Origin of the sequence: Paraburkholderia fungorum, assembly GCF_046026025.1 — a bacterium.
In the GTDB taxonomy this organism is placed as follows: domain Bacteria; phylum Pseudomonadota; class Gammaproteobacteria; order Burkholderiales; family Burkholderiaceae; genus Paraburkholderia; species Paraburkholderia fungorum_E.
Genome location: NZ_JAQQFL010000033.1, coordinates 56,749 through 109,729 on the forward strand (window position 1 = coordinate 56,749; position 52,981 = coordinate 109,729).

At 63.4% G+C, this 52,981-nt stretch carries 52 protein-coding genes (1 of these 52 cut by a window edge); 30 read left to right on the forward strand and 22 right to left on the reverse strand.

What is annotated here, in order from left to right:
- The 10 genes from PQR67_RS29375 to PQR67_RS29420 form a co-directional block, all read left to right on the forward strand.
- On the forward strand, positions 1 to 197 hold the 3' end of the coding sequence (locus PQR67_RS29375) for a DUF3619 family protein (protein WP_408466340.1). Its footprint begins 232 nt before the window's first position; the window shows 197 of its 429 coding nt (coding positions 233-429); its start codon lies beyond the left edge, outside the window; the stop codon is at positions 195 to 197.
- Between the two features lie 16 nt (positions 198 to 213).
- Positions 214 to 972 carry a DUF3106 domain-containing protein gene (locus PQR67_RS29380; protein WP_408466382.1) on the forward strand — a complete coding sequence of 253 codons (759 nt, stop codon included), beginning with the start codon at positions 214 to 216 and terminating at the stop codon, positions 970 to 972.
- Between the two features lie 13 nt (positions 973 to 985).
- Positions 986 to 1,504: an RDD family protein gene (locus tag PQR67_RS29385; protein ID WP_408466341.1), complete on the forward strand. Its 519-nt coding sequence runs from the start codon at positions 986 to 988 to the stop codon at positions 1,502 to 1,504.
- A gap of 267 nt (positions 1,505 to 1,771) precedes the next feature.
- Positions 1,772 to 2,713: a UDP-2,3-diacylglucosamine diphosphatase gene (locus PQR67_RS29390; RefSeq protein WP_408466342.1), complete on the forward strand. Its 942-nt coding sequence runs from the start codon at positions 1,772 to 1,774 to the stop codon at positions 2,711 to 2,713.
- 30 nt (positions 2,714 to 2,743) lie between these two features.
- Positions 2,744 to 3,775, forward strand: a complete 1,032-nt coding sequence (locus tag PQR67_RS29395) for a glycosyltransferase family 4 protein (protein WP_408466343.1) — start codon at positions 2,744 to 2,746, stop codon at positions 3,773 to 3,775.
- A gap of 20 nt (positions 3,776 to 3,795) precedes the next feature.
- Positions 3,796 to 4,455, forward strand: a complete 660-nt coding sequence (locus tag PQR67_RS29400) for a diacylglycerol kinase (RefSeq protein WP_408466344.1) — start codon at positions 3,796 to 3,798, stop codon at positions 4,453 to 4,455.
- A 224-nt stretch (positions 4,456 to 4,679) separates the two neighbouring features.
- Entirely contained in the window at positions 4,680 to 5,405 is a 726-nt protein-coding gene (locus PQR67_RS29405) for a TetR/AcrR family transcriptional regulator (protein ID WP_408466345.1), read from the forward strand.
- Positions 5,406 to 5,407: 2 nt separating this feature from the next.
- Positions 5,408 to 5,992 carry an LOG family protein gene (locus tag PQR67_RS29410; protein ID WP_408466346.1) on the forward strand — a complete coding sequence of 195 codons (585 nt, stop codon included), beginning with the start codon at positions 5,408 to 5,410 and terminating at the stop codon, positions 5,990 to 5,992.
- Positions 5,993 to 6,075: 83 nt separating this feature from the next.
- Positions 6,076 to 6,822: an SDR family oxidoreductase gene (locus PQR67_RS29415; RefSeq protein WP_408466347.1), complete on the forward strand. Its 747-nt coding sequence runs from the start codon at positions 6,076 to 6,078 to the stop codon at positions 6,820 to 6,822.
- A 263-nt stretch (positions 6,823 to 7,085) separates the two neighbouring features.
- Positions 7,086 to 9,086, forward strand: coding sequence for an ArnT family glycosyltransferase (locus PQR67_RS29420; RefSeq protein ID WP_408466348.1), 2,001 nt, complete (start codon positions 7,086 to 7,088; stop codon positions 9,084 to 9,086).
- Between the two features lie 60 nt (positions 9,087 to 9,146).
- Here PQR67_RS29420 and PQR67_RS29425 read toward each other — a convergent pair whose 3' ends face one another.
- The 15 genes from PQR67_RS29425 to PQR67_RS29495 form a co-directional block, all read right to left on the reverse strand.
- Positions 9,147 to 9,752, reverse strand: a complete 606-nt coding sequence (locus PQR67_RS29425; RefSeq protein WP_408466349.1) for a DUF924 family protein — start codon at positions 9,750 to 9,752, stop codon at positions 9,147 to 9,149.
- Entirely contained in the window at positions 9,745 to 10,158 is a 414-nt protein-coding gene (locus PQR67_RS29430) for a group II truncated hemoglobin (protein ID WP_120345700.1), read from the reverse strand. Before PQR67_RS29430 ends, PQR67_RS29425 begins: the two co-directional genes overlap by 8 nt.
- A gap of 29 nt (positions 10,159 to 10,187) precedes the next feature.
- Entirely contained in the window at positions 10,188 to 12,770 is a 2,583-nt protein-coding gene (locus PQR67_RS29435) for an ABC transporter permease (RefSeq protein WP_408466350.1), read from the reverse strand.
- Positions 12,767 to 13,378, reverse strand: coding sequence for a DUF4126 domain-containing protein (locus tag PQR67_RS29440; protein WP_120345701.1), 612 nt, complete (start codon positions 13,376 to 13,378; stop codon positions 12,767 to 12,769). The genes PQR67_RS29435 and PQR67_RS29440 overlap by 4 nt, the downstream gene beginning before the upstream one ends.
- A 257-nt stretch (positions 13,379 to 13,635) precedes the next feature.
- Positions 13,636 to 13,956 carry a quaternary ammonium compound efflux SMR transporter SugE gene (sugE, locus tag PQR67_RS29445; RefSeq protein ID WP_028196924.1) on the reverse strand — a complete coding sequence of 107 codons (321 nt, stop codon included), beginning with the start codon at positions 13,954 to 13,956 and terminating at the stop codon, positions 13,636 to 13,638.
- Between the two features lie 89 nt (positions 13,957 to 14,045).
- Positions 14,046 to 14,744 carry a two-component system response regulator KdpE gene (kdpE, locus tag PQR67_RS29450; RefSeq protein WP_408466351.1) on the reverse strand — a complete coding sequence of 233 codons (699 nt, stop codon included), beginning with the start codon at positions 14,742 to 14,744 and terminating at the stop codon, positions 14,046 to 14,048.
- Complete coding sequence (locus PQR67_RS29455; protein ID WP_408466352.1) at positions 14,737 to 17,571, reverse strand: DUF4118 domain-containing protein; 2,835 nt, start codon at positions 17,569 to 17,571, stop codon at positions 14,737 to 14,739. Before PQR67_RS29455 ends, kdpE begins: the two co-directional genes overlap by 8 nt.
- Positions 17,572 to 17,721: 150 nt before the next feature.
- Positions 17,722 to 18,300: a potassium-transporting ATPase subunit KdpC gene (gene kdpC, locus PQR67_RS29460; RefSeq protein ID WP_408466353.1), complete on the reverse strand. Its 579-nt coding sequence runs from the start codon at positions 18,298 to 18,300 to the stop codon at positions 17,722 to 17,724.
- A gap of 30 nt (positions 18,301 to 18,330) precedes the next feature.
- Complete coding sequence (gene kdpB / locus PQR67_RS29465; protein ID WP_408466354.1) at positions 18,331 to 20,415, reverse strand: potassium-transporting ATPase subunit KdpB; 2,085 nt, start codon at positions 20,413 to 20,415, stop codon at positions 18,331 to 18,333.
- A 68-nt stretch (positions 20,416 to 20,483) separates the two neighbouring features.
- Complete coding sequence (gene kdpA, locus PQR67_RS29470; RefSeq protein WP_408466355.1) at positions 20,484 to 22,289, reverse strand: potassium-transporting ATPase subunit KdpA; 1,806 nt, start codon at positions 22,287 to 22,289, stop codon at positions 20,484 to 20,486.
- Entirely contained in the window at positions 22,286 to 22,378 is a 93-nt protein-coding gene (gene kdpF / locus PQR67_RS29475; protein ID WP_007583461.1) for a K(+)-transporting ATPase subunit F, read from the reverse strand. Before kdpF ends, kdpA begins: the two co-directional genes overlap by 4 nt.
- Positions 22,375 to 22,488, reverse strand: a complete 114-nt coding sequence (locus PQR67_RS29480) for a potassium ABC transporter ATPase (protein ID WP_120345708.1) — start codon at positions 22,486 to 22,488, stop codon at positions 22,375 to 22,377. Before PQR67_RS29480 ends, kdpF begins: the two co-directional genes overlap by 4 nt.
- Before the next feature lie 173 nt (positions 22,489 to 22,661).
- On the reverse strand, positions 22,662 to 23,636 hold the full coding sequence (locus tag PQR67_RS29485; protein ID WP_408466383.1) for a quinone oxidoreductase family protein: 975 nt from the start codon (positions 23,634 to 23,636) through the stop codon (positions 22,662 to 22,664).
- A gap of 53 nt (positions 23,637 to 23,689) precedes the next feature.
- Positions 23,690 to 24,079, reverse strand: coding sequence for a methylglyoxal synthase (locus tag PQR67_RS29490; protein ID WP_408466356.1), 390 nt, complete (start codon positions 24,077 to 24,079; stop codon positions 23,690 to 23,692).
- Positions 24,080 to 24,155: 76 nt separating this feature from the next.
- A complete protein-coding gene (locus tag PQR67_RS29495) occupies positions 24,156 to 24,938 on the reverse strand; it encodes an SDR family oxidoreductase (protein ID WP_408466357.1) in 783 nt (260 codons plus the stop codon).
- A 235-nt stretch (positions 24,939 to 25,173) separates the two neighbouring features.
- Here PQR67_RS29495 and upp point away from each other — a divergent pair, with 235 nt between their 5' ends.
- The 12 genes from upp to PQR67_RS29555 all read left to right on the forward strand — a co-directional run bounded on the left by upp (position 25,174) and on the right by PQR67_RS29555 (position 36,044).
- A complete protein-coding gene (upp, locus tag PQR67_RS29500) occupies positions 25,174 to 25,824 on the forward strand; it encodes a uracil phosphoribosyltransferase (protein ID WP_408466358.1) in 651 nt (216 codons plus the stop codon).
- 486 nt (positions 25,825 to 26,310) lie between these two features.
- Positions 26,311 to 27,039 (forward strand): YebC/PmpR family DNA-binding transcriptional regulator, encoded by a 729-nt coding sequence (locus tag PQR67_RS29505; RefSeq protein ID WP_408466359.1) that lies wholly within the window; start codon positions 26,311 to 26,313, stop codon positions 27,037 to 27,039.
- 272 nt (positions 27,040 to 27,311) lie between these two features.
- Complete coding sequence (gene purD / locus PQR67_RS29510; protein WP_408466360.1) at positions 27,312 to 28,610, forward strand: phosphoribosylamine--glycine ligase; 1,299 nt, start codon at positions 27,312 to 27,314, stop codon at positions 28,608 to 28,610.
- Between the two features lie 239 nt (positions 28,611 to 28,849).
- Entirely contained in the window at positions 28,850 to 29,773 is a 924-nt protein-coding gene (gene hemF, locus PQR67_RS29515) for an oxygen-dependent coproporphyrinogen oxidase (protein WP_408466361.1), read from the forward strand.
- A 24-nt stretch (positions 29,774 to 29,797) separates the two neighbouring features.
- Positions 29,798 to 30,550 carry a nicotinate-nucleotide adenylyltransferase gene (locus PQR67_RS29520; protein ID WP_408466362.1) on the forward strand — a complete coding sequence of 251 codons (753 nt, stop codon included), beginning with the start codon at positions 29,798 to 29,800 and terminating at the stop codon, positions 30,548 to 30,550.
- A 4-nt stretch (positions 30,551 to 30,554) separates the two neighbouring features.
- Entirely contained in the window at positions 30,555 to 31,010 is a 456-nt protein-coding gene (gene rsfS, locus PQR67_RS29525; protein WP_408466363.1) for a ribosome silencing factor, read from the forward strand.
- 69 nt (positions 31,011 to 31,079) lie between these two features.
- Positions 31,080 to 31,550, forward strand: coding sequence for a 23S rRNA (pseudouridine(1915)-N(3))-methyltransferase RlmH (gene rlmH, locus PQR67_RS29530; protein ID WP_408466364.1), 471 nt, complete (start codon positions 31,080 to 31,082; stop codon positions 31,548 to 31,550).
- 141 nt (positions 31,551 to 31,691) lie between these two features.
- A complete protein-coding gene (locus tag PQR67_RS29535) occupies positions 31,692 to 32,321 on the forward strand; it encodes a Maf family protein (RefSeq protein ID WP_408466365.1) in 630 nt (209 codons plus the stop codon).
- 9 nt (positions 32,322 to 32,330) lie between these two features.
- Positions 32,331 to 33,800, forward strand: a complete 1,470-nt coding sequence (rng, locus tag PQR67_RS29540; RefSeq protein ID WP_408466366.1) for a ribonuclease G — start codon at positions 32,331 to 32,333, stop codon at positions 33,798 to 33,800.
- Positions 33,801 to 33,952: 152 nt separating this feature from the next.
- A complete protein-coding gene (locus PQR67_RS29545) occupies positions 33,953 to 34,180 on the forward strand; it encodes a hypothetical protein (protein ID WP_408466367.1) in 228 nt (75 codons plus the stop codon).
- Between the two features lie 206 nt (positions 34,181 to 34,386).
- Positions 34,387 to 34,812, forward strand: a complete 426-nt coding sequence (locus PQR67_RS29550; RefSeq protein ID WP_408466368.1) for a ribbon-helix-helix domain-containing protein — start codon at positions 34,387 to 34,389, stop codon at positions 34,810 to 34,812.
- A gap of 107 nt (positions 34,813 to 34,919) precedes the next feature.
- On the forward strand, positions 34,920 to 36,044 hold the full coding sequence (locus tag PQR67_RS29555; RefSeq protein WP_408466369.1) for an extracellular catalytic domain type 1 short-chain-length polyhydroxyalkanoate depolymerase: 1,125 nt from the start codon (positions 34,920 to 34,922) through the stop codon (positions 36,042 to 36,044).
- 105 nt (positions 36,045 to 36,149) lie between these two features.
- On the opposite strand, the gene PQR67_RS29560 is transcribed toward PQR67_RS29555, so the two are convergent.
- Entirely contained in the window at positions 36,150 to 37,859 is a 1,710-nt protein-coding gene (locus PQR67_RS29560) for a putative bifunctional diguanylate cyclase/phosphodiesterase (protein WP_408466370.1), read from the reverse strand.
- A 420-nt stretch (positions 37,860 to 38,279) separates the two neighbouring features.
- Between PQR67_RS29560 and PQR67_RS29565 the strand changes: the two genes are divergently transcribed.
- Positions 38,280 to 39,200: a LysR family transcriptional regulator gene (locus PQR67_RS29565; RefSeq protein WP_408466371.1), complete on the forward strand. Its 921-nt coding sequence runs from the start codon at positions 38,280 to 38,282 to the stop codon at positions 39,198 to 39,200.
- Between the two features lie 209 nt (positions 39,201 to 39,409).
- Here PQR67_RS29565 and PQR67_RS29570 read toward each other — a convergent pair whose 3' ends face one another.
- The 5 genes from PQR67_RS29570 to PQR67_RS29590 form a co-directional block, all read right to left on the reverse strand.
- Complete coding sequence (locus PQR67_RS29570; protein WP_408466372.1) at positions 39,410 to 40,600, reverse strand: NAD(P)/FAD-dependent oxidoreductase; 1,191 nt, start codon at positions 40,598 to 40,600, stop codon at positions 39,410 to 39,412.
- Positions 40,597 to 40,764, reverse strand: a complete 168-nt coding sequence (locus tag PQR67_RS29575; RefSeq protein WP_093639504.1) for a rubredoxin — start codon at positions 40,762 to 40,764, stop codon at positions 40,597 to 40,599. The genes PQR67_RS29570 and PQR67_RS29575 overlap by 4 nt, the downstream gene beginning before the upstream one ends.
- Positions 40,765 to 40,812: 48 nt before the next feature.
- Positions 40,813 to 41,880, reverse strand: coding sequence for an aromatic ring-hydroxylating dioxygenase subunit alpha (locus PQR67_RS29580; protein ID WP_408466373.1), 1,068 nt, complete (start codon positions 41,878 to 41,880; stop codon positions 40,813 to 40,815).
- A gap of 195 nt (positions 41,881 to 42,075) precedes the next feature.
- The gene (gene msrC, locus PQR67_RS29585) at positions 42,076 to 42,576 is read right to left on the reverse strand and encodes a free L-methionine (R)-S-oxide reductase MsrC (RefSeq protein WP_408466374.1); all 501 of its coding nucleotides are present in this window, start codon (positions 42,574 to 42,576) and stop codon (positions 42,076 to 42,078) included.
- A gap of 177 nt (positions 42,577 to 42,753) precedes the next feature.
- A complete protein-coding gene (locus PQR67_RS29590) occupies positions 42,754 to 43,176 on the reverse strand; it encodes a TOBE domain-containing protein (RefSeq protein ID WP_408466375.1) in 423 nt (140 codons plus the stop codon).
- 256 nt (positions 43,177 to 43,432) lie between these two features.
- Here PQR67_RS29590 and PQR67_RS29595 point away from each other — a divergent pair, with 256 nt between their 5' ends.
- From PQR67_RS29595 to PQR67_RS29625, 7 genes are all read left to right on the forward strand, one after another.
- Complete coding sequence (locus PQR67_RS29595; protein WP_408466376.1) at positions 43,433 to 45,088, forward strand: SH3 domain-containing protein; 1,656 nt, start codon at positions 43,433 to 43,435, stop codon at positions 45,086 to 45,088.
- Between the two features lie 188 nt (positions 45,089 to 45,276).
- Entirely contained in the window at positions 45,277 to 45,747 is a 471-nt protein-coding gene (locus tag PQR67_RS29600) for a VOC family protein (protein WP_408466377.1), read from the forward strand.
- Positions 45,748 to 45,863: 116 nt separating this feature from the next.
- Complete coding sequence (locus PQR67_RS29605) at positions 45,864 to 47,072, forward strand: MFS transporter (protein WP_408466378.1); 1,209 nt, start codon at positions 45,864 to 45,866, stop codon at positions 47,070 to 47,072.
- Between the two features lie 527 nt (positions 47,073 to 47,599).
- A complete protein-coding gene (locus PQR67_RS29610; RefSeq protein WP_408466384.1) occupies positions 47,600 to 48,082 on the forward strand; it encodes a Csu type fimbrial protein in 483 nt (160 codons plus the stop codon).
- A 119-nt stretch (positions 48,083 to 48,201) separates the two neighbouring features.
- Entirely contained in the window at positions 48,202 to 48,906 is a 705-nt protein-coding gene (locus PQR67_RS29615) for a fimbrial biogenesis chaperone (RefSeq protein WP_408466385.1), read from the forward strand.
- 115 nt (positions 48,907 to 49,021) lie between these two features.
- The gene (locus PQR67_RS29620) at positions 49,022 to 51,565 is read left to right on the forward strand and encodes a fimbria/pilus outer membrane usher protein (protein ID WP_408466379.1); all 2,544 of its coding nucleotides are present in this window, start codon (positions 49,022 to 49,024) and stop codon (positions 51,563 to 51,565) included.
- Positions 51,562 to 52,524 carry a Csu type fimbrial protein gene (locus tag PQR67_RS29625; RefSeq protein ID WP_408466380.1) on the forward strand — a complete coding sequence of 321 codons (963 nt, stop codon included), beginning with the start codon at positions 51,562 to 51,564 and terminating at the stop codon, positions 52,522 to 52,524. The genes PQR67_RS29620 and PQR67_RS29625 overlap by 4 nt, the downstream gene beginning before the upstream one ends.
- 57 nt (positions 52,525 to 52,581) lie before the next feature.
- Here PQR67_RS29625 and PQR67_RS29630 read toward each other — a convergent pair whose 3' ends face one another.
- Positions 52,582 to 52,899, reverse strand: coding sequence for a Csu type fimbrial protein (locus PQR67_RS29630; protein ID WP_408466381.1), 318 nt, complete (start codon positions 52,897 to 52,899; stop codon positions 52,582 to 52,584).
- Positions 52,900 to 52,981 lie beyond the last annotated feature (82 nt).

The following is a 52,981-nucleotide window of genomic DNA, read 5'->3' on the forward strand; positions in this document are numbered from 1 at the left end:
GTTCGCCGCTGCGCCGCTTTGCGCTTGCGTGGCCGCTCGTCGCGCTGGTCGTCAGCCTCGTGGCTATCGCCTACTGGGAAGACCAGCAACGTACGGCTGAACTCGCCGATATCGATGCAGCCATGCTAAGCGACGACCTGCCGCTCAATGCCTATCTCGACCACGGTTTCAACGCGTACCTATCACGCGCCCACTGAGCGGGAGATTCTTCGGGTGAGTTACAAGCGCGGCTTGGCCGTTGTTTTCGGATGCGCGATCGCGGCCCTGGTGTCGTTTGCCGCGACGTATCCGCGCTTTTATCCGAGCCCGTCGATCGCCAGCGCGCCTGCCGCAGGCGGCAACGCGCCGTCCAAGGCGCCGGCACCCGCCCTCGCCGTCGAACTGCCGGGCCTGCCCGGCAGCAAGAGTCCAATGGCATGGTCCCGCCTAAGCCCGGCCGACCACGTCGCGCTCGCGCCGTTCGCCAGCCAATGGGACTCCTTCAGCGAAGAGCGCAAGCGCAAATGGATCAAGATCGCATCGCGTTACCCGAAGTTGTCGCCTGATGCGCAAAAACGCTTGCATGACCGAATGACTGAATGGGTGCGCATGACCCCCGATCAGCGGCGTGTCGCGCGCGAAAACTACCAGGTGTCGAAAGAATTGCCGCGCGAAACCCGCCAGAATGCGTGGCAGGCTTATCAGCAATTGCCGGAAGAGCAGAAGGAGCGGCTCGCGGCGAGCGAGCGTAAGCGGCGGCCGAGCGTGGTGAGCGCGCCGCCGTCCGGCAAGACCGAGATCAAGGGTCTGGATCGTCTGGTCAATGCCCGGGAGCACGAGGCGAGCGGTGCCGCAGCGGCGAGTGCCGCGGCTGCCGCTGCGCTGCCGAGCCCCGCCGCCACGCCGGCGATTCCGGCTGCGGGTAGCTTCGTGCCGGCCATCCCGGTGCCGGTTTCGCCGTCCGAGGCGCCGTCGATCTTCAACGGCTCCTGATCGGAGCCCGACCGTGTCCCAGCCGCTCACCACCTCGACACTGCCCGCCGATTCATCCGGCGTTGCCCCCACCGTTCGCCGCCGTCTTGCCACGCTGCTCTACGAAGCCGTGATCCTGTTCGGCATCGTGTTCATTGCAGGCTATCTGTTCAGCACGTTGACGCAGCAGCGCAACGGCCTCACCCATCACAACCTGCTCGCCGCATGGATCGGCCTCGTGGTCGGTCTGTATTTCGTCTGGTTCTGGACCCACGGCGGCCAGACGTTGCCGATGAAAACGTGGCGCCTGCGCGTTGTCGCCACCAACGGCGCGCCGCTGTCCACAGGGCGCGCGATCGTTCGTTACGTGCTGGCGTGGCTGTGGTTTTTGCCGCCGCTCGCGCTGCATCCGCTGCTGGGTCTCACCGTGCCGCAGACGCTCCTGATCGCCGCGATCTGGTTCGTGCTATGGGCCGCCACCGGCCGCCTCGATCCGCAGCGTCGATTCCTGCACGACCGCCTCGCCGGTACGCGGGTCATTAGCGTCGATTGACGTCGCCCAACGTCGCTTAACATCGATTGACGTCGCACGCTGAGCAAGCCGGTCACCGGTCATTCGCGCTCCCGCACCCCCGGTTCGCGTTTGCCTGAGACGGCGTGCACCGCTCGCCACGACGCTTTCACGACGCCGCTCCGCGCACCGCTGCTCCCATTCCGCCGTCTCCTTCTCCCGACACAGTAATAAGAACTTCTCGTGACTGTCACGGCAGGGTCACGCGCGGCTGGCGCAATACGGGCACCGCAACTCGACGCGTGAGCCATGGACCCCAAAACGTCCGCGACTTCCCTGTTCCGCCAGACCGGCCCGAGCGTCGACCCTGTCGCGTTCCGCCCGGAACCCAACCCCAGTCACGGACGGCCGTTGCCTGTGCCGTCACTGCCACTCGACGAGCAAGCCGGCCATCAGGACGACGAGCACGGCGAACCGCACCGCTATCGCACCATCTGGCTGTCCGATATCCACCTCGGCTCGAGCGGTTGTCAGGCGCCGTATCTGCTCGACTTCCTGCGGCATAACGAGTCGGAATATCTGTACCTGGTGGGCGACATCATCGACGGCTGGCAGTTGAAAAAAGGCTGGTACTGGCCGCAGGCGCACAACGACGTCGTGCAGAAGGTGCTGCGCAAAGCGCGCAAAGGCACCCAGGTCATCTACGTGCCGGGCAATCACGACGAAGCCGCGCGCCAGTTCTGCGACCTCGCGTTCGGCGATATCCACGTGCGTGGCGAAGCGTTCCACACGACGCTCGCCGGCAAGCGCCTCTGGATCGTGCACGGCGATCTGTTCGACGGCGTGATCCAGCACGCCAAGTGGCTCGCCTATCTCGGCGACACGCTCTACACGATGATCCTGATCCTGAACCGCTGGTTCAACCGGATCCGCAGCCGCCTCGGCTTTCCGTACTGGTCGCTGTCGCAATACCTGAAGCATCAGGTGAAAAACGCGGTCAATTTCATCTCGTCGTTCGAGCGCGTGATGACCGACGAAGCACGCCGCCGCGGTTGCGACGGGGTGGTCTGCGGACACATTCACAAAGCCGAAATCCGCGACATCGACGGTGTGCTGTATTGCAACGACGGCGATTGGGTCGAAAGCCTGTCGGCACTCGTCGAGACGTATGAAGGCGAACTCAAGGTGATCTACTGGACCGTGATGCGCGCACCGGAAGTCGGCGTGCAAAAGGCCCGGGCGACCGCGTAATCCCTCTCCACTTCTATTGGGCCGAAATCGATGAAGATCATGATCGTCACCGACGCATGGGAACCGCAGGTCAATGGCGTCGTGCGCACGCTGAAAAACACCACGCGCGAGCTCATCGCGCTCGGCCACCGCGTCGATCTGCTGACACCGCTCGAATTCAAGACGATTCCGTGCCCGACCTATCCTGAGATCCGCCTGTCGCTGCTGCCGCGTCGCAAGCTGCATCAGCGGATCGACGAATTCGCACCGGACGCACTTCACATCGCCACCGAAGGCCCGCTCGGCATGGCCGCGCGCGCCTACGCGATCAAGCACAAGCTGCCGTTCACGACCGCCTATCACACGCGCTTTCCCGAATACGTGCAGGCGCGTTTCGGCATTCCGATCGCGATCACCTACAAGTTTCTGCACTGGTTCCACAAGGCGTCGCTGGCGGTGATGGCGCCCACGCCGGTGGTCAAGTCAGACCTCGAAAAATTCGGCTTCACCAACGTGGTGCTGTGGACCCGCGGCGTCGATCTCGACATCTTTCACCAGATGGACTCGAAGGTGCTCAACACCGCGCGGCCGATCTTTCTGTATGTGGGACGCGTGGCGGTCGAAAAGAACGTCGAGGCGTTTCTCAAGCTCGATCTGCCCGGCTCGAAGTGGGTCGCGGGCGAAGGCCCTGCACTCGCCGAGCTGAAGTCACGTTATCCGCAAGCGAATTACCTGGGCGTACTGACGCAAGCCGAACTGGCCAAAGTCTATGCCGCCGCTGACGTATTCGTGTTCCCGAGCCGCACCGATACCTTCGGGCTCGTGCTGCTCGAAGCGCTGGCCTGCGGTACGCCGGTCGCGGCGTATCCGGTAACCGGCCCGATCGACGTGCTCGGCGAAGGCGGCGCCGGCGCCATGAACGAAGACTTGCGCGAGGCCTGCCTCGAAGCGCTGAAGATCGAACGCAGCCACGCACGCGCGTGGGCCGAACGTTTCTCGTGGGCTGCGGCGTCCGAGCAGTTCGCGGCACATCTGAAACCGCTGCCGCGCACGTCGTATAGCGAGGAAAGCGCCGCCGCATGAAGCGACGCGCCGAGCCGCTTATGCCAACCCGACACTCCAACGCAGCACGCACGTCGAACGGCGCATTGCGCGCTGTCAAAACCGGCAGCAACGACGCCGGGGCCGAGCCGTTCGAAGACGTGAGCGAGCCCGGCGCGCCGGATCACGGCCATCACGCGCACGGTCGGCGCGGCATGAACGGCGCGGATTCCAAGGGCACCGAGGGCCCTGAACACCTCGATAACATCGATAACGAGCCCCACCACGAACCGCTCAGTCCCGACGACCCGTTCGCACCGCTCCCCTTCAACCCGTACAAGGGCAATCGTGGCCTGACCCGTGCGTGGCACGCGATGAAAAATTCGCTGGCCGGGTTTCGCGTGGCGATCCGCGAGGAGAGCGCGTTTCGCCAGGAGCTCACGCTCGCCGCGATCCTGATTCCGTGCGGCGTGCTGGTGCCGGTCGACCCCGTGTCACGCGTATTGCTGCTCGGCTCGGTACTGCTGGTACTGATCGTCGAATTACTGAATTCGAGCGTCGAGGCGGCCATCGACCGGATTTCGCTCGAGCGCCACGAGTTGTCGCGCCGCGCCAAGGATCTTGGCAGCGCGGCGGTGATGGTCGCGCTCGGCATGTGTGTGATGACGTGGGGACTGATCGTCGGGCCGCTCGTCGTGCACTGGATCAAAGCGTGGCTATGAGCGTGAGTGCGGCCCGCACTCCGCGGCGCCTCGCGCACCCATCCGCCGCGCCAAAGAATGAAAACCCTGAGTATCCGCTTGGTATTAGAACGGTCGGTTTATAATCGTCCGACAGCCCCACAGAAAATCGCTGGGGCGCTCAATATACCAACCGCGTCCGGGTGGATCACGCTAGAGCGGCAAGCCGCCACGCGCCCAGCCCGGCGTAACCAGGGCCGGACGACATGGAAGCCAAACCTCCCCGCCGCACCCGCGAACGGATCCTCGAACTGTCGTTGAAACTGTTCAACGAAATCGGCGAGCCGAACGTCACGACAACGACGATCGCCGAGGAAATGGAAATCAGTCCAGGCAACCTGTACTACCACTTCCGCAACAAAGACGACATTATCAACAGCATCTTCGGCCAGTTCGAGCAGGAGATCGAAAAGCGTCTGCGCTTTCCCGACGATCACCGCGCAACCATCGACGAGATGTGGTCGTACCTGCAGTACATGGTCGATTTCACCTGGCGCTATCGTTTCCTGTATCGTGATCTGAACGATCTGCTGGCGCGCAACCGCACGCTCGAAACGCACTTCAAGCAAATCATCAGCCACAAGGTGCGTTTTGCGAGCCAGTTCTGCGAGCAGCTCGTGACAGACGGCGAAATGGTCGCGACGCCCGAAGAATTGCAGGTGATCGCCACCAACATCGGCGTGATCGCAACGTACTGGCTGTCGTACCAGTTCGTGATGAACCCGCGTAAATACAACGAGCAGGAAACCATTCGCGCTGAACTGCATCAGGTGAGCGTGCAGATCGTGTCGCTGATGGCGCCTTATCTGCGCGGCCGCTCGCGGCAGATTTTCGACGACCTCGTCTCAGGCAAGCTGCCCAAGCGCGAGTTCTACGACTACCTGCCGCCGAAGGAAGGCGCCGCGCCCCGCAACGAACCGAAGGACGTTTGAGTATGAAGTCGGTGTGTGTGTATTGCGGCTCCTCAGACGGAGCCCGACCGTTGTACGCTGAAGCCGCGCGCGCCTTTGGCCGCGCGCTGGTGCAGGCCGATCTCGCGCTCGTCTATGGCGGCGGCAAGGTCGGGCTGATGGGTGTGATCGCCGATACGGTGATGGCCGAAGGCGGCCGCGCAATCGGCGTGATTCCCGAGTTGCTGGTCAATAAAGAAGTCGGCCATAACGGCTTGACCGAGTTGCATGTGGTACCCGATATGCATCATCGCAAGAAGATGATGGCCGACCTGTCCGATGCGTTCGTTGCCATGCCCGGCGGCGCGGGCACGCTCGAAGAACTGTTCGAGGTCTATACGTGGGCGCAACTCGGCTATCACCAGAAGCCGGTGGCACTGCTGAATATCGACGGTTTCTACGATCCGCTGATCGCGCTGCTCAAACACACGGTCGACGAGGGCTTCATGCGGCAGACCTACTTCGACATCCTGCAACAGGATGCCGACCCGGTCGCACTGATCGACAAGCTGCAACGCTATCAGCCGCCCGCCAACGACAAATGGGCAATGAAACGCGACGCTGTTTGATCGCCGCCTGCCGCACCCCTTCACCCCGCTGAACGAAGCCCCGCCGCACGCTCCCGCGGCCACCACCCAATCATGAGGTTGCGATGACGAAAGCCGTTCTGATCACCGGTGGCAGCCGCGGCATTGGCCGCGCAACTGCGCGTTTGCTGGGCGCGCGCGGCTGGTCGGTGGGCGTGAACTATGCGCAAAACCTCATGGCCGCGCAGGAAACCGTTGCCGAAGTGGAACGCGCCGGTGGCCAGGCGTTGACGATTGCCGGCGACGTCGCCAGCGAATCCGATGTGATCGCGATGTTCGACGCGGTCCAGCAGAAGTTCGGCCGGCTCGATGCACTCGTCAATAACGCCGGAATCGTCGCGCCGTCGAGCCAGCTTGCGAACATGGACCTCGCGCGCCTGAAGCGCATGTTCGACGTCAACGTGCTGGGCGCCTACCTGTGCGCACGCGAAGCCGCGCGCCGCATGTCGACAACCCGGGGCGGCGCGGGGGGCGTGATCGTGAACATCTCGTCGGCGGCTGCGCGTTTGGGCTCGCCGAACGAATACATCGACTATGCCGGCTCGAAAGGCGCCGTCGACACCATGACGCTCGGCCTCGCCAAGGAACTCGGCCCGCAGGGCGTGCGCGTGAACGCGGTGCGCCCCGGCCTGATCGATACCGAAATCCATGCCAGCGGCGGCAAGCCCGAGCGCGCCGCTCAACTCGGCGCGACCACGCCGCTCGGCCGCCCCGGCAGCGCCGACGAAGTCGCCGAGTCGATCGTGTGGTTGCTGAGCGATGCCGCCTCGTACGTGACAGGCGCGCTACTCGACGTCACCGGCGGACGCTAAGCGGGCCCCTGAGCGCCCTTCCCCTGTTTGCGCGGCCAGCGGTTTCCCGCGGCCGCTTTTCCCTCCCCGACCCTCCATTCCCGTCGATTTGGCGAGGAATCGGCGCAATCCGTTCGATTCACCGCGATATTCTTCGCTTATTCTGTAATCGTCCGTAACAAACTGGGTCTACAATCGCAGCAATCGCATGCAGCCGTATGCGGTGCACTGCCAGACCACAAGCCCGCGGCCCACGTCGCCGCATAGGGCAATCAGAGATTCTCATGTACGAAAACCCATCCGCGCCCTGGCGCACGGGGAACGTCGCGGTTGCGACATCGGCACCGGCCGGCCCTGCCGACGGTGTACCGGGCACGCACCCCGGCTCGCCACACCTTGCCGAATCCGGCGCGGCCTTGCCAGACAGCGCTGCCGCTGCCGAAGCCGCGGCGCCGGCAAGGCCCGCCGCGCCTGCCGGCCCTTCGGCGCCCAATGCTGCGGCGCCGGTTCCGGCTTCGCGTGGCGCCCGGCGCTTGCGCGCGCTCACGGCTGCCCGTCCGCTCATGTGGCTGGTCGCGCTCGTCATTCTGTGTGCCTGGCTCCTGCCCGGCACCCTGGGCCACGAGCCCTGGAAGCAGGACGAGACCTATACGTTCGGCATCATCCAGCACATGCTCGATACCGGCGATCTGGTCGTGCCGACCAACGCCGGCCAGCCCTTTGTGGAAAAACCGCCGATCTACGACTGGGTCGCCGCCGGCCTCGCCTGGATGTTCGGCCGCTATCTGCCGCTGCATGACGCTGCACGCCTCGCGAGCGCGCTCTTCGCCGGCCTGACCCTCTACTACACGGCACGCGTTGCCCGCCGCGCGGTCACCGCGTCCAGCTGGTTCGATATCCGCGTGATCGGCACGCTGGCATTGTTCGCGAGCACGCTCGTCGTCATCAAGCATGTGCACGACATGATGACCGACGTCGCGCTGATGGCCGGGGCCGCGCTCGGTTTCTGCGGACTGTTCGAACTGGTGCTGGTGCATCTGCGCGACGAAGCGCGCCTGCTGCCGGTCGACGTGCGCCGCCGGCGTCACGCGATTCTGAGCGGCGCGGCGATGTTCGGCGCGGGTGTCGGCGTGTCGTTGCTGGCCAAGGGCCTGTTCGTGCCGCTCGTATTCGGCGCGACCACTGCCGCCGTGCTGGTGCTGTATCCCGCCTGCCGCACTCGCAGCTTCGCAGGAGCGCTCGGCGTCGCCGCGCTGGTCTGCGCACCCTTCGCGCTCATCTGGCCGATCTGTTTCTATCTGCGCTCCGAGGCGCTCTTCAAGGTCTGGCTGTGGGACAACAACATTGGCCGCTTCCTCGGTTTTTCGGTGGCGGAACTCGGCTCTGAAAACGAAAGCCGTTGGTTCGTGCTGCGCACCGTGCTGAGCGTCGGCTTTCCGGTAGTGCCGCTTGCGTTGGCCGCGCTCGCCGGCGGCGGGTGGCGCCGCTGGCGCGATCCGCGCGTGGCGCTGCCGGTGATTTTCTCCGGTACCGGTTTCGCAGTACTGCAGACCTCGGCAACGGTTCGCGAACTATACATTTTGCCGTTCATCGCCCCGCTCGCCCTGGTGGCGATGGAAGGGGTCGACAGGCTGCCGCAGCGCCTGCACGCAGGCTGGGACATAGTGAGCCGCGTGCTGTTCGGCAGCACCGCCGCGATCGCGTGGATCATCTGGTCGATCATGAGCGGGCCGGCCAACACGCATGCGTCGCTGCACTGGCTCGGCCGCTGGTTGCCGCTCGACTGGGTGTTGCCGGTCAAGCCCACGCTGATCGCGGCCGCGCTGCTGATGACGCTAGGCTGGCTGTGGCTGCTGCCGATGTTCAGGCACACCGGCAAATGGCGCGGCGCGCTGAGCTGGTGCGCCGGCGCGATTCTCGCGTGGGGACTGGTGAGCACGCTGCTGTTGCCTTGGCTCGACTATGCGAAGAGTTACCGCTCCGTGTTCGAAAATCTCGGCGCCAGCATGAACGTCGAATGGAACGATGGCGATTGCATGGCCAGCTCGGGACTCGGCGAATCCGAAGCGCCGATGCTGTACTACTACACCGGTATCGAGCATCAACCGGTTGCGAACACCGCGACGACCGAGTGCACGTGGCTGATCGACCAGAGCCGCCGCGACAATCCACGCGTGCCGAAGGGTGATTGGCGGCTGTTCTGGTCGGGTGCGCGTCCGGGCGACACCGACGAACTGCTGCGTGTGTTCGTGCGCACACCCGCGACACCCACGCAGGACGAATAGCACACCGCAGCACCCGGCGGCACCCGGCGCGGGGCCTGTGCCGGCGTGTTTCGCTCACGCCTAGAACGACGAGCCGGGTTCTTTCAGGAAAGCGGTTTCTTCGTCCGTCGATTGGCGTCCAAGCACCGCATTGCGATGTGGAAAGCGTCCGAAACGCTCGATGATTCTGGCGTGCCTGACTGCCGACGAGTAATAGGACGCACCGCCCGGCTCTGACTTTAGCAGTGTGAACAGACGCAACGACTCGTGCTGGCTGGCGAGCGTTTCGTCGTGTTCGAACGGCAAATACGCGAATGCACGATGATGCGCGGTGGGCAATACGATATCGGCGCCGCTTGCGATCATCTGTTGCGCAATGCGCAGCGCCTGATGGTCGGCCGCGAAAGCACGCGGTGTATCGCGATGGCAATTGCGGGAAAACTGATCCAGCACGATGACGAGCGCTAACGCGCCGAGCGGCATCTCCGTCCAGTTGTCGAGGGTACCTTCGCGTGCCGCGTCGATTAGCGGCCCGAAGCGTTCCAGCAGCATCGCATCGAAGGCTTGATCGCGGGCAAACCAGAGCTTGCGCGTCTGGCCAAACGTGGGCGAATCCGGCGCGCCAAACCAGCAGTCGAGAACCGCGCGCGCCTCAGCCGCTTGCGGCCCGGCTGCCCGCTCAACCATTGCGATTGCGCATCCAGTCCGCGGTCTCGAAGAACGACGCCAGCAACCGCTCCCGCAACGGCTCGGAGAGCCCAACGTCCTGCATCGCCCACGCCATGCAGCGAAGCCACTGATCCCGTTCGCTGGACGCGATCGGAAACGGCATGTGCCTTGCCCTCAACCTGGGATGGCCAAAGCGGCTGATGTAATGATCGGGCCCGCCCATCCAGCCGCACAAGAACCAGAAAAACTTGTCGCGCGAACCATCGAGCGATTCCGGATGCAAGGCCCGGATCCCGGCGAATTCCGTTTCGAGATCCATCAGGTCATAAAACCGGTCGACCAATTCGCGCACGCGCGCTTCACCGCCCACCAGTTCGAAGGCCGTCGGCTGTGCGGCGGACACTTCGTCGTTAAGATCGCTCATACCCAATCACAAAAAACAGAAGAGAAAAATCACGCATCCCGCAGCGACTGCAATGCGGGCCGCGTCAGCACATGCCGCAAGCTGAGCCAACCGCCCACGCCCGCGCAAGCGATCCCGGCCGCGATACCTGCCGGCAACAGCCAGGGATTGAAGCCCAGATAAAATTCGAACACCCGCGTCGCCAGCAACCAGCCGATCACCTGCGCACCGAGCGCCGCCATCAAGCCCGCCAGCGCCCCCACCGACACGAACTCGGCGATCTGCACCGCCCGCACCTGCCGATGCGACGCCCCCAGCGCGCGCAGCAGCGCGGATTCTCGCATACGCTCATCACGCGTGCCGGCGAGCGCCGCGTAGAGCACCAGCACGCCGGCCGCGAGCGTGAACGCGAACAGGAACTGCACCGCGCCGATCACCTGCTGCAACACACGCTGCACCTGCGCCAGAATCGGACCGGTGTCGATTGCCGTGAGGTTCGGATAAGCGGCGATCAAGCCGTCGATGGTCGACTGTTTTTCGGGCGGCAAATGGAAACTGGTGATGAATGTCGCCGGGAAATCCTGCAAGGCGGCCGGCGGCATCAGCACGAAAAAGTTGACCTTGAACGAGCCCCAGTCGAGCTTGCGCACACTCGTCACCGGCGCATCGATCTGCAGACCCGTCACGTCGAAGCGCAGCGTATCGCCAGGCTTCACGTTGATCAGCTTCGCGAGCCCCTGCTCGATCGAAATCTGCGGCGTCTTCGTGTCGCCGTACCAGGTGCCGGCGGAGAGACGGTTGTCGTCAGGCAGCTCGGTTGTGTACGACAGATTGAATTCCCGATCGACGAGGCGTTTGGCGTCATCGCCCTTGAACGAATCCGGATTGACCGGCTTGCCGTTGATCGCGATCAGCCGGCCGCGCACCATCGGCGAGAGCACGGTGCCGGACACGCCGTGCGAACCCAGATAGTGCGTGACGGCGTCGCGCTGGTCGGGCTGGATGTCGATGATGAATTCGTTCGGCGCATCGGGCGGCGTCGATTTGCGCCAGCCGGCCACGAGATCGTTACGTGTCATCGCGATCAGCAGGAGGCACATCAGACCGATGCCGAGCGCGGTGATCTGCAACGCGCTCGCGCCGCTGCGCCGCTCCAGCGACGCCAACGCATAACGCCAGCCGATACCCGCATTCACACGCTCGCTGCGCACCACGCGCGACGCGCCCCACAACGCCAGCCGCGCAATACCCGCGAACACCAGCAGGCCACCGGCAAATCCGCCCGCGACAATCCCGCCGAGCTTCAACTCGCCCGCTGCGACGATCAGGAGCGCGGCAAACAACGCGATGCCAAGCGCATAGGCAGCCCACGCGGTGCGCCCCGCTTCGCCCCATTCGCGCCGCAGCACGCGCACCGGCGGCACGCGCGTCAGCGGCAACAGCGGCGGCAACGCGAAACCGAGCAACAGCACAAGACCGGCTGCGATACCTTCGAGCGCTGGCCAGACTGTGGGGTACGGCAACGTGACGTCGATCAGACTGCCGAGCCACGTCAGCAAAGCCATATGTCCCAGGTAACCGAGCGCCACGCCAAGCGCGCCGCCGATCAAACCCAGCCCGATGAACTCAAGCGTGAACAGCGTGCGCAGCGTGGACTGACTGACGCCGAGACAGCGCATCGCCGCGCAGCCGTCCAGATGGCGGCGCATATACCGATGCGCGGCCATCGCGATCGCCACCGCCGCGAGCAAGGCGGTGAGCAGTGAGACGAGCGTGAGGAAATGACTCGCGCGATCGAGCGTTTGACGCACCTGCGGCTGACCGTCCTGCAACGACTCGAGCGCGACGCCGCGCATCTTGCCGCCGTCCACCCTGTCATGCGCGAATTGCGCGAAGCGCGCCACCGATGCATCCGCGCCCGCCACCAGCAGCCGGTACGTGACACGGCTGCCGAAGGTGATGAGGCCGGTCGATTGGACCTCGTCGGCACGCATCATTAAACGCGGCGAGAAATTGACGAATGAGAAACCGCGGTCGAGTTCGCGGGTAATCATCGCGCCGATCGTGAAGCTGCGAGACCCCACCTTCACGGCATCGCCGACATGCAGCTTCAATGCATCGAGCAATGCCTGATCGACCCATACCGTACCCGGCGCAGGAATCGAGTGGATAGGGTGGTCCGCGGCTCCTGGCGCCGACGCGATCCGCAATTCGCCGCGCAACGGATAACCCGGCGAGACTGCCTTGACGGCGGCCAGCCGCGAGACCGGCTGCGCGCCGGTGGAGTTGATCATGCTGGGGAAGATCGCCGTGCTGGCGGTATTCAAACCGAGCGCGCTCGCCTGCTGCGTGAACTGCGGGTCGACCGGATGATCGGCACGCACGATGAAATCGGCGGCGATCATGCGCCGCGCATCGCGCTCGAGCCCTTGGTGCAAGCGGTCAGCCAGAAAGCCGACACTCGACAATGCCGCAACAGCCAGCACCAGTGCCAGCAGCAGCATGGTCAACTCGCCCGCGCGCCAGTCGCGCGCCGTCATGCGGATGGCCTGGCGCAGTACGTCTACGCCGCCCAACCGGCGCGCGGGCCGCGAGGTCGCCCGTGCCGTCACACCCCGTACCGTATCGCTCAATCGTGCCGACTCCTGGCAAAGCGCGACACCATGTGCGTCGCCATCCCGCGAAAACCGCCCTGCACCCCGCGCCACAACCGCGGCAGCGCCCAGCCGGCCAGCATCAGGAAGCCCACCATCAATACCAGGAACAGCAGCGGCACGAATAGCGCAAGCAGCATGCCGCCGAACACGAGACCGTCTTCAGCGGTCGAGGTCACGACGTTCGACACCGGTTCCGGCGACAGATTGATCAGTGCCCGCGTGCCCGCTTTGGCCAGATGCGCGGTACCCGCCAGCGTGCCGCCCGCGAGCGCCGCGACCGTCAGCAGCGCGGGATCGGCATGGCCGAGCGCGCCGGCCGCGAGTACCGCGCCGGCGGGAATGCGGATAAAGGTATGGACCGCGTCCCATAGGGAATCGAACGCGGGAATCTTGTCGGCGAGAAATTCAGTGACCGTCAGCACACCGGCCACGCCAATGACCCACGGCGATGACAGCGCGGACAGCGTATCGGGAAGATGGATGAAGCCAAGACGTGCGAACACGCCGGCCAGCAGGACTGTCAGATAGAGGCGCAGACCGCTGCCCCATGAGAGGCCCGCAGCGAGCGAAAGTGATTCAAGCATGGCCGCCTCCAGGCGCGCTGTGCGTGCCGGGCGCTTCGATGGGCAAAGCAAAGGGAGCCGCCGCACCGAAGTCGTCAGACCCGCGCCAACCAGGCCGCGGACAATTTCAGGTTGGATTCAATCCCATTATAGCCACGTTAATTCGCAGAACGCAGAGTGGCGAACAAATGGTGGCCTCTAATGACAGGCAGTTGGCGCCCGGTTTGAGCGCGCCCGGACACGATAATCCGCGTAAACACCCAAGACTCAATGAGGGCTCAATGCCCCGACGACAGCTTCAATCCAATCAATCCGATCACGATCAGCGCCGCGCTCGCCACCCGCGCGACCGTCAGGGCCTCGCCCATCATGACGATGCCGAAGATAAACGCGCCGACCGCGCCGATCCCTGTCCACACGGCGTAGGCCGTGCCGAGCGGCAACTGGCGCATCGCCATGGCAAGCAGAACGAAACTGCCGAGCGCGGTCACGACCGTGAATACGGACGGCCACAGTCGGGTAAAGCCTTCGGAGGTTTTAAGGCCGGCCGCCCAGGCAACTTCGAGCAAACCGGCAATCAGCAGAAGAATCCAGGACATGAGACAGCTCCATGGTCAGATGGGGCCGTCCCCGTTTGAAGCAGAAGCGCAAGGTCGTCCTTACGAACTGTAATTATACCAAAATCACGTCAAACCGCGCCGACCAGCCGATAGCCCACACCCGTCTCAGTGACAATATGCTCCGGTTGCGCCGGGTCGCGTTCCAGTTTCCCGCGCAGATGCGCCATGTAGATACGCAGATAGTGATGGCTCTCCACATGGGAGGGCCCCCACACGTCGCGCAGCAATTGCCGGTGCGTCAGCACACGGCCCGCATGGCGCACCAGCGTCGCGAGCAGGCGATATTCGATCGGTGTGAGATGGACGGCGACGCTGTCGCGGGTCACCTGACGCAAGGCCAGATCGACCGTGACCGCGCCGAAGCGCACCAGCGGCGATTCATTCGCGCCGCCCTGATTGCGACGCCGCATATGCGCGCGGATTCGCGCCAGCAGTTCGGAAACGCCAAATGGCTTGGTGAGGTAATCGTCCGCGCCGGCGTCGAGCGCGGCGACTTTCTCGGTTTCCTGGGTACGCGCCGAGAGCACGATGACCGGCAACTCACTCCAGCCGCGCAGCTCGCGAATCACATCGAGACCGTCGGTATCCGGCAAGCCGAGATCGACGATGACGAGATCGGGTTTGCGCGTCGCCGCTTCGACGAGACCTTGTTTGCCGGTCTCGGCGTCGTGCACGACGATGCCCTCGCCTTCCAATGCGGTTCGCACAAAGCGGCGAATCTGCTTTTCGTCTTCAATCAGGACGACGGTGATGCTCGGGTCACTCATGGCTAGGTCTGGACAGCAGGTTAGGAGTTGAATCGCGGTCGGGCAAAGCGTCGGCGCCTTCGTCTTCCAGCGCATCGGGTGCTTCGGGCGGCGTTTCCACCGGCAGCGTGAACCAGAAGCGCGCGCCTTCGACGCGGCCGTCCGGTGACAGACGATTGAGCGCGCCGATTGTACCGCCGTGCGCTTCCACGATCGCGCGGCAGATCGCGAGGCCAAGGCCGATGCCCGGCTTGGCCGATTCCTTCTCGCCGCGCGTGAATTTCTCGAACACCCGCGCTTCCATGCCGGCCGGCAGACCCGGCCCGTTATCGTCGACCGCGACACGAACGAACGATTTGCCGTCGGCGTCGAGACGCTGCGCGCCAATCGTCAACGGCGTATCCGGCGGGGTGTATTTGGCCGCGTTCTCGAACAGGTTCGAGAAGAGCCGCTCCATCAGCACGGCATCGAGATGCAGCAGCGGTAAATCCGCGGGCAGCTTTACTTGCACCGGATGATTCGCCAGCACGCGTTTGCAGGCGCGCAGCGCGGCGCCCACCGTTTCCTCGAGAAGCGTCCACTGTTGATTCAGTTGCAGGCTGCCTGCCTGCAAGCGCGCCATGTCGAGCAGATTGGTGACGATGCCGGTCATGCGCAGCGCCTCTTCATGAATCGCATCGACGAGATCGTCGCCGGGTTGTGCACCGGGATGCGCCTCGCGCGATTGCGCCAGCATCGACGAGAAGCCGACGATCGTGGTCAACGGCGTACGCAGGTCGTGCGAGATCGCCGACAACAGCGAATTACGCAAGCGCTCCGATTCCATATTGACGAGCGCGTCGCGCGCGATGTCGACGTAATGCACCCGCTCCAGCGCCAGCGCGATCTGCGCGGCGAATGCGTCGAGCATGCGTTGCTGCTCCGGCACGTCCAGCTCGCGCTCGTCGCGCATCACGACCGCGAGCACGCCGCGTGTGCGCATCGGCGCCTTCAACGGCAAATACAGCGCGGCGGCTGCCGGCAGCGTATCGGTACCGTGCCCGGCCGGCTTCTGCTGATCGTAGACCCATTGACCGACGTCGATATCGAGCATCTCGCCTTCGAGCGTGATCGTCGCGTCGGGATCTTCGATCTTCTGCTTCACCTGATCGACGCTGTCCGGCAACAGGATCGCGACGCGCGCACCGAACACTTCGCTGACATGCCGGCTGCCGATGCCGACAATCTGCTCAGTGGTCAGCGCCGCCGCCAGCTCACGCGCCATCGCATACATTGCGCCGGTGCGTTGCTCGCGACGCCGCGCGACACTCGCCTCGCGGCGCAGACTCGACGTGAGATGGCTGATGACGAGCGAGGTCAACAGCATGCCGATGAAGGTCAGCAGGTATTGCGTATCGGACACCGACAGCGACATGCGCGGCGGCACGAAGAAGAAATCGAACGCGGCCACGCTCATGAACGACAGTACGACGCCCGGCCCGCGCCCCAGTTTCACCGCCGTGAAGATCACGCCGAGCAGGTACAGCATGACAAGGTTGGTCAGATCGATATGGTCGATCAACTGGCTCGACAACAACGTAATAGCCGCGCAAATCGCCAACGCGAAGCCGTAGGCGCGCGGCGGCGATCGGCGTTCGCGCGCCGTGCTCAGCGCCTCGCGCCACGCATTCGCCGTGGTATTGAGCAAGCGGCGCTGCTCACCGCCGTCGCGTTCCGACGACGCGCGGATCAGCGTGAGATCGAGGTCGCCCGCGCGTTCGGCGATGCGCTCGCCGAGGGGCCGGCGTACCCACCGCCTGAAACCTGTGCGCGCCGACGCGCCGGCCACCAGCTTGGAGACGTTGCGGGCCTGCGCGTAGCCGATCAGCGCGGCGACCGCATCGGTTCCCGCCAACGTCGCGGTTTCGGCGCCGAGTTCGGCGGCGAGCTTCAAGGCGTTCAGCGTGCGTTCGCGGCGCGCGTCGGGCAAGCGCTGCAGTGCGGGCGTTTCCACATACACGGCGATCCAGTCGGCCTTCAGGCTGGCGGCGAGGCGTGCCGCCGCGCGCACCAGCATCGGCGCTTCCGGACCCGGACCGACGCACACCAGCAAACGCTCGCGCGCCTGCCAGATTCGCTCGATCGAACGGTCGGCGCGATACTCCCGCATCTGCGCATCGACACGGTCCGCGGTGCGGCGCAACGCCAGCTCGCGCAGCGCGATCAGATTGCCCTTGCGAAAGAAGTTGCGCACCGCGCGCTCGGCCTGCTGCGGCAAATACACCTTGCCGTCGCGCATCCGGTCGAGCAGCTCCTCGGCGGGCAGGTCGACCAGCGTGACTTCGTCGGCGCGATCGAACACACGGTCGGGCACCGTCTCCCAGACACGAATCCCGGTGATCTGGCCGACCACGTCGTTCAGGCTTTCGAGGTGCTGGACATTGACCGTGGTGTAGACGTCGATGCCCGCGTCGAGCAGTTCGTAGACGTCCTGCCAGCGCTTCAGATGCCGTGCGCCCTGCACGTTCGAATGCGCGAGCTCGTCGACGAGAATCAGTTGCGGCTTGCGGGCAAGGGCGGCGTCGAGATCGAACTCGCCGAGCTTGCGGCCGCGGTATTCGATCACCGCGAGCGGCAGCACATCGAGGCCTTCGAGCAGCGCGGCGGTTTCGCTGCGGCCATGCGTTTCGGCGATGCCGATCACCACGTCCGTGCCTTCATCGGCACGGCGGCGCGCGGCCTGCAACATCGCATAGGTCTTGCCGACGCCCGCCGAGGCGCCGAAGAAAATCTTCAACCTGCCCCGTTGACGCTTTTCTTCGTCGCGTTGCAGCTTGTCGAGCAGCTCATCAGGATCGGGGCGGTTCATGCTCAATGGTTTTCATGATAATGCGAGCGATAGTGCATGCATGGTGGCACGGCAGCGGCCGCACCGCAAACGGCAATCGCAAATGGCGAAGGCGGCACCGCATGGTCGCCGCCTCCTCGAACCACAGCCATCAACGACGCTAATCGGCGCTCAACTGTGTTTCATCTCGTCCAGCGCCAGATTCAGTTGCAGCACATTCACGCGCGGTTCACCGAGAATGCCGAACTGACGCCCGGTCGTATAACGGTCGACCAGCGCTTGCACATCGTTGCTGGCGAGCTTGCGCGCTTTGGCGACACGTTCGATCTGATACGCGGCGGCCGCCGGGCTGATCTCGGGATCGAGACCGCTGCCCGAGGACGTCACCAGATCGACCGGCACCGGCTTCGACATATCCGTGCCGGCCGCCTTCAATGCGTCGATACGGCCTTTGATTTCGTCGGTCAGCGCCGGGTTGGTCGGGCCGAGGTTCGAACCGCCCGAGTTGGTCGCGTTATACGGCATCGGGCTGGTGGCCGACAGACGGCCCCAGAAGTACTGCGGCGCGTCGAACTGCTGGCCGATCAGCTTCGAGCCGACCACCTTGCCGTTCTGCTCGAGCATGCTGCCGTTGGCCTGGTTGTTGAAGGCCGCCTGACCGACCGCGGTCATCACGGCGGGATAAGCGAGTCCGGTAACGGCGGTCAGTACCGCGAAGATCACGATCAGCGGACGAAACAGATTTTTCATGACAGGTAACTCCTTTTAAGCTGCCGCTTCTCAAACCCAGCCGAACGCGGCCAGCACCATATCGATCAGCTTGATGCCGATGAACGGCACGATGATCCCGCCCAGACCGTAGACCAGCAGATTGCGGCGCAGCAGAATCGCGGCACCCAGCGCCCGGTACTTCACGCCCTTGAGCGCCAGCGGAATCAGCAGCACGATGATCAGCGCGTTGAAAATCACCGCCGACATGATTGCCGAGGCCGGTGTGGCCAGATGCATCACGTTGAGTGAGTTCAGTGCCGGGTAAGTGGTCGCGAACGCAGCCGGAATGATCGCGAAGTACTTGGCGACGTCGTTGGCGATCGAGAACGTGGTGAGCGAACCGCGCGTCATCAGCATCTGCTTGCCGATCTCGACGATCTCGATCAGCTTGGTCGGATTCGAATCGAGATCGACCATGTTGCCGGCTTCTTTCGCCGCCTGCGTGCCGGTGTTCATCGCCACCGCGACGTCGGCCTGGGCGAGCGCCGGAGCGTCGTTGGTGCCGTCGCCGGTCATCGCCACAAGGCGGCCTTCGGCCTGATGTGAGCGGATGGTGGCGAGCTTAGCTTCCGGCGTGGCTTCGGCGAGGAAATCGTCGACCCCGGCTTCGGCTGCAATCGCCGCGGCCGTCAGGCGGTTGTCGCCCGTCACCATGATGGTCTTGATCCCCATCTTGCGCAGTTCGGCGAAACGCTCCTTGATGCCGCCCTTCACCACGTCCTTCAGTTCGATCACGCCGAGCACGCGTGCGCCCTGCTCGCCTTTCTCGGCGACCACCAGCGGCGTGCTGCCGCGACGTGCCACTTCTGCTACTGCCGTGCTGACTTCGTTCGGGAAACGGCCGCCATTCGCTTCGACGTAGTTCTTCACCGCGTCGGCCGCGCCCTTACGGATTTCACGGCCTGGCAGATCGACACCGCTCATCCGCGTTTGCGCCGTGAACGCCAGGAATTCGGCATGCAGCGTGGCCATATCGCGTTGACGGATATTGAAGCGCTGCTTGGCCAGCACAACGATGCTGCGGCCTTCCGGCGTTTCGTCGGCGAGCGACGAAAGCTGCGCGGCGTCGGCCAGCGCTTCTTCGGTCAGGCCCGGCGCCGGCACGAATTGCGATGCCTGACGGTTACCGAGCGTGATCGTGCCGGTCTTGTCGAGCAGCAACACGTCGACGTCACCGGCCGCTTCAACAGCACGGCCCGAGGTGGCGATCACGTTCGCCTGCATCATGCGGCTCATACCGGCCACACCGATCGCCGACAACAGCCCGCCGATGGTGGTCGGAATCAGACACACCAGCAGCGCGACCAGCGCCGTGATCGTGACCACGTGCCCGGCCTTTGCGGCTTCGACCGAGAACATCGAGAACGGCAGCAGCGTGGCGGTCGCCAGCAACATCACGATCGTCAGCGCGACCAGCAGAATCGTCAGCGCGATTTCGTTCGGCGTCTTTTGACGCTTCGCGCCTTCGACCATCGCGATCATGCGGTCGAGGAAGGCTTCCCCCGGATTGGCCGTGACACGCACGACAATCCAGTCCGACAGCACGCGCGTGCCACCCGTCACCGACGAAAAGTCGCCGCCCGACTCGCGGATCACCGGCGCGGATTCGCCCGTGATCGCCGATTCGTCAACCGACGCAACACCGTCGATCACTTCACCGTCGGCCGGAATCACGTCGCCGGTTTCGACCAGCACGACGTCGCCTTTACGCAGATCGGACGCCGTCAGAATACGGATCGGCGACTTCGGATGCGGCTCGTTCAACTTCTTGGCCATCACGTCTTTCTTCGCGCTGCGCAGCGACGCGGCCTGGGCCTTGGAACGGCCTTCGGCGAGCGCTTCCGCGAAGTTCGCGAACAACACCGTGAACCACAGCCACAAGGTGACCGCGAGAATGAAGCCCGCGGGCGCCTCGGCCTGGCCGCCGAGCGCGGCGATCCACAGAATGGTCGTGAGAATACTGCCGACGTACACGCAGAACATCACCGGATTGCGGAACTGCGTGCGCGGCGTGAGCTTCTTGAAGGAGTCCACGATCGCCGGGCGCACCAGCGCCGGGTCGAACATGGACCTGGTTGCATTATGTTCAGTCATTGAATCCTCGAATTTCCCGTTTGCGCGTGTTCACTCGTTGGTCGCCTGTGTCATCCCAATGAGTCGCCTCAGTGGGCGCCCATCATCATCAGATGTTCGACACCAGGTCCGAGTGCAAGCGCGGGCACATAAGTCAGCGCGCCGACCAGCAACACCGTGCCGAGCAGCAGCACGACGAACAGCGGGCCATGAGTCGGCAGCGTGCCGCCGGTCACACCGATGCGCTTCTTGGCGGCGAGCGAACCCGCGATCGCCAGCACCGGGATGATCGTGCCGAAGCGGCCGAACCACATCGCGATAGCCGTGAGCCAGTTGTAGAACGGCGTGCTCACTGTCAGGCCGGCAAAGGCGCTGCCGTTGTTGTTGGCGGCCGAGCTGAACGCGTAGAGGATTTCGGAGAAGCCGTGCGCGCCGGGGTTGGCGATACCCGCCTTGCCCGCGTCGGTCAGCACCGCGATCGACGTGCCCACCAGCACCAGCAGCGGCGTGAGCAGCACCACGATCGACACCATCTTCATCTCGTACGCTTCGATCTTCTTGCCGACGTACTCAGGCGTGCGGCCGATCATCAGGCCCGCCACGAACACGGCCAGCAGGGCGAACACGAGCATGCCGTACATACCGGAACCCACGCCGCCGAAGATCACTTCGCCGAGTTGCATCAGCAGCATCGGATAGAGGCCGCCGATCGGCGTCAGCGAGTCGTGCGTATTCGCTACCGCGCCGCAGGAAGCCGCCGTGGTCGCTACCGTGAAGATGCCCGACTGGGCGATACCGAAGCGCGTTTCCTTGCCTTCCGCATTACCGCCCGACTGCAACGCATTGGCCGACTGATCGACATTCAACGCAGCGAAGGCCGGATTGCCGCCTTGCTCCGCGCTGATTTCGCCGACCACGCATGCAGCAAATGCAATCGTCATCGCGGCGAGCACGGCGATACCCTGCTTGCGGTCCGCGATCATGCGTCCGAACACCAGCGCCAATGCCGCCGGAATGATCAGGATCGAGAAGATCTGCAGGAAGTTCGAGAACGGCGTCGGGTTTTCATACGGATGCGCCGAGTTGCCGTTAAAGAAGCCGCCACCGTTGGTGCCGAGCATCTTGATCGACTCTTGCGAAGCGACCGGACCCATCGCGATGGTTTGCGTCTTCACCGGCGTGTCGACCGTAACCGGGTTGCCCTTCGCGTCCTTCACCGGATTGCCTTGCGCATCGAGCTTCGGCGCGGCGTACGTGGTGGTTTGCAGCGTCGGCACGTCCTGATAGGCCTTGAAGTTCTGCACCACGCCCTGGCTCATCAGAAGCGCCGCGACGATTGCCGCCATCGGCAGCAATACGTAGAGCGTGACGCGCGTGATGTCGACCCAGAAGTTGCCGATGGTTTGTGTCGTATGACGCGCGAAGCCGCGAATCAGCGCGATCACCACCACGATGCCGGTCGCCGCCGACAGGAAGTTCTGCACGGTCAGGCCGAGCATCTGCGTCAGATAGCTGACGGTTTGCTCAGGCGTGTAGTCTTGCCAGTTCGTGTTCGACACGAAGCTGACCGCCGTGTTGAAGGCGCCGTCCACCGTCATCGGGCCGAACTGCTGCGGATTGCCCGGCAGCCAGCCTTGCACGCGCAGCAGCACGTAAAGGAACAGCACGCCGAGCACGTTGAACGCGATCGTGGCGATCGCGTAGTGCTTCCAGCTCATTTCCGCCGACGGATCGACGCCCGCGATACGGTACAGCAAACGTTCGAGCGGGCCGCCAAGGCGGACCACGCGCGAGCTGCCGTCCATCACGTTGCTCAGATAGCGGGACATCGGCACCGCGGCTGCCAGCAGCACGACGATGAAAAGGCCCGCTTGCAGGACATTGTTCGAGTTCATTCAATGTCCTCCGCGCGCAACAGCGCATAGACCAGGTACGCAAACAGCAGCGCGGTAGCCGCGCCCGACAACCAGAGAATCCAGTTCATGAGCGGGCTCCCTGGCCGCGCCGGAACTGCATCAACTTCTCGCAGCCGGCAATCAATGCAAAGGTCAGCGCGGAAAACAGCACCAGCCCCCCGACATACAGCACATCCATTTTTGTTCTCCATACACGGACTTTGGATAGGTGGAACGTTATGCCGAAGCGCGTAAAGGGCTGGTCAAAGATCTGAGACAGGGCGTAAAAATCGCGTAAACGGAAAAGGCCGCTCCATCGTGAGATGGAGCGGCCTTGTGCCGATGGGGTGCGGGTTTGCGCTATGCCTGCACTTACGGCAGCAGAATCGTCGAGCCCGTGGTACGGCGCCCTTCGAGATCGGCGTGTGCCTTGCCCACGTCCGCCAGCGCGTAGCGCTGATTGATGCTCGCCTTCACCTTGCCCGATACCAGCACGTCGAACAATTCGGCGGACATCGCTTCGTAGTCGCTGCGTTTGGCGATATAGGTAAAAAGCGTGGGGCGCGTAAAGAACAGCGAACCGCGTCCGGCGAATTCCGACGAATCGATCGGCGGCAACGGGCCCGATGCATTGCCGAAGCTCACGAACATGCCGAGCGGCGCGAGGCAGTCGAGCGAACCCGTAAACGTGTCTTTACCGATCGAGTCGTACACCACCGGCACACCCGCGCCATTGGTGATCTCGCGCACGCGCTTCGTAAAGTTTTCGCGCGTGTAGACGATGGCGTGATCGCAGCCGTGCGCCTTGGCGATTTCGGCTTTCTCATCGGAGCCGACCGTGCCGATCACCGTCGCGCCCAACGCTTTCGCCCATTGGCAAGCCAGCAGGCCGACGCCGCCTGCCGCGGCCTGGATCAAAATCGTGTCGCCGGCCTTCACCGGATAGGTACGGCGCAGCAGATATTGCGCGGTCAAGCCTTGCAGCATGACGGAGGCCGCCTGCTCGTCGCTCACCGCGTCCGGCACTTTGACGACCTGCGCCGCCGGCAGCACACGCTCCTGGGTGTATGCGCCTGGAGGACGCGCCACGTAGGCCACGCGGTCCCCCACCTTGAGACCGCTCACGCCTGCGCCGAGTGCGGTGACTTCGCCCGCTGCTTCCATCCCGAGACCACCCGGCAACGGCAACGGATACAGGCCCGTGCGGAAATACACGTCGATATAGTTCAGGCCCACCGCGGTCTGCCGGATGCGAATCTCGCCCGCGCCCGGCTCGCCCACTTCGACGTCGACCCATTTCATCACCTCCGGGCCGCCGGTTTTATCGAATCGGATTGCTTTGACCATCATGTCTCCCTGGTTTGTGGTTACGTTCGATCGTGAAGCACTACCGCGTGGATCTAGACCTGCTGTGTGAAGCGCAAAGTCAGCACGTCGAGAATCATGCGCGCGGTCGAAATATTGGTGGCGCACGGAATGTTGTGAACGTCGCAGGCACGCACCAGCGCATTGATATCCGGTTCGTGCGGCTGCGGCGTCATCGGGTCGCGCAGGAAAATCACCATGTCCACCCGCCCTTCCGCGAGTTGCGCGCCGATCTGCAGATCACCGCCATGCGGGCCGGACAGCATGCGCTCGACCGTGAGGCCATGCGCGTCACCAATGCGCGTGCCGGTGGTGCCGGTTGCAACGATCTCGCAACGCCTGAGCGTATCGACGTATTCGCCGGCCAGTTTGACGATGTCGTCCTTCTTGTGATCGTGCGCGATCAATGCAATGCGGGTGGTCATGACGTAAGACTCCTGAAACCGTTGTGATTGTCGTTGTTGTAGTGTTGGCGATGCCGGTGCTTCAAAACGTGCCCGTTCAGAACGTACCGGGGTAAGCGCCGCCGTCGATCAGCCAGTTCTGGCCGGTGATGTAGCCGGCATGCACGCTGCATAGGAACGCACAGGCGCGGCCGAATTCGTCGCGATTGCCGAAGCGGCCGGCGGGGATCGACTTCATGCGCTGCTGGCGCGCATCGTCGACGGAAATGTTTTGCGCCTTGGCTTGCGCGGCGACGGTGGTGGCGATGCGGTCCGTGTCGAACAGCCCCGGCAGCAGGTTGTTGATCGTTACGCCCGCACCGGCCACCTTGCTGCGCGCAAGTCCCGCCACGAAACCGGTCAGCCCCGAGCGCGCGCCGTTGGACAGGCCGAGCACGTCGATCGGCGCCTTGACCGCCGAACTCGTGATGTTGACGATGCGCCCATAGCCACGCTCGCTCATCCCGTCGATGGTCGCGCGGATCAGCTCGATCGGCGTGAGCATGTTGCTCTCCAGCGCGCGAATCCAGTCTTCGTGCGTGAAATTGCGAAAATCGCCCGGCGGCGGGCCGCCGGCGTTGTTGACCAGAATGTCCGGCTGTGGACAGACGGCAAGCGCCGCGGCGCGTCCTTCGGGCGTGGTGATGTCGCACGCGACAGTCTTCACGTCCACCCCGCTCTGCTTGCGAATCTCGGCGGCGGTTGCCTCCAGCGTCTCCTGCGTGCGGGCGACGATCGTCAGGTTGACGCCTTCGGCTGCCAACGCTTCTGCGCAGCCGCGCCCCAGTCCCTTGCTAGCCGCGCAAACCAGCGCGGTGCGTCCTGCGATTCCCATGTCCATGTGCGTATCCTCGTGGCGTAATCGTGGCGCGGGAGAGCCCCGCGGTTGCCCAATCGTTGCAAAGTTTCCCCCGATTCTAGAAGAATCGGTGCCGGACTGTGCCGGGCCCATGCAATCTCCGGTATCTTCCGGCGCCACTCTTTCGGTAAACTTGCGCCGTGGCGCGTCCGCCGGCCGATTTCAGACCGGGCGGCGCGCCGAACCGATCCCTCTAGCCGCCGCTTGCGCCCCCGCCATGACTCAGGACAGCCGTTTTCCCAATCTTTTCATCCTCGATCACCCGCTGATCCAGCACAAGCTGTCGCATATGCGCGACCGGGACACCTCCACCCGCACATTCCGCGAACTGCTGCGCGAGATCACGCTGCTGATGGGCTACGAAATCACCCGTAACCTGCCGATGACCACGCGCCGCATCACCACGCCGCTGGTCGACATCGACGCGCCCGTGATCGCCGGCAAGAAGCTGGCGATCGTGCCGGTGCTGCGCGCCGGCATCGGCATGTCGGACGGCCTGCTGGAGCTGGTGCCGTCGGCGCGCGTGGGCCACATCGGCGTGTATCGCGCCGAGGACCATCGCCCGGTCGAATACCTGGTGCGCCTGCCGGATCTGGAAGACCGCGTGTTCATTCTGTGCGATCCGATGGTCGCGACCGGTTATTCCGCCGTCCATGCAGTGGACGTGCTCAAGCGCCGCAACGTGAGCGGCGAGAACATCATGTTCCTCGCGCTGGTGGCGGCCCCGGAAGGCGTGCAGGTGTTCCAGGACGCGCATCCGGACGTCAAGCTGTACGTTGCGTCGCTCGATTCGCACCTGAACGAGCATGCGTACATCGTGCCGGGTCTCGGCGACGCCGGCGATCGCCTGTTCGGCACGAAAAACTGACAGCGGGCGCAGAAAACCGGCGGCGGCGCGCGCAAAAACGCGGCCGCCGTTCGATTTCCGCGCTGTTTTCGCATGGTTTCCAGCTACGTCCCCCTCTGCCGCGCCCTCACGGCGTGATAAAATTCGAATCCGCTCAAAGAGCGGCTCGACTTGCACTGCCACCCGGTGCATCGCGCCTTTACGCGGGATCTGCCGGAACCGGCGCGCCTGGGTTACCAAATGTGGTGCCAATGCGGCGCCAATAAGGCGCCGCTGAGCCCCCGCTGACCGCACTACCCCGTCTCCATCCGCGTTGCCGGCTTCCGGCTCCGCTAGCCTGGCCTCACGGGGCGCGATCAAGCTGATGCAGGCCTGATACCGGGCGGTCTGGCGCCGAGCGGTTTGGCATCGAGGCGCAAGGTCGCAATCAGCAGCGTCGCGCGCCCGACATCGCAACGACAATTGCACTATGCGTGCGCCCCACTGGCGCGCGCGACGGAGAAAGGTATGGCGGGTCATTCGAAATGGGCCAACATCAAGCATAAGAAAGCAGCGGCCGACGCCAAGCGCGGCAAGGTCTGGACGCGGCTCATCAAGGAAATTCAGGTGGCGGCCCGCATGGGCGGCGGCGACATCGACTCGAACCCGCGCCTGCGGCTCGCCGTCGAAAAGGCCTACGACGCCAACATGCCGAAAGATAACGTCAACCGTGCGATCCAGCGCGGTGTGGGCGGTGTCGACGGCGCAAACTACGAAGAAATCCGTTACGAAGGCTACGGCGTCGGTGGCGCGGCGGTGATCGTGGACACCATGACCGACAACCGCACCCGCACGGTGGCGGATGTGCGTCACGCGTTCTCGAAGAACGGCGGCAACATGGGCACGGACGGCTCGGTGTCGTTCATGTTCGATCACGTCGGCCAGTTCCTGTTCGCGCCCGGCACGGCTGAAGACAAGCTGATGGAAGCCGCGCTCGAAGCCGGCGCCGACGACGTCGTCACGAACGAAGACGGCAGTATCGAGGTGCTGTGCCCGCCGAACGACTTCCCGAAGGTGAAGACCGCGCTTGAAGCTGCGGGCTTCAAGGCCGAAGTGGCCGAGGTAACGATGAAACCTCAGACGGAAGTCGAATTCACGGGCGAGGATGCCTTGAAAATGCAGAAGCTGCTCGACGCGCTGGAAAATCTGGACGACGTGCAGGAAGTCTATACAAACGCCGCGATCGCCGACGAGTGAGCGTGCCCCGGCGGCGTCTGGCGCGTGGATCGATTGGCATCGAACCACACGCCCGCGCCGCCCGTTGGCCCTCGCGTTGCTGCTGAACGCGCGTTGGTCGGGCGTCGTTTTGGCGTTGCTTTGGCATCGTTTGGCCATTGCGCACCGCCTCTGCCCAGGTTCGCCATGTGCCCTGCGCCCCTGTCCGGCTGCGGGCCCATTGCAAACCTTGCTGTTATTTCACGGCTGAGCATGCTTTAGCCGTTTATGGTTTTTAAGTCTCGGGGATTCACATGAAGTTACTCGTCGTCGGTTCCGGCGGTCGCGAACATGCGCTCGCATGGAAGCTCGCGCAATCGCCACGGGTCCAGCTCGTCTACGTTGCCCCTGGCAATGGCGGCACCGCCCAGGACGAGCGTCTGCGCAACATCGACATCACCGATCCGGCCGAACTCGCCGATTTCGTCGAGAAAGAACAGATCGCCTTCACGCTGGTCGGACCCGAAGGGCCGCTCGCCGCGGGTATCGTCAATCTGTTCCGCTCGCGCGGTCTGAAAATTTTCGGACCGAGCAAGGAAGCCGCGCAGCTCGAAAGCTCGAAAGATTTTGCCAAGGCGTTCATGAAGCGCCACGCGATCCCGACCGCCGAATACGAAACTTTCGCCGACGCCGCCGCCGCGCATGCGTATCTGGACGCCAAGGGCGCGCCGATCGTGGTCAAGGCCGACGGCCTCGCCGCCGGTAAGGGCGTCGTGGTTGCACAAACGCTGGAAGAAGCGCACGCCGCGGTCGACATGATGCTGTCGGACAACAAGCTGGGCGATGCCGGCGCACGTGTCGTGATCGAGGAATTCCTCGCTGGCGAGGAAGCCAGCTTCATTGTGATGGTGGACGGCAAGCATGTGCTTGCGCTTGCCTCGAGCCAGGACCACAAGCGTCTGCTCGACGCCGATCAGGGTCCGAACACCGGCGGCATGGGCGCTTATTCGCCCGCGCCGATCGTCACGCCGCAACTGCATGCCCGCGTGATGCGCGAAATCATCCAGCCGACCGTGCGTGGCATGGAGAAAGAAGGCATCCGTTTCACCGGCTTTCTGTACGCCGGCCTGATGATCGACGCGCAAGGCAATCCGAAGACACTCGAATTCAACTGCCGGATGGGCGACCCGGAAACGCAGCCGATCATGGCGCGCCTGAAAGGCGATTTTTCGAAGGTGGTCGAACAGGCCATCGCCGGCACGCTCGATACGATTGAACTCGAATGGGACCGCCGTACCGCGCTGGGTGTGGTGCTCGCCGCGCACAACTATCCGGACGCGCCGCGCAAAGGCGACCGGATCAGCGATATCCCGGCCGAAACCGATGATTCAGTCACGTTCCACGCCGGCACCACGCTGGCTAACGGCAAGCTGACCACCTCGGGCGGCCGTGTGCTGTGCGTGGTCGGTCTGGCGGATTCGGTGCGCAGCGCACAATCGGTCGCGTACGAGACAATCAACCAGATCTCGTTCGACGGCATCCAGTATCGCCGCGACATTGGCTACCGCGCATTGAACCGCAAGCACGACGTCAAGACTGACGGCAAGCACTAAGCCCGCCCCACTCGCCCGCGTGCGGCGCCAACGGCGCTACACTGCGGGTTTTCGCGGCCGTTGCAGCGCCCACCGCACCACGTGGGCGCGCGTCGGTTGACCGGCATTTCAGCCGGCACGCACGACCAGAATGACCATAGCGCCGCGCCTTCGCAGGAATGTCCTGACCCAGGCCCGGCCCTCGCCCTTCACGAAGAACCCGCGGCGCAACAAGCGTGCCGCCCTCAGCACCTGCATTCATGACCGATTCGAGCTACGACGCACAGGCCGTGCGCAGCTGGCTGCAAGGCCTGCAAACGCATATCGCGGACACGCTCGGCGCGTTCGACGGCCAGCCGTTCGCGACTGACGCATGGCAGCGCGCCCCCGGCGAAAAGCTGCGCGGCGGCGGCTGCACGCGGATTCTGGAAGGCGGCAACTTTTTCGAGCGGGCCGGCATTGGTTTTTCGGACGTAGCGGGCGATGCGTTGCCCGGTTCGGCGAGCGCCGCGCGCCCGCAATTGGGTGGACGCGGTTTCGAAGCCATGGGCGTTTCGCTCGTGCTGCACCCGCACAATCCGCACTGCCCGACCGTGCATATGAACGTGCGTCTGCTGATCGCGACCAAGGCCGGCGAAGAGCCGGTGTTCTGGTTCGGCGGCGGCATGGATCTGACGCCGTACTATGGCTACGAGGATGACGCGCGGCATTTCCATCAGGTGTGCCGCGATGCGCTTCAGCCTTATGGCGCGGACCTCTATCCGAGTTTCAAGCGCTGGTGCGACGAGTATTTCTTCCTCAAGCATCGCAACGAAGCACGCGGCATTGGCGGGATTTTCTTCGACGACTTCTCGGCACCGGGCTTCGATCAATCGTTTGCGATGGTGAAAAGTGTCGGCGAGGGATTCCTCAAAGCGTATCTGCCGATCATCGAAAAGCGCCGCAACATTCCGTACGGCGAAGCCGAGCGGGACTTCCAGACATACCGGCGTGGCCGCTACGTCGAGTTCAATCTGGTCTTCGACCGTGGCACACTATTTGGGCTGCAGAGCGGCGGACGCACCGAATCGATTCTGATGTCGATGCCGCCTGTAGTGAACTGGCGCTACAACTGGCAGCCCGAACCGGGCACGCCGGAAGCGCGTCTTTACAGCGATTTTCTCGTGCCGCGCGAGTGGGTGTGAGGCGCTAAGCCCGCCCCACACCACGTGACCACGACAAAGGATCTTCACCTGAAGCCGAACGCTCATCCTGTTGCCCTGCCTCGCCGGATCGGACTGCTCGGCGGCACTTTCGATCCGATCCACGACGGCCACCTCGCGCTTGCGCGGCGTTTCGCCGAGGTGCTGAATCTGACCGAGCTGGTGCTGTTGCCGGCCGGCCAGCCATGGCAAAAAACGGACGTGTCGGCCGCTGAGCACAGGCTGGCCATGACCCGCGCCGCCGCCGGCGCGTTAGTGCTGCCGGGCGTCACCGTGCGGGTGGCGACCGACGAGATCGAGCACGACGGCCCGACCTACACGATCAACACGCTGCAGTTGTGGCGTGAACGCGAAGGTCAGGATGCGTCGATTGCGCTGCTGATCGGCGCGGATCAACTAGTGCATCTCGACACGTGGCGCGACTGGCGCCATCTGTTCGACTTTGCTCACATTTGCGCGGCCACGCGTCCCGGTTTCGACCTTGCGTCGATTCCGCCCGTGGTCGCACAAGAAATCGACGCGCGCCGTGCCCGCGCCGACGTTCTGCAAGCCACGCCCTGCGGCCACTTGCTGATCGATACGACGCTTGCGTTCAACGTCTCGGCCACCGACATTCGCGCGCATCTGCGCGAACAGGTGACCCAGCGGCTTGCCCTTGCGGGCGGCGAACCGCAGGACAAGAGCCAGGCCCGGGCCGCAAGCCATGTCCCCACCGCGGTGTGGGACTATATTCTTCAACATCATCTGTACCACCGGTAACCCCATGGATATTCGCAAACTGCAACGCGTGATCGTCGACGCCCTCGAAGACGTCAAAGCGCAAGACATCAAGGTGTTCAACACCAGCCACCTGACCGCCCTGTTCGATCGCGTGATCGTCGCCTCCGGCAGCTCGAACCGCCAGACCAAGGCGCTCGCTTCGAGCGTGCGCGAGAGCGTCAAGGAAAACGGCGGCGACGTCATCAGCACCGAAGGCGATGACGTCGGCGAATGGGTGTTGGTCGATTGCGGCGACGCGATCGTGCACATCCTGCAACCGGCGCTGCGCCAGTACTACAACCTCGAAGAAATCTGGGGTGACAAGCCGGTACGCATCAAGCTGTCCACGCCGAATCCGTTCGGCGGCGCCAGCGCGAGCGAGTCGGACGACGAGGAAGAAGAGGACGAAGCGCCGGCTGTCAAAAAGCCCGCACGCAAGACGCCGGTACGCCGCAAGTAAGTACCTGACGGGCCAACCGCTGAAGTATGTGACGCATGATCAGCGCTTGCGCCCCCGACACCATCCGTCATGAAACTGCACATCCTCGCCGTCGGCCACAAGATGCCGGACTGGATCGCCACCGGCTTCGACGAATACGCGAAACGCATGCCGCCCGAGCTGCGCATCGAGTTACGCGAGATCAAGCCCGAGCAGCGTTCGTCGGGGCGACCGGCCGAAAGCGTGATGGCCGCCGAGCGGCAGAAGATCGAAGCCGCGTTGCCGAAGAACGCGCGCATTGTCGCGCTCGATGAACGCGGCAAGGATTGGACCACGATGCAGCTCGCCGGCGCCCTGCCCGGCTGGCAGCAGGACGGCCGCGACGTGGCGTTTCTGATCGGCGGCGCCGACGGGCTCGATCCCGACCTGAAAGCACGCGCCGATATGCTGTTGCGTGTTTCCAGCCTGACGCTGCCGCACGCCATGGTCCGTGTACTGCTCGCCGAACAGCTTTACCGCGGGTGGACCATCACGCAAAATCACCCCTATCACCGCGCTTGAGCGTACGAGGCCGCGAACAGATCGCGCGTTCGGGTCTCGTTGCCTGTGCCGTATCCTTCGGCACGCCGATCGTCGCTTGCCAGACGAGCTCATCGCGCGCTTCTCGCGCATTGACGCAACCCGCCTCATCGAGACCTGTTCATGCCCACGCCCGCCGCTTCGCTGCATCCGTTCGTCTACCTCGCTTCCCAGAGTCCGCGCCGTCAGGAGCTGTTGCAACAGCTCGGCGTGCGTTTCGAATTGCTCCTGCCGCGTCCCGATGAAGATGCCGAAGCGCTCGAAGTCGAGCTACCCGGCGAGCGCGCGCGCGACTACGTGCAGCGCGTGTGCATCGCCAAGGCACACGCTGCGCGCGCGCGTCTCGTGGCAGGCGGGCATGCCGCGCGGCCGATCCTGGTGGCCGACACAACCGTCACGGTCGACGACGCGATCCTCGGCAAACCCGTCGACGTCGACGATGCCGTCGCGATGCTCACGCGCCTCGCGGGCCGCGATCACGAAGTGCTGACGGCCGTCGCGGTGGTCGATGCGCAAGGCGTGCTGTTGCCCGCCGCGCTATCGGTATCGAAGGTGCGTTTTGCTGCACTGCAAGCGGACGCCGTGCGCCGCTATGCCGCGAGCGGCGAGCCGCTCGGCAAAGCAGGCGCATATGGAGTACAGGGACGCGCCGCGGAGTTTATCGAACATATCGACGGGTCCTATTCAGGTATCATGGGTTTGCCACTTTTTGAAACCGCTGCCCTCCTGCGGGCAGCGCGCATCGACTTCTAAAATAACACTATGAATGAAGAAATCCTGATCAATGTCACGCCGCAGGAAACGCGCGTCGCGCTAGTCCAGCAAGGCGCCGTCCAGGAACTTCACGTCGAACGAACGCTGTCGCGGGGACGCGTCGGCAATGTCTATCTCGGCAAAGTCGTCCGCGTGTTGCCGGGCATGCAATCCGCCTTCATCGACATCGGTCTGGAACGCGCCGCGTTCCTGCACGTCGCGGATATCTGGCATCCGCGCATTGCCGGCGAGCCGCAACATCAAACGCCGCATCAGCCGATCGAGAAGATCGTCTTCGAAGGTCAGACGCTGATGGTGCAGGTCGTGAAGGATCCGATCGGCACCAAGGGCGCAAGACTGTCCACGCAAGTGAGTATCGCCGGGCGCACGCTCGTGTATCTGCCGCAGGAGCCGCACATCGGCATCTCGCAGAAGATCGAAAGCGAAGCCGAACGCGAAGCCGTGCGCGCGCGTTTGACCGCGGTGCTGCCCGCCGATGAAAAAGGCGGCTACATCGTACGCACCATCGCCGAAGATGCGACCAGTGAAGAACTGGCCGGGGACGTCGCGTATCTGCGCAAGACGTGGGCGACGATCATCTCGCAAGGTCAGCGCATGCCGCCGACCAGCCTGCTGTATCAAGACCTGAATCTCTCGCAACGGGTGCTGCGCGATTTCGTGAATGACGAGACCTCGCGCATTCAGGTCGACTCGCGCGAGACCTATCAGATGCTCGCCGACTTCGCGGCCGAGTTCACACCGGCGGTGTCGTCCAAGCTGCATCACTACACCGGCGAGCGGCCGCTCTTCGATCTGTACAACATCGAGGCGGAGATCCAGCGCGCATTGTCACGCCGGGTCGATCTGAAGTCCGGCGGGTATCTGGTGATCGACCAGACCGAAGCGATGACCACCATCGACGTGAACACCGGTGGCTACGTGGGCGCGCGCAACTTCGACGATACGATCTTCAAGACCAACCTCGAAGCCGCGCACACGATCGCGCGGCAATTGCGGTTGCGCAATCTGGGCGGCGTGATCATCATCGATTTCATCGATATGGAGAACATCGAGCATCGCGATCAGGTGCTGGGTGAATTGAAGAAGGCGCTCTCGCGCGATCGCACGCGCGTGACCGTGAATGGTTTCTCGCAGTTGGGGCTCGTGGAGATGACGCGCAAGCGCACGCGCGAGTCGTTGGCACATGTGTTGTGCGAACCGTGCCCGGTGTGTCAGGGCAAGGGGCAGGTCAAGACGTCGCGTACGGTGTGTTATGACGTGCTGCGCGAGATTTTGCGCGAGTCGCGGCAGTTCAATCCGCGCGAGTTCCGAGTGGTGGCGTCGCAGCAGGTGATCGACCTGTTTCTTGAGGAAGAGTCGCAGCATCTGGCGATGCTGATCGATTTCATCGGCAAGCCGGTGTCGTTGCAGGTGGAATCGAATTTGAGCCAGGAGCAGTACGATATCGTGCTGATGTGAACGGGCCCCAAGTCTTATACGACTAAGCTCCCACGACGTTGCTTCCAGGAAGAACTCCACTAGCAGCTCGAACGGGTAATCAAAGAACCCGGCAGGAGAAAACCGACCCGCGATGGTCGGTTTTTTCGTTAACGCGGAGAATAGGGAAAAGCATGAGTAACGCTCTTTTTGATCTGCTGGAAAAACTCGACTCAGCGAAGGTCCATTATTTAATTTCTCGCCATCGTCCGGATACCGTACTGGTGTCCGTCCCGGTCATCGGTCAGCGAATCGAAATCGATGTGTTTCGCGATGGTCACATGGAAATTTCCCGTTTCATTGGACATGAGGATATCGAAGGGGGTGCAGAGCTGATCGACTCAATCATTGCTCTTGCCTGACTTCCGCGACCTGTTCGGCCCAAACTGGCGGTCGCGCGTCCAACGCCCGCATGAACGTCGGCGGCGCGATTGATAGTGCCGCCGGAACACCTCTCCCGGCCCTTAATTTCCCCATTGACGTTATCCGAACGAGACGCGTATAACCATCCCATTGGATGTTATTTGGATGGCAAGCGGATGTTTAACGCACGTCAAACGGAAAAGAAATGGCCGACCTCAAACTCATCGACACCTCCCGCCCCAAAGGCGGCGAGACCGAAAAAATCACGATCAACCTCGGCCCGGTCGACCTGGGCCAGATCGATCTGCTCGTCGAAGAGGGCTTTTACACGAACCGTACCGACCTGATCCGTACCGCGATCCGCAACCAGCTCGCCGTGCACGCGCAGGTCGTCACTGAGACGGTGACTCGGCGCGCGCTAGTGCTCGGCTTGCAACACTTCTCGAAGCAAGACCTCGAAGCAGCTCGAGTCGCAAACGAACAACTGGACATCCACGTGCTCGGCCTCGCCAGCATCGCCGCCGACGTGGCGCCGGAACTTGCGGCGGCCACGATCGCATCGGTGGTGGTGCTCGGCGCGTTTCACGCATCGCCCGCAGTCAAGGCGGCGCTCGTCGGCCGCATCAGGTAGCTGCGCCCGGCATTGGCTGATCCTGTGGTTAAACCCATGCTGAAGCCGTGAAGTGCCTCGCCTGACCCGGCCACACCCCAAGCAAGTCAACGCAGTCGCCTACGATCGTGAAAATGAATGAAGATTTTCTGAAGTCAATGAAAGAAGCCTTCGACCTGTTGCGCACGAAGGGGCCGAAGGAAGCGACCGCCGCGGTTCAGCGCGCGCTCGCGAAAGGCACGGCCGAAGCCGGCCACACGCAAAACCCGCAAACCCCGCACATGCCGCAGAGCGTCAACGAATGGGCACAAGCGTGGACGCAGGCACAAAACCAGGCGCAGTCACACACCGCGCCACACGCCCCTGCTGAGCGCATTCTCGACGCCGACACACCCGGCACCTTCAGCACCCACACGTTCAGCAACAGCGCCGGCCAACGCCAATACAAGCTATACGTACCAGCCGTCTACAACAATGAACCGTTGCCGCTCATCGTGATGCTGCACGGCTGCACACAAAACGCCGACGACTTCGCCACTGGCACGCGCATGAATGAAATGGCCGAGCGCCACGGCTTCATCGTCGTGTATCCGAATCAGGCGCAGGCGGCCAATCATTCGTTGTGCTGGAACTGGTTCAAGCCGGGCGATCAGCAGCGCGATCAGGGCGAGCCGTCGTTGATCGCGGGCATCACGCGTGAGGTGATGGTGCGCTATCGCGTCGATCCGGCGCGCGTGTACGTGGCAGGACTGTCCGCGGGCGGCGCAATGGCGGACGTCATGCTGAAGACCTCGCCCGATCTGTATGCGGCAGCCTGCGTGCATTCCGGCCTCGCCTACGGATGCGCGAAGGATCTGCCCTCCGCGCTCGCCGCGATGAAGGGCGGCAAGACGCATCGCAACCGCACACGCGGCGAACCGCAGCGCCCGCTCATCGTGTTTCAAGGCGATGCGGATACGACGGTGCATCCCTCGAACGCCACAGCGCTCGTGGCGGGCTTCGACGGCGGTGTCTCGACAGTCCCCACGCCGCCACCCAAGGCAGGCACGGCGAGCGGCCAGCGCGGTTGCACGGTGCAGCGGCTGGTCGCTGCGAATGGTGTCGACGGGGAGGTCTGGTCGATTCATGGTGCAGGCCATGCATGGGCAGGCGGTAGCCAGCGCGGCTCGTACACGGACCCATCCGGTCCCGATGCGACAGCCGAGATGCTGCGTTTCTTTTTCGCTCACCCGCGTGCGTCGGGCACACACTGACCGCCGCGATGAAGACAAGCACGCGCACAGCTCAGGTGTTCACCGCTGGAGTCAACGTACATCGCATGCTAAAACGGTGTTAGCTGCCGTTTCCCAACTGCAGCGTCAGGTGGTGCCCAACGGCTTCAGCAGATTGCGCAATGCCGCAATGGTGATGGGCCGTGAAAACCAGAACCCTTGCGCCTCGTCGCAGCCCAGCGCTTCCAGTTGCGTGGCCTGTTCGGCTGTTTCCACGCCCTCGGCTGTTACCCGCAGCTTCAACGCATGCGCCATGGCAATAATGGCGCCGACCAGCGCCTCGCATTGCGGATCGGTACTCATGCGCATCACAAACGAACGATCGATTTTCAGGCGATTCAGCGGAAAACGCGTGAGATAGGCGAGACTCGAATAGCCGGTGCCGAAGTCATCCACCGCGACTTCAACGCCCAATTCGCGCAACGCGTGCAGCGTCTGCAAGGCCTGCTCGGTGTCGCCGAGCAGCACACCTTCGGTGATCTCCACTTCAAGATATGAAGGGTCGAGTGCCGCGTCTTCGAGCGCCCCGCGGATCGTCTCGAACAGATTTTGCCGTTGGAATTGCTGCGGCGACACGTTCACCGCGACCCGTGGCAAGGTGCCGGTGAGCCGCAGCAATTTGCCGGCATCGCGGCACGCGGTTCGGATCACCCACTCGCCGATCTGCTCGATCAGACCCGCCTCCTCCGCGACCGGCACGAATTCGACCGGACTGATCAAGCCACGCTGCGGATGATTCCAGCGCAGCAGCGTCTCCACTTGCGCGATGCGTCCGTTGGCGAGCGTCACCTGCGGTTGATATACGAGATGCAGTTGCTGACGCTCGAGCGCTTCGCGCAGCATCCCTTCCAGTTCGAAGCGGCGCGCGGCCTGCCCTTCGAGCGCGGTGGAAAAGCGCCGCACCGCATTGCCGTTCACCGCCGAAGCCGCCGACAACGCCACGCCCGCGCGACGCATCAGCGTCGGCGCATCCGCGCCGTCGGCGGGATAAGCGACGATGCCAATACTCGCCGTGATGTTCAACGCGGTGCCCGCGTAGTCGATCGATTCGGCGATGCGGCCCAGAGCCTCCGCCGCGAAAGCATCGGCCGCCGCGCCCGTTTCGTTGATCAGCAGCGCGAATTGTGTGCCGCCGATCGAGGCAATCGTACCGTCGTTGGGAAACAGACCGCGCAGCCGTTCGCCGACGATCTGCAGCACCAGTTCGGCCGCGTGCAAACCGAGCGCGTCGCGCAATTTGCGCAAATGATCGAGCTCGGCGATCAGCACGGTAAAGCCGTTGCCGCTACGTTGACAGCGCGCGATCGTCAGTTCGAGGCGTTCGGTGAACAATGTCTGATTCGGCAGCCGCGTCACGCCGTCATGATGCGAGACGTACCACAGGCGCGCCTCGGATTGCGCGTAACGCGTCATGTCGATGGTAATGCCGACATAGCGAGCAGGTCCGGCGGCCATCCCGCCGGGATGCGCCGGTTCGACAATGAGCGGCGCCAGCGCGAACACCACGCGAATCGGCGTGCCGTTGCGCCGTACACAGGTCCATTCACCTTCGTAGCGCGAACCTACCGCCGCCAGCGGCGGCAATTCGGCGCGCCGCCTCGCGAGCTCGGCCGGGTCGATCAAGGACTCAAAGGTGCGCCGGCCGAGCAATTCCTCGGCGGTAAAACCGGTCAACTTTTCGAAAGCAGCGTTGACCGAGTCGAGCGTGCCGTCCGCCGTGCAGATGAACATGCCGTATGGTGCCGCCGCAAGCGCGGCGTCGCGCGTGCGGCCGTCGGCGTAGTAGTGGTCTTGCATCGCGCCGGCCTTTGAATTTCCTGAATATTGAAAGCGAGTGAGCGTTTTTCTTGATGCTTACGGCGCAACCGGCAAAGCCGGCGAATTCGGTCCAATCCGCCGGGCGATCGTCACTATGATAGCGGCTTTCCTGGTCGACACCGCCGCGCCAGCCGCGCATTCCTGGCGGTGATCGCTTTCCTTGGTGTATTCCCCAATCCCGGCGCTAACACGCGCTTCATCGCGCACATCATAAAGCGTTCGCTATTGCCGGGATACTCCACACCTCATGACCCAGGCTATATCGGCTTTCGACGCCTTCGCACAGGGCTTTGACGGATTGACGACCGTTATATCCGCCGATATATTTTGCTCGCGATCCCTCAATAGAAAACCACCGCCCCACTGCATGGATCCGCACGAAACAGGGTCCCGCTTTTCATGTCCAAGGAAATCATCGATTCGCACCTTCTCAAGGTACTGCACACGCTTCTCACCGAATCGAGCGTATCGCGCACGGCAACGTTACTCGGACAATCGCAGCCGACGGTCAGCGTGGCGCTGCGCAAATTGCGTGACATGACGGGTGATCCGCTGCTGGTGCGCAGCGGCAGCCGGATGGTTCTCACCGCGCATGCACTCACATTGATCGAACCCGCCGCGCAGGCATTGAACAGTATCGCGGCCATTCTGCATCCCACCACGTCGTTCAACCCGGCCACCACCAGCCAGACCTTTCGCATCGGCTCGCCGGATTATCTCGATGCGTTCTTCGTCCCCGCCGTGGTCGATGCGTTTCATCGCGAGGCGCCCGGAGCCAAGCTCGAGTTCAGGCATCTGATGATGGTGGACGGTGGCTACGAACACGGTCTGGAAAGCGGTTTTCTCGATCTGGTGATCGGCAACTGGCGCACGCCGCCGGAGCATCTGCATTTACAGCCGTTGTGCAAGGACGAACTGGTGTGCCTGATGCGCAACGGCCATCCGATCAAACCAGGACGGCTGAGCAAGCCCGTGTACGAGGAAGCGGAACACCTTGCCGTGATGACCTACAACACGACGTCCTGGGGCACGGTCGATGTCGAACTCGCCCGCAACGGCCTATCGCGCACCGTCACCACGACGCTGCCCTATTTCGGCATGGCGCCCTACGTATTGGCGCGTTCCAATCTGCTGTTCACCACCACCCGTGCGCTCGCCACGCACTACACCAGGATGCTGCCGCTGCGCATCGAGCCGATTCCCGGCGAACCGCAGGCGCTCACCTACTATCAACTCTGGCACGACCGCACGCATCGCAGCGTCGCCGCGATCTGGCTGCGCAGGTTGATCGCCAATGTCGCCAAAGATCTGGTTTCCTAAGTTTTTTCCGGCGGCTCGCGCATCTTGTACGCACATCTTGCACGCGTCTCTTTCGAGAAGTCTCATTCAGGCATTTCAGGCAGATAAAAAAACGCCGCAAGCAAGGCTTGCGGCGCGAATGCGATCATCGGATGTGTTGCAGGTGACAGGCCCTTTAAAACACCGAGCGATCACAAAGCGAGGTCGGTCAGACGGAAGATTGTTATGGGTCAGCTAGCCGCCAATGGCCCTTCTGTCATGGCCTTGATTAACGCGGCCTTGCCTTCAATTGCCGCACCCAGCAGGGCGAACCCTACCGGACGGTCGCTGGCGACATGCCGGCATACGGCGCGCGCTGCATGCTTCGCCGCGCCGCTGCTGGTTTCAAGCGACCATGCGCCCTCGCCCTCCGGCGTCACGACGACAGCGGGACTCGCCGGCGTCTTCACGGTAATCGGCATCACCGGGAAGGCGACGCGCGTCGGCTGCCCGGCCAGGGTACGCGCGAGCGCTCGCGCCGCATGCATGATCGGCAGGACATATGGCTGCACCCGGCCGTCGATCGCGGCACAGTCGCCGAGTGCGTAGATATCCGGCGCACTGGTCCGGCACCACGCATCGGTTCGAATGCCCTGATCGATTTCAAGGCCCGCTGCCGCGGCAAGGCCCGTGCGCGACGCGAGGCCGATCGCCGACACGACCAGATCCGCGTCGATCGGCTCGCCTTCGTCGAACGTCAACCGATAGCTCGCCGGCAGGCGGTCGATACGATTCACGCTGCGGCCGGCATGAAAACGAATGCCGCCATCGTCCAACGCGCGGGCGAAGATCGCACCCACGTCTTGCGGAAGCAAACGAGCCAGCGGTGTCGAGGCAGGATCGATCAGACTGACCGCATAACCGGCGGCAGCCAGATCGTTGGCAAACTCGCAGCCGATCAGCCCCGCGCCCAGAATCGCCACTGACCGGCAACGCGTGAGCGCCAACCTGAAGCGCGCATAGTCGCCGAGATCGTTGATCGACATCACATCGGCCACACCGTCACCCGCCACCTTCAGTCGGCGCGGGTCCGCGCCCGTGGCCAGCACCAGCTTGCTGTAACCCAGCAACGCGTTGTCGACAACCAGCGTGTGCTCGGCCGGCAAAATGCGCTCGACGTGCTGATGCACGCGTATCCACGCGCCCAACTGCGACGCCATCGCAATGGCGTCGAAACTCGCCAGCGTTTGCGGCTCTTTCTTCATCGCCAGTGCATTCGACAACATGGGCTTCGAATAGAAGCTGCCGTCGTCGCGGCTGATCATCACGATCGGCACCGTGCTGTCGAGTTTGCGCAATTCGCGCGCGACCGTGTAACCCGCCATGCCCGTGCCGACGATCACCACCGGCAGCCCCTTGTCACCCTGCTGAGCGGCCGTCATGCGATCACCTGCATTTCAAAGTCGTGTTTGCCGGTGGCGCAATCCGGGCACAACCAGTCGTCCGGCACGTCTTCCCAGCGCGTGCCCGGTGCAATGCCCGCTTCCGGCAGACCGAGTGCTTCGTCATAGCGAAAGCCGCAGATCACGCATTCCCATACTTTCATGGCTTCTCTCCCGAATCACGCCTCATGTTTCCCGAATCGCACCGCGAACTAGCGCACATAGTTCTGGCCGAGACCGATCTCGGCCAAGGCTCGACGGTAGGCGCCCGATGAACGGTCGGCAAGGATCGGCGCTTCTGCCGCGCGGTCGATCGGCAGGTCTTCCGGGCGTTGCTGTTCGACAATCGCGCGATCTTCTTCGAACACCTGACGGTTGAACGCGTAGACGTCGTCGAGCGGCAAATCCTTGTCGAAGTTGCGCACAATCGGCACGAACAGACGCGTCTTGCGCGCGGACACCGGGCTCGCGGCATTCAGGATCGACAGGCGGCCGTTTTCAGGGAAATGAACCGTCAGGCGTGCAAAGAACGGCACGTCCACGTCGAAGAAGCGGTGCCACAAATAGCCCTCCGGCGCGCGATGCTGCATCGACTTCGGAAAGTTGCTGACCGTACTCACGTACTCCGCATGCATGCCGCGTTCACGCCGCTCAACCGAGTACTGCGGCACCACCGGGTTGTGCCGGTCAGCGAAACTGTCGTGGTGAATCCATGCGAAATGCGCGACGTCGATGAAACCTTCGGTCTGACGTCCCGCCGAGGCGTTGATGTCGATCGAGGGCGGCAGGATTTGCTGGAAGGCGGGATCGTCCCAGTAGGGAAACACGGGCAACGCTTCGGTACCGCCACCCAGCGAGACCCACACAAGGCCGTAGGCTTCCTGCGTTGCATACGTGACGAGATGCAGGCGCTCGGGAATCGGACCGTCCGTTTGCGACGGGATGTGCTTGCACTTACCGTCGTTACCGTACGCGAGGCCGTGATACGGACACACGATGTTGCCGTTATCGACCCATCCCTGGCTAAGCGGTGCACCGCGATGCGGACAGATATCGCGCGCGCTCACCAGTTGTCCGTTCGAGCGGAACACGACCAGCGGTTCGTCGAGCAGCGTCACGCTGATGGGTTTGTCGGTCACGTCGGCGGCGAACGCCACCGGATGCCAGTAGCGGCTGAGAATCTCCCAGTCCTGGCTATCGAAAGTGCAGTTGCGGGGTAAAGCGGGGGAACGTTGAAATGTCAGCGGCATAGCGCTGGCAGTAGCGGTGGCGGAACTCATGCATGTCTCCAAAACCTGTGGGGTTCGTCGCGCTTATGGTCTGCCCCTAGGAGACTTCCTTCGGGGCGTCTTGAGCGCGTGGAGAGAACGATAGCGGGATGAGGTCCGCCGACCCATCCCCCGACATGCATCTAGTCTATGTACGAAAAAGCATAGGGTGCCGCCACCCCGTTGGATCAGCGCCTGCTGAAACGCCTACGAGGCGCGTGGCAACGCGGCTTCGATAAACACCGCGCACAGCGCTTCCATGCCCTTCGCGTCTTCGGCGTCGAAGCGCGCGACGACCGGGCTGTCGACATCCCACACGCCGATCAACGTGCCGTCCGGTGCGACCAGCGGCACGACGATTTCCGATTGCGATGCCGAATCGCAGGCGATATGGCCGGGGAACTCGTGCACGTCGCGCACCACTTGCGTCTGACGCGTTTGCGCCGCCGTGCCGCACACGCCCTTGCCAAGCGCGATACGTACGCAAGCGGGCTTGCCCTGGAACGGCCCGACCACCAGTTCGCGGCCGTCGTGGAAGTAAAAACCGGCCCAGTTCAGATCGCTGAGCGAATGGAAAACGAACGCGGAGAAGTTCGCGGCGTTGGCGATCCAGTCGGTTTCGCCGGCCAGCAGCGCGCGCGCCTGAGCGACCAGTTCTTCGTATTGCGCGGCTTTGGGCAGATGCGAGGCGGAGGAGGTTTCGAACATGACGGCGTCCGTGATGAGAGCGGAAAGAGGAACGGCAAGGCGTGCAGTGTAAAGCAAGCCGCCGTTTCCTTCAGGGCGCGCCGCGTTCGGCATGCCGCCCTCTTTCCATCCGCTCTACGTACGCGCTAATGGCGCAATCCAGACACTCACGCCGTGGACAACACCATCCGTGAAGCCTTATTCGACGCCGACGATCACGCTCGATGCCTTGAAAATCGCCGTCGCCGCTTTGCCGTTCGCGAGGCCGAGACGATCGACGCTTTCATTGGTGATGATCGCAGCGATCTGCGCGCCGCCCGCGCTGATCGTCACTTCCGAATTCACGGCACCCTTGGTGACAGCCGACACCGTACCGGCGATGCAGTTGCGCGCCGACACCTGGCTCTTCGTCACGTCGACCATGACGATCACCGACGACGCCTTGACGAGAGCGAACGCCTTCTTGCCGGCGGCGAGGCCGAGCGAGGTCGCGCTGCCGTGCGTGATGATCGCGACGATCTCGAGACCGTCCTGGGTGCGCAACGTGACTTCGTCGTTCACTGCGCCGTGTTTGACTTCGGCGACTTCACCGGCGAATTGATTGCGTGCGCTGGTTTGCATGTTGTTCTCCTGGTTGATGAGCCTCGTCATAGACGCTTCGAGGCGATGGATCCAATGTGACGAAACGCTCAGCCCGAGTGGCTGCTTATGCTTGAAGTGCGGTGTCGCACTGCCGCTATTGACGATTCGGACCCCAATGAAACCACATAAGCGTTGTGTAAATACACTCATAGCGCCGTCAGGGCACAGGCATCCACTGCCCGGCCCATCGCGTGACACCGTATCATCGTGCCCTGGACCCTAACCGTCGAACCTTATGCCTGTCGCCGTCCTGCCCCGCGTTGCCGTGCGTTTTGCCGCGAGTTTTGCCGAACACCTCGCCGCCCGGTTGCCGCACGCCCGCCGTGCCGCCGCCTTATGCGTGGCTCTCGCCGCCGCCGCGAGCTTCGGCGCCTGCAGCAATCCGTCGCCAACGCGCGACGCCCACGCGAACGTCGACACGATCACGTTGTTCCCGATCGCCAATTACGACCAGAACGTCGATCACTGGCTCGACCCGGACAGCCCCGGCTACGACCGGCCGTTCCTGAGCCCCGCGGATCAGCAGGCGCACTTCAGGGTCCTCTACGCACGCTATTTCGGCACCGGCACGAGCGCGCCGTCGCCGTGGAATTCCGCCTACGTGGCAATGCGCGTCTATCGTCAGCAAGGCGCGGACATTGTCGCGCTCCAGCAGCGCCGCATCGACAAGTTCGACAACACGGGCAAGAGCGGCGCGGCGCTCGGCTATGGCGAAAATTTCCGGCCACACGACAAGGCGTGGATCGACGCCATCGCGCAAAACATGGCGCTCGAGCAGTTCACCCAGAAGGCCGTCTACACGCCCGAACGCCGCGCGATCGCCACCGGCAACCTGATGGTGCGCGAACTGCCGACCATGGACCCCTCGTTCTACGATCGGCACCTGGCCGGCGAAGGCTATCCGTTCGACAACCTGCAGATCTCGGCGGTACGCCCCGGCACGCCGCTCTATGTGCTGGGCACCAGCGCCGACGGCGCGTGGCGCTACGTGCAGACGCCCGACGTGCAGGGCTGGGTGCGCAGCGACGGTGTCGCCCTGACTGGCGATACCTTCGTCGACACATGGCGCGCCGCCACCACCAAATCGCTTGGCGCGGTGACGGTGGCATCGGCGCCCGTGCGCGACAGCCGCGGCGTATTCCGCTTCGACGCGCCCGCCGGCACGCTGCTGCCGCTCGTCCCGGACAGCGCCACGCGGCCCGCAACCCAGCCGGACGAAGCGGCCGGCGCAACCGCCGACGTCGCTGCGTCCCGCAAACTCCTGGTCCCGGTGCGCGACGTGGACGGGCAGGCGATCATCCGCACCGCTCAACTGAGCGACGCGCAGATCGCCCCCATGCCGCTCGCCGCCACCCCGCGGCATCTGGCGATGCTGATGAAAACGCTGATCGGGCGTCCGTACGGGTGGGGCAATAGCGGCCTCTACAACGATTGTTCGTCGGAACTGCAGAGTATCTTCGCGACGTTCGGCGTGTGGCTGCCACGCCATTCGTCGACGCAAATGAGCGCGGGACGCATGATCGACCTGTCCGCGTCGACGCCGGCGCAACGGCTCGATTACCTTGCCGAGCATGGCGAACCGTTGCGCACGCTGATCTACATCGGCGGCCACGTGATGCTCTACATCGGCAATACGACTCGCAACGGCGTCGCGGTGCCGGTGGTCTATCAGGACGTATGGGGCTTACGTCCAGCCGACAATAGCCGGCGCGCGGTAATCGGCGGCTCGGTGATCCTGCCGCTGCTCGAACGCATCCCGGAAGACGCGACGCTGCAGTCGCTCGCGGCAACCCCGACGTTCCAGATCAGCATTCTCGGCGCGCCGGGCGGCGCTGCGGCAACACCGTCCACACCTGCCGCGCCGCCGGACGACGACAATCCAGCCGGTTGAAATAACCCGGGAAAGCGGCCATCCGGTCGATTGAACCTGCACGGCGGCCACGTGCCGCACGAGCATGCTTAAAAATATTTTTCCCGGAGTGTCGATCCGAAGGCGATTCACTCGTCATAACGTTGAAGACCCGGCTCACGCAGTCGGTCTTTCAATTCACGAACCTGTTACTTCAAGGAGTCGCCGTCATGTCCAGCCCCGCTGTCAAACCGATCCCGGATGGGATGCATTCGCTGACCCCGTATCTGATTTGCGCCAATGCCGCCGACGCGATCGCGTTCTATGCCAAGGCTTTCAACGCCGTCGAACAATTCCGCCTGCCCGGGCCCGGCGGCAAGGTGATGCATGCCTGCCTGAAGATCGGCGACTCCATGCTGATGCTGACCGACGAATGGCCTGACCACAACGCGCTCGGCCCGAACTCGCTGAAGGGCACGCCGGTCACGATTCACCACTACGTCGAAGACGTCGACGCCAGTTTCAAGCAGGCCGTCGATGCCGGCGCGACCGTCGCCATGCCGGTCGCGGATATGTTCTGGGGCGACCGCTACGGTCAGTTGAAGGACCCGTTCGGCCACAGCTGGTCGCTCGCCACACACACACGCGACCTGACCCCGGAAGAGATTCAGAAAAATATGCAGGGTATGGAGTGCGGCTAGAAATACGCCGCGCCCTATTTACGATCGACATCGCGTTGCCCGAACAGGCTTATCGGGGCGGCTAGCGCGATCTTTGATAGGATCGGTCTCGACCCATAAACGGCGAGACATGAACGGTGCGCGTCAACCATCAGGCTTTCTTCTGCTCGCTGTTTGTCGCGCGTCTCGCCGATCAGGTGCTGCTGTTTCTCGTGCCGCTCGTCGTGTTTCAGACGACCCACCAGGTATCGTGGTCGGGCCTCGCGTTCTTTATCGAAACGCTGCCGCGCTACCTGGTCTTTCCCTTCTTCGGTGCCTTATGCGACCGCATCTCGCCTCTGCGGCTGATGCGGGTCAGTCAGACCGTGCGGGCGCTGGTGTGTTTCGGCGGTGTGCTGGCCTATATGCTGTTTGGCGGCATCGGCTGGCTCATCGCTTTGTCCGCGTTGTGCGGCGTGCTCACGAGCCAGGGGCTGGTCGCGCGCGAAGTCATGCTGCCGCAAATTTTCAGCACGCAGCAGTTCCAGCGCGTACTCGCCTACTCGCAGTTGGCCGATCAGTTGGGCTTCGTGCTGGGTCCGATGCTGGCCGCGCTGCTGCTTGGCGTGTGGCGCTGGGAGTGGGTGGTCGGCGCAACCGGCCTGCTGTTTCTGCTGGCCGATGCGGCACTGCTGCTGTGGGCGCGCACAAGCGGTTTCCGCGCCGGCGATCCGCCTCCTGCTGAACCGGGTCACTGGACGATGCCGCTGCGCATCGCGCTGCGCCATGTGCTGGTGCTGCCCGGCCTGAAGAAAGTCGTGCTGCTCGCCGCCGCCGAAAATCTGGTTATCGGCGTGACGCTCGCGACCTCCGCCGCGATGGTGACCGGCGTTCACGCACAATCGAATCGCTACTATGCCGGTCTGCAAACGGCCGGTGCCGTCGCGACCGTGCTGATTCTGTTGACCATCGCGCGTAACGCGTGGCCTGCGCGGGCACTCGGCCTGGTCGCATTCATTTCAATCTGTGCCGGCGGCGTGATCGCCGGTGCAAGCGCGGCACCCTGGGGCTATGCGCTCGGCTTTCTGCTGATTGTCGGCTTCGACAAGATGTTCAACGTCTACATCCGCAGCGCACGGCAGAAAATCATTCCGCCCGAGGATTACGGCAAGACGACCGGCGTGGTGATCCTGTTGAACAACATGACGCAACCGCTCGCCGGTCTGCTGGTCGGCGTATTTTCGGCGCGGGCACAAACCGGCTTGCTGATCGTGGTTCTTTCAGCGGCCATGGGCTGCATCGGCGCTGCGGTATCGATCGGCTCCACTTTGTCGCGGCGCAGGCGCGCGCTGGCGCTTGGGGAATAACACCGCTTACTCCCCGCCTGAAGGCCGTCAATACCGTTGCGCATTTGCAGCGCCCACGTCGGCCGGATGTTTAATCGCGCAAATGTTAAACAGGTCAATTTACGTTAGACAACCATTCGACTCGCATAACCATGCACAATCCACACATCAATAAAAATTAAAAATACTCAAATTAATTAGAAAAAACTACCTTAATTAGGTATTTCCCCGAATCCAGATGCAGAAACAATTTCCCAATTCATTCATCTAGCCGTCGCACATGGCAAGGCCTGCGCCCGACATTAAAAATTAATTACCGGCGCAAGAATTTGTATTACGAAGAAAGTCTGGTGTAGACTAAATTTCATCAAATGCGACAATCTCCGCATAACGCAATTACGCTGCTTTGGAATGTCCATTGAATTGATCCACTATCCGGCCGGCGCGTTTTTCAGACTATCCATGCAATTGAAAATCCGCGTCCTGCCGGCTTGCGAGGTCTCATGATGAAACAAAAACTGCTGTCGTCCAGCCTCATCGTCGCCTTGATGTTCGGCTTGCCTCTGCAGCTTGCACGCGCCGCCACCTATTCGAACGGCACCGCTGTCACCACCTTCACCGTCACGCTTACGTTAAACGCCAATTGCTCGATTAGCGCCACCCCGCTGAACTTCGGCAGCAACGGTGTGCTCGGTACTGCGATCAACCAGCAAACCACGGTCGCCGTTACCTGTACCAACACCACGCCGTACAACGTCGGGCTCGACGCCGGTACAGTCACCGGCTCCACCGTGACGAGCCGCTTAATGGCCGGCACGGCCACCGGCAACACCGCCACCACCGTCGGCTTCCAGTTGTATCAGGACGCCGGCCACACCACCCTGTGGGGCAACACGCAGGGGACCAACACGGCCGGCGGCACCGGTACCGGCTCGGCGCAATCGATCGTCGTCTACGGCCAGGTGCCCGCGCAGACCACCCCAAAACCTGACACCTATCAAACCACCATCACCGCGACGGTCTACTTTTGACACGGTCTGTATGGACACGGTCTGTAGAGACACGGTCTGTATGGACACGGTTCGTAAGCACGCGGTCTGCTATCACACGCAATATGAACACGCGCGCCACGGGCGCACGTCGTCGGCTACTGACAGCGTGCGTATTCGCGTGGTGTCTGACGGCGCCGCTCGCGCAAGCCGCGACGCTGCAAATTTCGCCCGTGATGGTCGATATATCCGCGGACGCCAACGCAACCGGTATCACGCTGAAGAACCCGGGCGAGAAACCGCTGTTCGGCCAGGTGCGCGTATTCCGCTGGGATCAGGCACGTGGCGAAGACACACTTACACCCACTCAGGACCTGGTGGCGAGCCCACCGCTGATCCAGATCGCCGCTCATGCCGATCAGTTGGTGCGGCTAGTGCGCACCAGTGCGCAGCCATCGGCCGCCGAACAAGGCTATCGCGTACTGATCGACGAATTGCCCGAGCCCGATGCCGCCCCCACCAGCGGCGTGACGATCCGCCTGCGCTACTCGGTGCCAGTGTTCGTCGAGCCGACCGTCGACATCGGTCAACCGAAGCTGTCCTGGCATCTGTCACGCGACACGCAAGGCTGGATACTGCGCGTCGACAACGCGGGTAAAAAGCGCGCGCAGATCGCCGCCGTGCAATTGATCGACAACGTGGGCAATGTCTACGTGATCAACAAAGGGCTGCTTGGCTACGCGTTGGCCGGTCGCGAACGTCACTGGCCGGTCACCCTGCCGGACAACGCCGCCCAGAACGGTCCGCTGAAAGTGCGCGCCGCGGTCAATTCGCTGCCGGCTGAAGCCACGGTGAATGTCGAATAAGTCCACGCAGGCACAAGGGGCAACACGCGTGCAGACCTCAGGCACGCAAGACCGGCCGTGATCGCGCCTGGGCCGATGGGAACGGACACGCTGCCCCGCCAGGCAATCGATGAGAATGACACGACGGCGAAAACGTCATGGATGGAGACTGCAGATCACTACGCTCGCGGCAACGCTGGCCATGCTGAGCGTGACTCAGGCCGGCGCTCAGGCGCCGCGGCGAGTCGCCGAAGCGGGCGTCGAAACGTCGGGCGCCGATACGTCGAACGTCGATACATCGGGTGTCGAACCGTCGAACGATGCGGCCGGCGGCATGGATGTCCGTCCAGTCGTCAACATGGGGGCGCATCCACGCACTGCCTCCAACGCCGCACCGGAGTCCGCCCAACGTGCCGCGGCGAAGCCCGCGCAAAACGTCACGGCGGGCCGCGATCTGTATCTGGAAGTCATGCTCAATGGCCAGCGCACCTCGCTGATCGCGCACTTTCGCGACATCGACGGCCGGCTCAGCGCAACGGGTAAGGACTTGAGCGAGATCGGCGTCGCCACTGAGAAACTCGGCGCCGCCGACGCAGCGTCGATCGAACTCGACCGGATCCCAGGCCTGCACTACCAGTACGACGCCGCGCGCCAAACCATCGACCTCACCGTGCCCGACGCGATCCGCAAACCGTACAGGTTCGACACGCGCGAGCTGACGCAAACGCCGAGCGCCGCCGCATCGCGCGGCTTTCTGATCAACTACGACGCGTTCGTACAAACCAACACCAATGCACAGTTCGCACTGTGGAGCGAAGAGCGCTACTTCGACCCAACCGGCGTATTGAGCAACACCGGCATTGCGTATCTGTACCGCGACCTCCATCGCTATGTGCGCTACGACACGTCGTGGAGCACATCGAATCCCGCCACACTCAGCACCACGCAATTCGGCGACACCATTTCGTCCTCGCTCGACTGGAGCCGTTCGATCCGTATCGGCGGTTTTCAGTGGCGCAGCAACTTCACGTTGCGGCCCGACCTCGTGACGTTTCCGGTGCAGGCATTGTCAGGCACGGCCGTTGTGCCTTCCGCCGTGGATCTGTATATCAACAACGTGCGGCAATACAGCGGCAATGTGCCGAGCGGGCCGTTCATCGTCAACAACGTGCCGGGCATCACCGGTGCGGGCGAAGCGACCGTCATTACGCACGACGCCCTCGGCCGCACCATTTCGACTTCGCTGCCGCTCTATATCGATACCCGCATGCTGGCCGCGGGCCTGTCGAGCTATTCGTTCGAAGCCGGCTTCCTGCGCCGCGCCTATGGCATCGATTCGTTTTCCTACGATCCGCGCCCCGCTCTTAGCGCCACCGCGCGACGCGGCATGAGCGACGCGCTGACGCTCGAAGGACACGCGGAAGCCACCGGCGGACTGGTCAATGCGGGAGCCGGTGCGCTGGTCCGCATGGGCATGGCCGGCGTGATCAACGGTTCATTTTCCGCCAGCGCCGGCAAGCTGAACGGCACCCAGGTCGGTCTTGGCTACCAGTTGATCGAACCGCACTTCTCGATCGACGCACAGACACTGCGCGCCTACGGCAACTATGGCGACCTGGCCGCGCGCGACGGCACGCCGGTCCCCACCGCCACCGACCGCGTCACGCTGGCGCTACCCTTCTTCAGCCGCCAGACAGTATCGCTCAGCTACATCGGCTATCGTTTCCCAGGCATCCCTGCCTCGCGGATCGGCTCTCTGTCGTACACGTTGAACTTCGGCAGTCTGGCCTCGCTCACGCTCAGCACGTACAAGGATTTCTTGCAGCACAACGCGCAAGGGGTGTTTCTGACCGCGAGCTTCGGCCTCGGCAACAACACCGCGATCAACGCCAGTGTCGGCCGTCAGAACGGCCAGTCGACCTACAACCTCAATGCGCAGCGGCCGCCCGACTACGCCGGCGGCTGGGGTTGGGGCGTGCAGGCCGGCGGCTCGGGCGCGGTGCCCTATCGCCAGGCGCAGGCGCAGTATCTCGGCAACTACGGTGAAGTGACAGCGCTCGCGCAGGACATCGACCGGCATGCGAGCGGCTCGCTCGACCTGACCGGCGCAATCGTGCTGATGGATCGCAGCATCCAGCCGGCGCGGCGGATCGACGACGGCTTCGCGCTGGTGTCCACGGACGGCGTCGCGGGCGTACCGGTACTGCACGAGAACCGCGTGATCGGCACGACCGACCGCAACGGCCATCTGCTGATACCGGACCTGAACGCGTACCAGCACAACCAGGTCGCGATCGACAGCATGAATCTGCCCGCCGACGCTCGCATCGCCACGACTTCAATGGACCTGGTGCCGGAATCGCGCACGGGCGTGCTGGCTAACTTCCGCGTGTCGCGCTACAGCGCCGCCTCACTGATTCTGCAGAGCGCCGACGGCAAGCTGTTGCCGCCCGGTACACGCGTGCATCACGTCGAAAGCGGCGGCGATACGATCGTCGGCTACGACGGTCTGACTTTCATCGAGAATCTGCAGCGCGACAACCACCTCGAGATCGATACCGGCGCCGGGCGTTGCAGCGTCGAATTCACCTATCAGCGTCCCGCTGACGGCGCGTTGCCGACGCTTGGACCATTGACCTGCCGCAGCGCCGCGACGGGCTCAGCAGCGGCGGCGCGATGAAGCGGCGTCTACCGCTCCTGCTTCTGGTGTTATGCGCGCTGCTCGGCGTATTACCGCAACGCGCAAGTGCGCAGACCTGCACGGCGAGCGCCTCGGCGCTCAGCTTCGGCAACATCAGCCCGATCGCATTGAGCTCCGTATCCGCGACCGGCACCGCCACCATTTCGTGCACCTGGCCGGCGATTACGCTAACGCCTAGCGTACAGGTGTGCCTGAATCAGGGCGGCACCACACCGCGCTATCTGGGAAGCGGTAGCAGCCAGTTGCAGTACGGGCTCTATCAGGATGCTGCACATTCGATCGCGTGGGGATCCACCGCCTTGGGCACTACGCCCATTTCGGCAATCCTCAATAAACCTTTGCTCGGCAATACCGCGACGACGTCGGTGAATTTCTACGGACAGATCACCGCCAATCAGGCGACAGTGCCGACCATCGGCAACGCCAGCACGGGCTATTCGCAGACCTTAAGCCAGACTTCGCTGACGTATGGATTCTTTCTGCTTGTCGCGCCGGGTTGCGCCGCGCTGACAACAAGCGCCGGGAGCTTCGGTTTCACGGCCAACGCGACGGTGGTGAACGACTGCCTGATCAGCGCGACGAATCTCGCCTTCACCGCAAGCGGCGTGTTGAGTTCGGCGTTGAACGCAACGGGCTCGATCACCGCGCGCTGCACGAATGGCGACGCTTACCGGATTGCACTCAATGGCGGTTCGAGCGGAAATGTAGCGGCGCGCCAGATGCAACGCTCGGGCGGCGGAGGGACGGTGAATTACCAGCTTTACACGGATGCCGGCCACGCGAGCGCGTGGGGAGACGGCACGGCGGGCACAACGATGCCGACGGGCACCGGCACCGGCAATGCGGCGTCGATTACCGTGTATGGCGTGGTGCCGGCCCAGACGACACCGATACCCGGCAACTACAGCGACACGATTACCGCGACGATCAGCTTCTGATTTTTCGGCGTTGTACGCGCCTGCCGACGGTTCGCGTGAGTAATGGATGGATGACGTCTAGAAGTTGATCATCCAGACCGTTCGCTGGACGTCGTGGGTCGCGACAAATTCCGCCGGCTGCGCCTGATCAGGCCCGGTTCCGCCCGGCGCGCCGGGGTCCAATGCGACCTGGGATATCTGGAACGGCGCCCCGTGCAGACAGGCGACCGCCGGTTGATTGGCAACGGTAATCGCCGCGTCCACCGAGCGGATGACGCAGGTTTCCTGCACGGTCAGGCTCACCGGGATCGAAGCAAGCCCCGCTGGCCATGCGTTTGAGGCTGGCGCGGCCAGCAGGATTGCCACTGACATGGCGGCTATGTTGCGGGGCATCATGATGGTCCGGGATCGGCTCGCGGCGCGAGTGGGCTTACCGATCTTTTCGGCACTTCATGCAGGAAACTTTAAGTCTTTATTG

Bases quoted from the DNA above. Each gene is read 5' to 3' on its own strand.
- PQR67_RS29390 (WP_408466342.1), top strand. From the start codon at position 1,772: ATGGACCCCAAAACGTCCGCGACTTCCCTGTTCCGCCAGACCGGCCCG.
- PQR67_RS29395 (WP_408466343.1), top strand. From the start codon at position 2,744: ATGAAGATCATGATCGTCACCGACGCATGGGAACCGCAGGTCAATGGC.
- PQR67_RS29400 (WP_408466344.1), top strand. From the start codon at position 3,796: ATGCCAACCCGACACTCCAACGCAGCACGCACGTCGAACGGCGCATTG.
- PQR67_RS29405 (WP_408466345.1), top strand. From the start codon at position 4,680: ATGGAAGCCAAACCTCCCCGCCGCACCCGCGAACGGATCCTCGAACTG.
- PQR67_RS29410 (WP_408466346.1), top strand. From the start codon at position 5,408: ATGAAGTCGGTGTGTGTGTATTGCGGCTCCTCAGACGGAGCCCGACCG.
- PQR67_RS29415 (WP_408466347.1), top strand. From the start codon at position 6,076: ATGACGAAAGCCGTTCTGATCACCGGTGGCAGCCGCGGCATTGGCCGC.
- PQR67_RS29420 (WP_408466348.1), top strand. From the start codon at position 7,086: ATGTACGAAAACCCATCCGCGCCCTGGCGCACGGGGAACGTCGCGGTT.
- PQR67_RS29425 (WP_408466349.1), bottom strand. From the start codon at position 9,752: ATGGTTGAGCGGGCAGCCGGGCCGCAAGCGGCTGAGGCGCGCGCGGTT.
- PQR67_RS29430 (WP_120345700.1), bottom strand. From the start codon at position 10,158: ATGAGCGATCTTAACGACGAAGTGTCCGCCGCACAGCCGACGGCCTTC.
- PQR67_RS29440 (WP_120345701.1), bottom strand. From the start codon at position 13,378: ATGCTTGAATCACTTTCGCTCGCTGCGGGCCTCTCATGGGGCAGCGGT.
- sugE (WP_028196924.1), bottom strand. From the start codon at position 13,956: ATGTCCTGGATTCTTCTGCTGATTGCCGGTTTGCTCGAAGTTGCCTGG.
- kdpE (WP_408466351.1), bottom strand. From the start codon at position 14,744: ATGAGTGACCCGAGCATCACCGTCGTCCTGATTGAAGACGAAAAGCAG.
- PQR67_RS29455 (WP_408466352.1), bottom strand. From the start codon at position 17,571: ATGAACCGCCCCGATCCTGATGAGCTGCTCGACAAGCTGCAACGCGAC.
- kdpC (WP_408466353.1), bottom strand. From the start codon at position 18,300: ATGAAAAATCTGTTTCGTCCGCTGATCGTGATCTTCGCGGTACTGACC.
- kdpB (WP_408466354.1), bottom strand. From the start codon at position 20,415: ATGACTGAACATAATGCAACCAGGTCCATGTTCGACCCGGCGCTGGTG.
- kdpA (WP_408466355.1), bottom strand. From the start codon at position 22,289: ATGAACTCGAACAATGTCCTGCAAGCGGGCCTTTTCATCGTCGTGCTG.
- kdpF (WP_007583461.1), bottom strand. From the start codon at position 22,378: ATGAACTGGATTCTCTGGTTGTCGGGCGCGGCTACCGCGCTGCTGTTT.
- PQR67_RS29480 (WP_120345708.1), bottom strand. From the start codon at position 22,488: ATGGATGTGCTGTATGTCGGGGGGCTGGTGCTGTTTTCCGCGCTGACC.
- PQR67_RS29485 (WP_408466383.1), bottom strand. From the start codon at position 23,636: ATGGTCAAAGCAATCCGATTCGATAAAACCGGCGGCCCGGAGGTGATG.
- PQR67_RS29490 (WP_408466356.1), bottom strand. From the start codon at position 24,079: ATGACCACCCGCATTGCATTGATCGCGCACGATCACAAGAAGGACGAC.
- PQR67_RS29495 (WP_408466357.1), bottom strand. From the start codon at position 24,938: ATGGACATGGGAATCGCAGGACGCACCGCGCTGGTTTGCGCGGCTAGC.
- upp (WP_408466358.1), top strand. From the start codon at position 25,174: ATGACTCAGGACAGCCGTTTTCCCAATCTTTTCATCCTCGATCACCCG.
- PQR67_RS29505 (WP_408466359.1), top strand. From the start codon at position 26,311: ATGGCGGGTCATTCGAAATGGGCCAACATCAAGCATAAGAAAGCAGCG.
- purD (WP_408466360.1), top strand. From the start codon at position 27,312: ATGAAGTTACTCGTCGTCGGTTCCGGCGGTCGCGAACATGCGCTCGCA.
- hemF (WP_408466361.1), top strand. From the start codon at position 28,850: ATGACCGATTCGAGCTACGACGCACAGGCCGTGCGCAGCTGGCTGCAA.
- rsfS (WP_408466363.1), top strand. From the start codon at position 30,555: ATGGATATTCGCAAACTGCAACGCGTGATCGTCGACGCCCTCGAAGAC.
- rlmH (WP_408466364.1), top strand. From the start codon at position 31,080: ATGAAACTGCACATCCTCGCCGTCGGCCACAAGATGCCGGACTGGATC.
- PQR67_RS29535 (WP_408466365.1), top strand. From the start codon at position 31,692: ATGCCCACGCCCGCCGCTTCGCTGCATCCGTTCGTCTACCTCGCTTCC.
- rng (WP_408466366.1), top strand. From the start codon at position 32,331: ATGAATGAAGAAATCCTGATCAATGTCACGCCGCAGGAAACGCGCGTC.
- PQR67_RS29545 (WP_408466367.1), top strand. From the start codon at position 33,953: ATGAGTAACGCTCTTTTTGATCTGCTGGAAAAACTCGACTCAGCGAAG.
- PQR67_RS29550 (WP_408466368.1), top strand. From the start codon at position 34,387: ATGGCCGACCTCAAACTCATCGACACCTCCCGCCCCAAAGGCGGCGAG.
- PQR67_RS29560 (WP_408466370.1), bottom strand. From the start codon at position 37,859: ATGCAAGACCACTACTACGCCGACGGCCGCACGCGCGACGCCGCGCTT.
- PQR67_RS29565 (WP_408466371.1), top strand. From the start codon at position 38,280: ATGTCCAAGGAAATCATCGATTCGCACCTTCTCAAGGTACTGCACACG.
- PQR67_RS29570 (WP_408466372.1), bottom strand. From the start codon at position 40,600: ATGACGGCCGCTCAGCAGGGTGACAAGGGGCTGCCGGTGGTGATCGTC.
- PQR67_RS29575 (WP_093639504.1), bottom strand. From the start codon at position 40,764: ATGAAAGTATGGGAATGCGTGATCTGCGGCTTTCGCTATGACGAAGCA.
- PQR67_RS29580 (WP_408466373.1), bottom strand. From the start codon at position 41,880: ATGAGTTCCGCCACCGCTACTGCCAGCGCTATGCCGCTGACATTTCAA.
- msrC (WP_408466374.1), bottom strand. From the start codon at position 42,576: ATGTTCGAAACCTCCTCCGCCTCGCATCTGCCCAAAGCCGCGCAATAC.
- PQR67_RS29590 (WP_408466375.1), bottom strand. From the start codon at position 43,176: ATGCAAACCAGCGCACGCAATCAATTCGCCGGTGAAGTCGCCGAAGTC.
- PQR67_RS29595 (WP_408466376.1), top strand. From the start codon at position 43,433: ATGCCTGTCGCCGTCCTGCCCCGCGTTGCCGTGCGTTTTGCCGCGAGT.
- PQR67_RS29600 (WP_408466377.1), top strand. From the start codon at position 45,277: ATGTCCAGCCCCGCTGTCAAACCGATCCCGGATGGGATGCATTCGCTG.
- PQR67_RS29610 (WP_408466384.1), top strand. From the start codon at position 47,600: ATGTTCGGCTTGCCTCTGCAGCTTGCACGCGCCGCCACCTATTCGAAC.
- PQR67_RS29620 (WP_408466379.1), top strand. From the start codon at position 49,022: ATGACACGACGGCGAAAACGTCATGGATGGAGACTGCAGATCACTACG.
- PQR67_RS29625 (WP_408466380.1), top strand. From the start codon at position 51,562: ATGAAGCGGCGTCTACCGCTCCTGCTTCTGGTGTTATGCGCGCTGCTC.
- PQR67_RS29630 (WP_408466381.1), bottom strand. From the start codon at position 52,899: ATGATGCCCCGCAACATAGCCGCCATGTCAGTGGCAATCCTGCTGGCC.